Origin of the sequence: Fictibacillus sp. WQ 8-8 (assembly GCF_024494405.1) — a bacterium.
Taxonomy (GTDB): Bacteria; Bacillota; Bacilli; order Bacillales; family Fictibacillaceae; genus Fictibacillus_C; species Fictibacillus_C marinisediminis.
In genome coordinates, this window is record NZ_JAMXKG010000005.1 from 1 (window position 1) to 56,617 (window position 56,617).

Here is a 56,617-nt window from a genome sequence, read left to right on the forward strand (position 1 = left end):
AGTCTCACCTGTCACGCTAGTCCCGCAGGAGTCTCGCATCTTCCACTTCAATTAACTTTTCATTGAAGATTTTTCAAGCCAAAAAGGGGCTGCCTGAAGGTCAATTTTCGACTTTCTGGACAGCCCCTTCTCTATAAAATAAATGTACCCAATAGCTACTTGTTCGTACCGTGCTGCTTATTTGGCAGCTTGGTCCCTGGATTACCATTGCCTTGATGCTTTTTATTTTTTTCTGCTTTTTCCTGGTTTTCGTGCAATTTTTCTACAAAATCACTTGTGTTTTCCACTAATACACAGCCCCTCTCTTATTTTTCCTTTGTTACTTTATCCATTTGGAAGTAAAATTACTCATATTTCTTTCAATATATTTTCGACACTGAAAAAATTCCAACAAATATCAAGAATTTTTCAATTTCAAAACTGTTAATTTAATCACCACTTAACTGTGCAAATATAAGCTCATCTGTCTAATATGAAGGGTTAGTCCTGATCATTTCAAATTCGGCAATTTTAGATTTTGATGAATAATCCAACAAGCTTAGCAGAGATTATGAATAGAATTTCAAGCTGAGGTGAATGTTATTATGCCAATACTGGATGTTGGAGACGTTAAACTGTACTATGCTGTTCAAGGAGAAGGGATTCCCATTGTTTTTATTCATCCTCCCGTACTTACTTCCTTAAATTTTACATATCAGGCAGAGGGGCTATCTACAAAGTATAAGATTATTACTTTTGATATTAGAGGTCATGGAAGAAGCCAGTATTCAAAACGGCCGCTGACCTATCCACTCATTGCTGATGATATTATCAGCCTGTTGGATCATCTTGAAATTAAAAAAGCATTTATTTGCGGTTACTCGACGGGCGGCTCTATCGTTTTGGAGTATTTGCTAACTAATTCGAGCCGGGCGCTTGGGGGAATAATTATTGGAGGGATTTCTGAAGTAAAGGACAGACAGCTTAAGGATAAGATTTCTGCAGGAGTCAAGCTCGCGGAAATAGGTGCTGTCCCCGTTTTGGCTTTGTCCACTTCTTGGACCAATTCGATTACAAAAGAGCTGTTTATACAGATGTTTCAAGTTGGCCGGAGAGGATCTTCTCACAATATCAAGGAGTATTACAATTCTAGTTTGCACTATAATTGCACCAAGCAACTGGTAAACATTAATCTGCCCATTCTGTTGGTCTATGGTAAAAAAGATAAACCCTTTCACATTTATGCTAAGCTCCTTCATGAAAATTTGCCTTTTAATGAGCTAAAGTTCATTCCCAAAGTCAAACACCAGATCCCCACAAAAGCAGCGGATGAATTAAATGAAATGATTGTACAGTTTGTTGCTAACTATACAGAATGAATAAAACTATTCAAATAAAGCCTTATTGCCAGCCAAAAAAAAATGAGGAAAGAGTGATCTGCACTTTTTCCTCATTTTTTAGTTCGAGCTTTTTAGAAAACTTATCTTTGTGTTGGGAATAATCTCCGAACCATCTCGCTGAATTGTTCAAAGAAACCTTTGACAGGTTTTCCGGCCTGAACATCGTTCACGTACTTTTGAACACGATCCACAAAGTCAGGGTTAGTGGACACAAATACGTCTTTGATATCAGGGTCTGTGCTTTTTACTCTGTCTGCTATTTTTTTCTCGGTTTCCTTTGTCAGCTTGCCGTTTGTTCCATCTTCCAAAACAGCTGCCACATAGGCATTATTACCAGTAACGATGACGTTCGCCTGACGTACTTCCGGAAGCTGGACAACTTGATCAGCAGCCTCATCTGCAACATCCAGTCGGTTGTCTTGGTTATTATTGTCACCTGTATTTTCATCAGTACTGATATTCCTCATATTTCTGTTCTGATTATCCATTCCCTGCTTATTATCTCGGTTATTCATACAGGCTGTTAAAACAACTACCATGAACACGATCACCAAAAATTGAATAAGATTTCGTTTTTTATTCATATGTTCTCTCCTTTCTTTTATCGTTATCTTTTGGAATTCCCCCCGGATTATGCATCAAAGGAGAATTTCTCCGATTATTATTCATTGGTAATAATCGACTTAATTTATTTAGTTTGTTTTAGACAAAATAATATGGTTCAGCAATGGACAAAAATCTAAAATGGGATGATGTAGATGAAAACAAATATGAATACGATTTTACCAATTATCGCTTCGGTAGGAGTGGGTATTGCTGCGTATCAAATGCTGAGTGGCAATGGAGGAAAAATGAAAAACATGATGCCGCTTGCTTCAAATATGATGGGATTGGGAACTGATATGCAGGGACAGAATCAACAACAGTCCAATAATCAGTAATGCTTTATAAAGCGGAAAATTAGGAGGGGATAAATGATGAAGTCTAAACATGATACTCATGGTCGGATAAGAATTCTTGCCTCTGATCAGAAGCAAGAGGAACCAGAGAAAATAACCAGTAATGATACTTCAACTACTGGTTTAGTGAAAGATGGGACGATATCCAGTCTGAACGAAGATTAGTCGGATATAAATATAAACGGACGAAAAATCAGGTTTAAGACATTTTTTGCCTTTTCTGATTTCAAAATCTATATAGGACAGCAAATCAGTGTTTCAGCAAACACTGATTTGCTGTCCCTCTTTATAAACAAAACGATGAGGCATAATTCAAAAAAAAGAGCCACTTTTTATGGCTCGTGAGAAACATGGGCTCTTATGCCCCATTGCTCCATCGGCAATCAAAATCCGATGACCTTCTATTTTGCAAGTGCCTGGATCGTGCTTTGAGCTAATGCGAACTCGAAATCAGCAATCAGGTCTTCAGGGTCTTCAAGCCCTGCTGAAAAACGGAAAAGCGTATTGGTAATTCCTCTCTTCCTTCGTTCATGTTCTGGCATTGCAGCATGTGACATTTTTGCCGGATAAGACAATATGGACTCTACTGCTCCAAGGCTTACCGCTAATACCGGAATCTGAAGGTGCGAAGTGAACGGCCTTACCAGCTGTTCGCTTTCAAGCTCGAAGGAAAAGACAGCTCCAGGCCCTTCTGCTTGCCGGCGCTGCAATTGATAACCGGAATGCTCTTTCAGCCCCGGGTAATGTACCTTTTTAACAAGAGGATGATGATTTAGGTAATCAGCGAGTTTACCAGCTGCCTCTGAGGAATGGCGAAGCCGGACATACAACGTTTTCAAACCGCGCATGAGAAGCCAGGCATCCTGTACCCCTAACACGGCTCCGAAGGAATTCTGCAGAAAATAAAGGCGTTCTGCCAGCTCTCCATCCCTTACAACCGCAAGTCCTGCAACGACATCACTATGGCCGGCAAGAAACTTCGTAGCACTGTGAAGAACGATATCTGCACCAAGCTGCAAAGGCTGCTGAAGAGCCGGTGTTAAGAACGTATTATCCACAAACGTCAGTGCTCCTTGTTCTTTTGCAAGCTCGCTTACTGCCTGTATATCCGTTACTTTCAACAGTGGATTGGATGGTGTCTCGATGTAAAAAGCTTTTGTATTCGGACGAATGGCTCTCTCAACTGCATCCAGATCAGTCATGTCTACAAAAGTATGGGTAATCCCCAGTCTTGTGAGCACTTCCGTTACCATTCGGAAAGTACCGCCATAAACATCTTCTGAAATCACAACATGATCACCCTGAGAAAGGAGCAGAAAAGCTGTCGATATAGCGGCCATTCCTGAAGAGAAAGCGAATCCCCGGCAGCCTCCCTCCAAGAGAGCGATCTGCTCCTCCAACGCTTCTCTTGTCGGGTTGGCTGACCGGCTGTAGTCATATTTTCCGAAACTGTCGAGATCCTCCTGATGAAACGTTGAAGAAAGGTGCATCGGTACACTGACCGCACCAGTTGTCGGATCGGTCTTATGCTTATGATGCAGCAATTTGGTTTGAAAATTATAACAGGAATAGTCACTCATGGGGGATTGCCTCCTTCTGAACAATTTGAAGTGCTTGCGATAAGTCATCTATAAGGTCATTTTCATCTTCAATTCCAACAGACAGCCGAAGGAGCCGGTTGCACACCCCTCGCTTGATGCGAATGTCATCCGGAATATCGGCATGGGTCTGAGTGGCCGGATAGGTGACGAAGCTTTCGACACCGCCCAAGCTTTCCGCAAATGTGATCAGTGAAATTCCTTTTAGAAAGCAGGGAATCCATTCTTCGTTACGAAGCCGGAAGGAAATCATTCCACCTTTTCCTGGGTAAAGCACATCCGTAACAGCTTCATGTTCTTGGAGAAAACCGACGACCGCCTTTGCGTTTTCTTCATGCTTTTTCATCCTTAATGCCAAGGTTTTCATGCCTCTCATCAACAGCCAGGCGTCAAAAGGGCTTAAAACGGCACCCGTAGCATTATGATGATAGGACAATTCTTCACATAATTTCTCTCCTTTTGCAGCAACGAGTCCTGCGAGTACATCGTTGTGTCCCCCAAGATATTTTGTTGCACTATGGATGACGATATCTGCCCCAAGTTCAATCGGCTTTTGAAGCAAAGGCGTGTAGAATGTATTGTCTACAATCACGAGGAGATCATGTTCCTTTCCAATAGAAGCAATCGCCTGGATATCACAAGTTTCCATTAAAGGATTTGTCGGGGTCTCCAGAAAAATCGCTTTGGTATTCGCAGTAATCGCCTGTTTAATTTCAAGAGGATTCGCCGTGTCTGCGTATTTACAGGACAGCCCCCATTTTTTATAGCCTTCTTCCAATAACCGATAAGTACCGCCGTATAAATCGCTGGATACGATCCATTCATCCCCTGATTGAAAAAGGGAGAGGATGGTGGCGATCGCGGCCATTCCCGAACTGCAAGCAAAGCCTTGGTCCGCTCCCTCCAGGTCCGCGATCGCCTGTTCAAGCAGCTGGCGTGTCGGATTGCCGGTGCGTATGTAATCATACCCGCTTGATTCTCCTATCCCGGTATGGCGATAAGCGGTTGAAAAATAAACGGGCGGATTAACTGATCCTGTCCGGTCTTCACTTCGGTTGCCGATCTGAGCAAGCTTTGTTTCCGTTTTATACATGGAGATCCTCCTAATAAATAAAATAAAAAAAGCCTTCTAAGAAGAAGACTTTTGAGAAATATCAATTGTCGTTCTTCTTATCTTTCAAGTTCATTAACGAACTTGATGGATTTAGCACCTTTTCAGCCATCCGCGGCTGAAGGTTGCTGAGGTATCATCGGGCCATTCCCTCTACCTCTCTTGATAAGAAAACAAATCACGTATCAAATTGTAATTTATACTCTACAATAATATTCTGAATGTTTCAATAGGTATTTCAAAAAATATTGCTTTTTTAAAATTTCAATTAACCTTTATTACATTGGCGGCTGTATTGGTAAGGTACTCGAAAGTTAAAACTCGGGACGTACTTTAGTAAAAGGGCTAACTCTTCTGATAAACGATGAGATACTTTTTTCTTTTTTTGTTTTTCTCAATCAGCACCTACCTTTATTACATTTTCACCTGATGATTTTAGTCCTGTATTTAAAGAGGTTTTCAGAAAACACTGGTTCCATTTACCATATTCGCAGGTAAATAGTCGGTTTACGCACAGAAATTAAGCAATTAAAAGCTTTTAACCTAAATCTTCTAAGTAAAATTGAAACGTTTTTATCAGTTTGAAAAAATGTTAGGCATGGTAATATTTATTAAAAACTACTAATTAAGGGAGTCTGACAGTTGATAGTTGAGACAGATAAATACTATATGCCTGGTAAAAATCGTGTCATCTTGCTGCCTGCCGTTTGGAGAGAGGAATTTAATATAACAGAAAATGACATCCTCACTGTATGTAAAAAAGACGACTCAATCATCATTCAGGCCAATACCATAAACGAAGTAAAGGGAGCCAAATATATAAAGATTAATAAAAAAGGAGTGATAACCATTCCGAAATCTATAGATGAACAGCTGGATATTCGATTACATCAACTGTTCATTAATTCAAAATACTGTTCCTTTTTTATTGCACCTGTAAAATAGAAATGCCCTTCGTTTTGAATGAAGGCGAAGAAAATGAAACATGCTATCACCAAAGTCATAAATTTGGTGATGGCATGTTGGCTTCTTATCTGCTTTATATGGTGCTGCCTTGGTTGGCAGGTGTATTTCTTTTAAATAAGAAATGTAAACTCGTGTTATTGGTCACCCCCTTCACTTCGGTCCTTGCATTCATTATTGATGGCTGGGGAACCCATTATCATTACTGGAAAGCAGCTCCCTCGTCAATAAACCTGTTACGTTCCAATAAAAATGGAGATACGAAAGCTACCTTCCGTATCTCCATTTGCATTTTAATAGTTAATGAATCTGATCTATTCCGGCATTAACCTTGTGGAAACTCCAATGCGGTTCCATGCATTGATGGATACGATTTGCATGATGATTTCCGCTATTTGTTTTTCCTCAAAATGTTCAGCTACTTCCCTATATACTTCTGGAACATGGGAGTCAGCTACGAGTGTGATCGATTCAGTCAGCGCTAGCACTGCTCGTTCTTCAGGAGAAAAGAACGCAGGTTCAACATTGCCTCATAACCTCCTGGATTGACCTTTCCCATTAAAAATCTTGTTTCCATACTCAATTCCTCCTTAATTTGCAATCACTAATAAGACAATTAACTCCCTCTTTTTGTGACAAAAATTAAAGGGTAATTAAAATTTATTTATTCACCAAGCAGGGATTAGTGGAAATGGCGGTGCAAAACAATATTGCCAGTTTCGTGTGACTTGGTTCCGTCAACATTGGGATATTTAATCAAAAAACAAGGCCAGTCCCTTTCGGAGCTGGCCTTGTTTCACTTTTACTTAATCTCTTTTATTATCAAATAAGCTGTTTACTGTATCTGTTGCTTTTTCTTTGGCATCGCCATAACCTTCACGGATGTTTCCTTTTGCTTTGTCTTTGTTGCCTTCCGCTTCTGTTCTTTCATCTCCAGTGAGCTTGCCTAGCTCTCTTTTTGCTTCACCTTTGGCCTGATCCATTTTCCCTTTTGTTTGATCTTCATTCATTTTCAATTCCTCCTCCATTTTATATCCGTCTACATAGGGTGTTTACCCTCTATTAAGCCATTTTAATCTTGTTGAACCTAAGCCATATTTTCTGTTTTTAAATCATAAGATAGGGGAAAACTAAAAATTAATGTAAATTTGCTGAAGGAGTGTACATATGAAAAAAAGCTGGATATGGCCTGTAGTCATCATAGGTGTTATCGTTATTTGGTTTGTAGCAAGCTACAACGGTTTTGTCAACAAGGAAGAGGATGTTGATCAGTCCTACTCGCAGATTGAGACACAGCTGCAAAGACGTGTAGATTTGGTGCCTAACCTTGTAAATACCGTCAAAGGCTATGCTTCACATGAAAAAAAGGTCATAAAGGATATTTCCGATGCGCGTGCCCGCCTGGCCGGTGCACAATCAACTCAGGAAAAGGCACAAGCCAATGACCAATTAACCGGCGCTTTAAGCAGGCTTCTTGTTATTCAGGAGCGGTACCCGAACCTTAAAGCTGATAAACAGTTTACTCAACTTATGGATGAACTTGCAGGCACCGAAAACCGGATCGCCATAGCCAGAAGGGATTACAACCAGGAAGTGGCTTCCTATAATAAAAAAGTAAAACGATTTCCTGGAGCGTTAATTGCTGGGATAGGAGGATTTGATAAAAAAGAATACTTTAAGGCCAATGCCAACGCAAAAGAGCCCCCTAAAGTAGACTTTGGAGGAAACGGATAATGCTTTCCAAAAGATTCTCCCTCCTTTTGATGGTGTTTCTCTTTTTCACCATACTAACAGCCAGAGAACCGGTATCAGCAGCAAAGATACCTGCTCCAACGGGAGATATTTATGTTCAAGACTACGCGAACATCTTAAATCAACAGCAAGAAGCAGAGCTGCTGTCATTGGGAAGACAACTGGAAGATCAGACGACAGCACAGCTTGCTGTTCTGACCGTTAAGTCTATTGGAAGTGAACCCATTGAGAACTATGCGAATAAAGCCTATAGAACGTACGGGCTTGGCACGAAGAAAGCGGACAATGGCGTACTGCTCGTCGTTGCCATGTCACAGAAGAAAATCAGGATTGAAGTTGGATATGGTCTTGAGGGTGCTATTCCAGACGGAAAAGCTGGAAGGATTCTGGACGAAAATGCGATTCCCTATATGAAACAAGGGAAGCCTGACTCGGCTGTCACACAAACGTATCAGGCTCTTGCTAAAGAGATCAAACAAGAATACAAGGGACAGGATAACCCTCCTCCTAAAGAAAAGAAAAAAGATCCTTTCTCGTGGTTTTACATTCTTATCATCGTAGTGGTTATCTTTTTGGATGTAAAATTTTTTAATGGATTTCTGACTTACATGATCCTCTCCATGATATCCAGAGGCGGTGGCGGTGGACGGCGCGGTGGTGGTGGCGGGTCTTCCGGCGGTGGCGGGGCAGGAAGAGGCTGGTAAATTTATTTTTCTTCCAGCCACTTTTTCACGTGATCCTTTGGTTCCCAGCAGTTGAATTTATAGGAAGGCTGGGTTTCATATCCAAGCCTTGTACACTCATATTTCATCCCCTGCTCCGTTCTTGAAACCTTAAAATTGATGCAGGTGGCACAGCAATGAATATCTTTTTTCATGAACGTTCAACCCTTTTAACCCTTCTTTATGATTTATATCTTCATCATACAGCAAAAGCCCTGCCTCGCACTATAATTTGCGCAAGCCAGGGCTTTTTTCTATCTATTAACGAATGTAATTCGCGTCGATTGCTTTTGCATGAGCAGCGTCGAACAAGTCATTTACATTTTGCTGGTGCACATATTCTTTGTACGTCATTTCATTCTTGTTTAATGAAATGGTAATCGTAGCAAAGAAAAGGTTTAGTGTAAACATACAGGTTCCTCCTTTCCTTCCTGGTTATCCTTTCAGGTCGTATCTTTCTCCGTTATGATCCAATTGAGAAACGCCAGGTATCTTTTTACCATCATATTTATCCCTCCATTAATTTTTATTGTCAAACTTTACTAAAAGGTTAGGACCGTATTCACGACTTTATCGCGGCTGGCTTCGAACCTCTCATTCACCTCTTGCTGATGTACAACTTCTTGATGCGTTCTGATTTTTCGTTTGAAAGAAACAGTAATTGTGCCAAAAAATAATTGTAGTGTAAACATAGTAAATCCTCCTTTAATTTTAAAATCAACAGGTCATATCCTTCTCCAAAGAGAACCAAGTCAACAAAGCAATACTAATCATCATTTTTCTCTCCTCCCTCAAGTTGATATTTATAAAAAAAGGCCGCAGTACAAGATCCCCTGCGGCCAACCCAAAAATGGGCACAAAAAAGCCACAGGCATCGTTCAGCCTGCGGCGCTTTTTTATCCAAATGAATTGTTAAAAAAGACTACTGTCCAACGGCCGAACATCGATTTGATTTATTCAGTTGCTTCAGAGTTGAAATTGTTTTACATTGCATCATGGTGTTCGACCTCCTTCAATAAATTCTGATTTTTCTTACATGGTAATTATAACCACATCATGGTAACTTGTAAACCTCTTTTACCAAACAATTTATTTATATGCATCCTCCTTATGAAAGATACCCGTTGTTTTGCGGAATTTCATAGAAAGAAAAACATTCCATACTTACCATCACAAATTTCATTTTTTGTATAAAACACAAGCATTATGTGTACTTTTTCACAAACATTTGTTTTATAATGGATATGCCTAATAATTTGTATTTCGTAAGATAGGGGGAACGATTATGATAAGCCCTAAGACTATATTGGCCTCTACCCGGCCATTTTCATTGACGGCTTCTATCATACCTGTGCTTTTCGGTACCATTCTCGCCATGAAATGGACGGAGATCAACTGGGGTATCTTTTTATTAACACTCGCAGGCGCTATATTCATGCAGTGCGGGACCAACTTGGTGAACGACTACTTTGATTATAAAAAAGGTGCTGACCAGCCTGGCTCGCTCAGCCCGTCCGGAGTGATTGACCGTAAGGAAATGACACCTGTGCAAGTCCATATTACAGGACTCATCTTCTTTGCTTTAGGAAGTATTATCGGATTAATTTTGGCCAGTCTGACAGGCAGCTTTATTTTATATATCGGAATTCCTTCTCTCCTGATTGGGTACTTTTATACAGCTACCCGCTATGCGCTAGCCTACAATGGCTTTGGGGAATTTGCTTCAGGAACGACACTTGGAGTTTTGGCTGTTATTGGCTCCTACTACGTCCAGACGCTAACGGTTCACTGGGAAACGGTACTTATTTCACTTCCAAATGCATTCTTGATCATGGCCATATTGCACGCCAATAACCTGAGGGACATCGATACGGATAAATTGATCAATAAGATTACGATTGCAGGATTAATCGGCAAAAAAGGAGCTCGAATCGAGTATTATATTTTAATGCTTGGTACGTATATTATCCTGTTGCTGCTCGTAATTGCTTCACTGCTTCCTGCATGGAGTTTGATCGCCATCGTTTCTTTGCCGATTGCATTAAAAGCAGTAGGAATAGCAGCCCGCACCTGGGAGCCTAAAGAACTGAACAAAGCACTCGGACTCACAGCAATGCTTCATTTAGGCTTTGGTCTTCTGCTATGCATCGGTACATTCATCGGTATTTCAATATAAGACTTATAAGCTTTAGTGCCTTGTTCTGGCGCTAAATCCAGATAAAAAAATCCGGCAGCCCATCATGGCTGCCGGATTTTTTTATTTATTGTATCTCTTGTAAACGTTTCTTTAATCTCTTCGCTTGATAATACATAAGAGCAGTAAAACCAAGCCCTGTCATGGAAGTTGCTCCGCAGACAATCGCATCTGCTGTATCTTTCCCTGCAAAAGGAATCACAGTTCCTAAATAAAGAAACGAGCTTAATGATAAAAGGATAATCCCGTAGTGCTGATAATCCTGAATTTTAACTTTAATATCTTGAATAACTTTTGAATCCATTACTTAATCAGCCTCCTAACCTCTTATTTTACAATAACATATATCAGGTGGCTGCCGACTACGTAATATTTGACAAATATATGAAAAAACTCCCGGTTCTATCTGCCGGGAGTTTTTTCTCTTATTGAAGCGCCTGCTTCAAATCTTCAATTAAGTCATCTGCATCTTCAATTCCGACTGAGATGCGGATTAATCCATCAGTGATTCCGAGTTCTGCTCTGCGGTCAGAAGGAATGGACGCATGCGTCATCTGAGCAGGAACAGAAATCAGGCTTTCTACTGCACCAAGGCTTTCTGCTAAGGTAAAGTAATGTACCTTTTTCAAGACTTGGGCAGCTTTCTCGCCACTACCTACATCGAATGATACCATCCCGCCAAAACCACCTGCCTGCGCTTTTGCGATGCTATGCTGAGGATGGCTTTCAAGTCCAGGGTAATAAATTTTTTCAACGCTTGGATGATTGGACAGAAACTCTACAATTTTCTTCGTATTGGCCTCGTGGGCTTCCATACGAAGACCGAGCGTCTTAATACCTCTGATAAGGAGCCAAGAGTCCTGCGGCCCTAAGATGCCGCCTGTAGAATTCTGAACAAAGTGAAGATCCTCAGCCAGCTTATCATCGTTTACAACGACGATACCTGCCACGACATCACTATGCCCTCCAATATATTTAGTAGCGGAATGAAGAACAATATCAGCTCCTAATGTAATTGGTGTTTGCCAATACGGAGTGCTGAACGTATTGTCTACGATAAATAACAGGTTGTTTTCTTTCGCCAATTGGGAAGCTGCTTTTAAATCGGTTACTTTTAACAATGGGTTTGTCGGTGTTTCAACATATAGTGCTTTTGTATTCGGTTTGATCGCTTCTTTTACTGCATTTAAATCGGTTGTATCAACAAAAGTGGCTTCAATACCAATTCGGTTGAGGACTTTAGATACAACGCGGTATGTCCCGCCATATACATCATCCGTCAGGATCACATGGTCACCTGAACTGAACAGCATCATAACAGCTGTAATGGCTGCCATACCAGAACCGAAAGCGAAACCTCTTTTTCCTTCTTCAAGGTCTTTAACAAGCTCTTCTAGTGCAAAACGGGTCGGATTTCCTGTTCGGGAATATTCATATCCTTTATGAACACCCACTTCTTCTTGTTTGTAGGTGCTTACTTGGTAAATCGGAAACGACACGGCACCTGTAGCTGGATCACCCGGAATTCCGCCGTGTATCAATTTTGTTTTCCTTTTCATGTTAAATGCCTCCTTCGTATATCTTTTTGCTTAAATATCGGTCACTTCCATCGGGGAAGATTGTTACGATTGACGAACCTGCAGGAGCTGTTTCTGCTTCCAGCAATGCAGCATGAAGAGCAGCACCTGAAGAACTGGCAGCAAGAATGCCTTCTTTTTGTGCCAATTCTTTCACCCTGTTAAATGCGTCAACATCGCTAACTGTATGGATCGCTTGAAAATAAGAAGAATCCATGTAGCCTGGCAAGAATTCCATACCGATTCCTTCTGTTTTATGAGGTCCTGACTGGCCGCCGTTCAAAATCGACCCTTCTGGCTCTACAATGACCGTTTTAATTTCCGATTTCTTTTCTTTTAGGAACTGTGCGGTACCCATGAATGTACCGCCAGTGCCGGCTCCTGCAACAAAGATGTCAACCTCGCCGTTTAAGTCCTGCCAAATTTCTGGTCCAAGTGTTTTATAGTACGTAGCAGGATTGGCCGGATTGGAAAACTGAGCTGGAGTAAAGGAGTTAGGAATCTCAGTAAGAAGCTGTTCAGTCTTCTTTATCGCTCCCTTTATACCTTCCTCTGTTGGCGTATTAATAATGGTTGCGCCTAGAGCTCTCATGATGTCCTGCTTTTCCATACTGAACTTTTCAGGGATAACAAACGTAACGTTAATACCTCTGTTAATAGCTGCCAATGCCAGACCAATTCCTGTATTGCCGGCTGTCGGTTCAATGATGGTACCGCCCTCCACCAGTTTTCCTGTACGGAACGCTTCATCCAGTAATTCTTTCCCCAGCCGGTCTTTCACGCTTCCTCCAGGATTGAAATATTCAAGTTTGGCAAATAGCCGCACCCCATTTGGCAACGGGAACTGAGTCAGTTGGACCATCGGTGTATTACCGATTAACTCATGTATATTTTTATAAACCGTCATCACACAAACTCCTCTTATTCAGCAAACACCTTGTTCCACTCATCTTTTTTCGCTAACATTTTTTCTGCAATCTCTTTTGCGCCTTCCAAGCTGTGATTGGCAGCCCATCCGCATTGAACTTCGTTGCAGGCAGGTACTTCCTCCGCTTTTAGAACATCATGCAATGTTTTTTCTAGGACCTCAAGGATTTCATCATAGTTGTCATGGTTAATGACTGAAAGATAGAATCCGGTTTGGCAGCCCATTGGACTGATATCCACCACTGAATCATGATGGTTACGGATATTTTCTGCCATTAAATGTTCGATTGAATGAAGCCCCGCCATATCCATATGATCTTTGTTCGGCTGGCAAAAGCGAATATCATATTTATGGATAACATCTCCATTTTTACCTTGGGTTGTACCAGCAAGACGTACATAAGGTGCTGCAACTTTAGTATGATCAAGATTGAAGCTTTCTACATTCATTTTTTTAACCATTATGTTTCAACTCCTCTATCATTAATAAAATCAATTCTGCCGAGTGCTTGGAGGCAGTATCTAAAAATTGGTCATAAGATACGCGGGCATCTTTACCGGCTATATCTGAAAGAGATCGGATAATGACAAACGGCACCTTGAACTGATAGGCAACCTGAGCAATCGCCGCCGCTTCCATTTCTGCTGCATACAATCCCGCAAGCTTTGTCCGGATAAATTCCACTCGTTCATGATCGCTCATGAACGAGTCACCTGAAGCGATCAGACCTTTTGCTACTTGTATTCCGCTTACCTTCTCCGCACTTTTTACAGCGATGGAAACAAGATCGGCATCCGGTACATAGTAGGCCGGCATCTGTGGAACCTGCCCATATTCATAGCCAAAGATGGTTGCATCCACATCATGATGGCGAACTTCCGTTGAGATGACGACATCTCCAACATTCAGGTCTTTGTGAAACCCTCCAGCCGATCCTGTATTGATAAGGCAGTCTGGTTGAAACATCTCAATCATCAACGTTGTACCAATAGCGGCATTTACTTTACCGATACCCGATTTTAGGAGAATGATATCAAGTCCATCAATCTTCCCAGTATAAAATTCACAGCCGGCGAGCGTTTTGTCCTGCCTGTGTGATAGTTTATCCCGAAGAATGATGACCTCTTCTTCCATAGCACCGATTATTCCAATTTTCATAGCGACAACTCCAATATATTCTGTTAAATTTTTTTCGTTTTAACAGCTTCCATCAGCCAGACGTAGGTATTTAATTTTTCAAAAGAAACTTCAAAACCATGTTTCTGAAAAATTTCATTCAGCACTTCAAGCGTCGTATAATATTCCGTCTGAAGATCCTGCAGCAGGTTTAAATAACCTTGTTCTTTTACGATGCGGTACCTTTCCTGCCGGTCCGCCTCATTAATGAAAGCTGTATCCGCAAATACAATTTTACCATTTTCCTTTAAAATCTGGCTATATAATTGGATAGCAGAGTCTTTTTCTTTATCTGTAAGGTGATGGAAAGCATAGGTGCTTACGATAGCATCAATCTCTCCAGGAAGTTCTGGAAATGCCAAAAAGTCTCCATCAAAAAGCTGCAGGTCTGTAAAACGGGCTTTTGTCTTTTCCCGCATGCCTTTTGAAGGTTCAATACCATAAACCGTTCTCCCGGCATCCAGCAGTTTTTCGGTCAGGTTTCCAGTACCCACTCCAAATTCTGCGACAGTTCCTGTCGTCCTTGAGGCAACCGCTTCAAGAATTTCTCCATATCGTTCAAATACTTCCTTATATTCTTCATCTTGGCCTGACACTGATTGATCGTATGATTCTGCCCACTCATCAAATAACGAAATAAATTCTCTGCCCATTTATCCCACTCCGTCTATTTAAAATATATAATTCCTATCACTATACTATGAATTAAAACTTTACAGGTTCCAAGATATCACAGAAATCAGGAATAATCAATCAAACGGCACTCTCATTTTTGGACGAAAAAGCCGTCTGAACAAATGTTCAGACGGCTTATGCTTTTATTAATTTTTTGTAACGCTTGTGGGTTTCCAGCCTTTGCCATCTTCCCATTGAAGCTGAACTTCATATCGGCTTCCATCTTCCTTTGAAAGGACACGTCCTACCGATTTGTCCGGTGCCCCTCCATTACCCAGCCACAATAATGTCATTTGATCCTCGGGTATTCCTGTTGCATAGGATAAAGCCTTTGTTTGTTCGTTCCAGTCCGGAGTTCCTTTATCGTACGATTTGGTGTGTGTTCCTGATTGTGAAGTTCCCACAGGATCCCATGGACCATCTGGGCCTCCCCCTTCAGGTTTATCGGTCTCTTTTTTAGCTGCATCATCTTTATTTTTATCTTCGCTGTCATCTTTCTGCGAAGAAGAATTCTGATCCGTACCAGAGGAATCTTTGTTCTTATCTTCATCTACGACGATCGAGTCGTCTTTCTTTTTTGTATCGGTTTTAGAGGAAGAGGAATGGTTTTTCTTATCCTGATTACCGTGAGCAGGAGAAGAAGACGTCGGGCTGCTGCCTCCGTTCATGAATATGTTAGCTCCAACAATTATAATCAAGAGGATAACTACTCCGATTGCAATGTTTAATGTTCGATTTTGTTTTCGCTTTTCAAAGCGAGAACGGTATTGTTTTCTGCTCATACAAACCTCCTAAAAAAGTTTTGCTATATCAATTTTACCACGATAAACGAATTCGACAAGTTTGAGATTTTGAGTATGTAGCAGAACTTATTATTTTTCTTTATCGTTATTGTAAATCTTTTTCACAATATCGGCATAAGCCGAAATAACAGTCGTACGTGCACCTGTATAATCTAAATCAATAACAACGAGCGCATATTTTGGATGGTCGGCAGGAAAATAACCGGCAAACCATTTATTTGAAGTATTAGCTTTCCCTTTCTCTGCCGTTCCGGACTTGCCCGCCACTGCATATGGCAGACCCTGTAACGCCCTCCCTGTTCCTTTTGGATCGGTTACCACGCCGCTAAGAAGCATCTGAAGCTTTTGCGCAGTATAAGGCTGTATTTTTGCTTTTTTCTTATGGTCTTGAAAAGTAAGTAAGGTATTCCCGTTTTTATACAGGATTTTTGTCGCACCTTTCACTTCCTCCACTTTTCCTCCACGAGCGATGCCAGCTATCATATTTGCAACGGATAAAGGTGTAACCTGGACATCTTTTTGGCCGATTGCCGTTTGAGAGATGGCTAATGGCTGATTTTTGTCGTAGCGGTCAGCCCAGATCGTTGCATGCTCTTCTTCCGGAAACTGTTTGAAGTCTTGATAATGATAAACTTGCCCGTTCCAGCCTGATCTGCCGGTCAAGCCAAGCTTCTTGGCATAGTCATCCAACATGCTATGATCTTTTTTCATCATATCATTAGCCAACAGGCCGAATGTCCGATTGCAGCTTTGTGAGAAACTGCTGTTAAAGTCCAAATTTCCTAGTGGATGCTTGGCCTTCTTCCCATCGATCCCGAGGTCACAGTCAAACGTCCTCTCTTTTTGAAGATCTTTATGCTCAATGGCAGCGGCCGCAGTCACGATTTTAAAAACAGAACCCGGAGCATGCCGAGTCAGCATCTGGTTTTTGCTTAAGCCTGTTTTGTATGGCCGGCTTACCATACCAAGCAGTTCATTGCTCGAAACGTCCAGCAGTACAGCTCCGCCATTTTTTATACCGCTTACGTCAACAGCACGCTCAAGAATGGCCTGCAGCTTGCTGTCTACCGTGGTTTTCACACTAACTGGATAAAAGGGATTGGATGGAGCAAGGTATTTAACGTCCAGACCGAAAAGGGGAGACCCTGACCGGTCAACATGATAGATCAGCTTCGTCTCTCCTTCAGAGATCAAAAACGGATCAAACGCCTGCTGAAATCCCGTTTTTCCAATTTTTGTATTAACACTGATCATCCCTTTATCAAGTTTATCTTTATAATTTTTCTTGATCACTTCCGGGGCTTGTCCCGTTACGCCGAGCAAGGAACTGGCAAACTCCGAGTGCTTATTTCTTGCAATATAATGAGCATAAACTCCTGGAAGCTTTAATTTATTGATTCTTTCCATTGTCTGGGTCGTAATATCATCTTTCTCATCAGCGATAACGAAGGGTTCTTCGTGCCCTTCAACCGCTCTCCGAATTACAGAAGGACTTTTTCCCAGCACATCCGCCACTTTATCGATGGCCTTCGCTTCACCCTGCAAAAAAGGGAATAAAATAACAGCTGGCTTTAATTCCGCGGAGATCATCTCGCCATTTCGGTCAAGCAGCAGCCCTCTTCCTTCATTGATTGTAAAGGAATGTGTGCGTTGTCTTACACTCTCGTCAATTAGATTGACCTTATGTTTTGAAAAGGATTCTGTAGATACTAGCTGTATCTGAATCAGGCGCCCGGCAAGGAGAAACAAACCCAAAATAAATAGCGAGCCGGAAATCACTATGCGTTTATGAATGCTTTTCATAAAGACCACCTCATTTTCATTGTGGTCTCTCCCGGCTCTAAATAAACTTGCTGCCTGCCTAAAACAAAAAACAGCGTCATCTAAGACGCTGTTTTCCTTATTTTACTTCTAAAATTCGTACACTTATTTCTCCGCCTGGAGTTTGTACTGAAACCTGCTCTCCGACTTTCTTGCCTAAAAGGCTTTTTGCCATCGGAGAATCATTTGAGATTTTCCCTTCAAACGGATCGGCTTCCGCGCTTCCGACAATCATGTAAGTTTCTTCGTCACCATCTGGAAGCTCAAGAAACTTTACAGATTTTCCGATGGATACGCTGTCTCCTGCCGCTTTATTTTCTTCAATGATCACGGCATCGCGTACCATTTTCTCCAATTGAACGATTCTGGCTTCAACAAAAGCCTGTTCGTCTTTTGCAGCATCATACTCCGAGTTTTCGGAAAGATCACCGAAGCTGCGAGCGATTTTTATACGTTCTACTACTTCTTTTCTTTTTTCAGTCTTTAAATGTTCTAATTCGTTCTCTAATTTTTGCTTGCCTTCAAGCGTCATATAATGTTTTTTCTCTTCTGACATTCTGAATTCACTCCTTCAATTAATCAGTACCCTTGATAACTATATATGTCGTCAAACAGATCTGATATGTATATCGGATTTCTTACACCTTACTAAAAAATAAAGCGCTTGCCAAATTTATTGGTGGCAATAAACCGAACCATGCGGAAAAAATGAGGACTCAGCCTCATTTTTTTAGGATTGCTTTTTCTTCAAGGATAGTTTGAATTTTGGTGACCATCAAATCGATTGCTACCCGGTTTTGTCCGCCTTCCGGGATAATGATATCCGCATACCGTTTTGTAGGTTCAATGAACTGGTTATGCATCGGACGGACTACTGATGTATACTGATCGATCACTGATTCGAGCGTACGTCCTCTGTCACGAGTGTCCCTGACCATACGCCGGATAATCCGGACATCGGCATCCGTGTCGACAAATAGTTTGATATCCATTAGGTCCCTTAGACGCTCATCTTCCAAAATTAAAATACCTTCAAGAATGATTACATCTTTCGGTTCGACTGGGATAATTTTATCACTTCTTGTATGTGCTGTATAGTCATAAACCGGCTTTTCTATGGATTTATATTCCAAAAGTTCGTTTATTTGACGAATAAGCAATTCATTGTCAAAAGCCAGAGGATGATCATAATTTGTTTTGAGACGCTCGTCCATCGTTTTGTCGGATTGATCTCTGTAATATGAATCCTGCTCTATAATCAGAATCGACTGATCGGCAAACTGGCGGTAGATTTCCTTGGCAACTGTAGTTTTTCCAGAGCCTGAACCCCCGGCTACCCCTATGACAATCGGTTTTTGTACCATGTTCTTTCTCCTTCCAATCTCTCTAACGCTGCTCTTTATCCTTTTTCATGCTGATGGCTAAACCGTCGCCGACAGGCAGAATGGCAGTTGTATACTCTTCGTGGTTCATGAGAAACTCATTGTAAGAACGAATCTTTCTGACTAAGGATGCCAGCCGTCTCGTTCCAACCTCGCTGTCATCGGCAACATAGCCTTTAAACAGAATATTATCTGAGATCATGATGCCTTTCGGCCGAAGTTGCCTTCCATAGTTCTCAAAAAAACGCTGGTATTGTCCTTTTGCGGCATCTATAAATACAACATCGAAGGGTGCATGTTTTTCTGCCTCTGCTGCTAATTCATTGGCGTCACCCAGCAATACAGTTATTCTGTCCGTAAATCCTAATTCCTTAATATTGGCCACAGCCAGCTCGTATCGTTCCGGATCTTTCTCAATGGTAACGATCGAAGCATCCGGTACAGCTTCTGCCATACGAATCGAGGAATACCCTATGGCTGTCCCTACCTCCAAGATTTTTTTCGGCTGGATAATTCGGAGGTGCTGAAGCAAGGCTTCAATGCCGACGAGCTCCATGATCGGAACACTATGCTCTTTTGCATACTCCTCAATTTCCACTATTCTCGGATCTCGATCAGGTATTAATTCTTCGATATAGTCCTGTACTTCTTTTGTGATCAAGGCGATGCCTCCTTACTTAACCCGGAACATTATATCATAAAAGCATAATGTTATGTTTTCTTTTTAGCTTTTCCTTGCGTGCGCCTGCCATTCATCCCGGTATTTTTGAACGACCTTTGTATGTTCCTTGTATGTTTTTGTATAAATCACTTGACCGTTTGGGCGGGCATAGAAAAAGTAATATCCCGACGGTTCTGGCTTCAGTGCAGCTTTAATCGATTCTTCTCCTGGAGATGCCACCGGGCCAATGGGCAGCCCTGGATATTTATACGTATTATAAGGTGAGTCATACTTTAGTTCTTTGTAGAGAACTTGTACTTTAAAGTTTTTACGTGCATATTTAACGGTTGGGTCGGAATCAAGCGTCATTTTCTTTTTTAACCGGTTGTAAAAAACACCTGATATTTTAGGCCGATCTTCTGGCCTTTGAGCTTCCTCTTCAATCATTGATGCTAAAGTCAGAACTTCATAAGGCTTTTTCTTACTTTTATTAATTTCAGCCTGGTATTTATCCATGACCCTTTGCGTTTTTTCCACCATTTTCTTTATAACCGCTTTTACATCAGGTTTTTTCTCATCAAACTCATATTTTGCAGGGAACAAATACCCTTCAAGAGGATAATAGACCTTTTTGTCATAAACTTTATTATCAATAATAGGAAACTGTGCCTGCAGCTCTTTCACAAATGTTCTGTTGTTCATAATCTTCATTACTTGTTCTTTGCTTTGGCCGGTGTTTTTCGCCACTACTTCGGCTACTTGCGGAATGATAAAACCTTCAGGTATGGTGAAGGAGGTTTCAGGATGGCGAAATACTTTACCGTTCTTTAAAGCGGCGATCAGCTGATCGACATTCATTGAAGGCTTAAGGTCATAGACGCCAGCCTGCAAATTTCCAGACTCTTTAGATTTGGCATACACCTGAAAGACCATGCTGCTGGTGATCAGCCCTTTGTCTTCTAAAATTTTTCCGATAGTGGAAACTGAAGAACCAATCGGTATATCTACCGTAATCTTTTTATCGTTATGTTTGTTTACAGGTCCAAGCGCATCTTTTATGTATGTATATCCATATACAGCAGCTGTGGCAATGATCACAAAGATCAGAAATAGAACGACTGCTGTATTTCTTTTTCGGTTTTTCCCGCCGGAATCAAGAGGGCCTCCCGAAACCGTATTTAATATTAACACCCTTTTTCTCTCCCTTCATCTGCTTAATTATACTGATAAGTAAAAATCATGTCTAGCTTCCATAATTAAGAAAAGCGCAAGCGTCTCTGTTAAAGTACGATATAGAATAAGTTCATCATTAATCGATGCCGGACTTATGCCCTGCGGATACTAGCGCTGCAGCCAGACACAACTCCCAGATAAAGGGATTTGAAGTGATAAGACCTTTAGTATGCTCCAATGTCATAAAAAAAAGCAGCTAAAGTTAGACTTTAGCTGCCAATCGATTATTCTTCTTCATCTTGAAAAGCGTTTAGTGTTTCTTCGATCATTTGCCATTCTTCATCTGTTTCAAGAGGGAAAAGCTCGATATCGTCTTCCCCTTCACCCTTGTCTACAAAACGGAAAGGAAAAACTTCCTGCTCTTCGCTCTCCTCATCTTCTTGATCGTCACCAGCTGGTACGAGCAGAATGTAAGAATGGCCTGTCGGAGTGGTGCTTCCGTCAATCGTCATTAGTACTTCAAACAGGTTCTCTTCTCCATCTTCTCCTGGAATGATAATGTGCTCTTTTTCTTCATTTGCCATTTGAATCACCTCAATTTTTTAATTGGCGGCTGTCTAAATAACCTTGCAGAATCAAAACCGCTGCCATCTTATCAATCACTTGTTTCCTCTTCTTGCGGCTGACATCTGCTGAAATCAGCATTTTTTCTGCAGCCATCGTCGTTAACCGCTCGTCCCATAACACGACGGGAAGTTCAAACCGCTTTTCAGCCTCTCGGGCAAATTCCTGGCATGCTTCACCGCTCGGACCAATGGATCCGTTCATGTTTTTGGGTAAGCCTACTACAATTTCTTCAACTTCGTACTGTTTGACCCACTCGCCAATACGTTCAAAGACTTCGTCGGGCTGATGCGGTTTTCTCCTGACCGTCTCAATTCCCTGAGCAGTCCAGCCCATGGCATCGCTGACGGCCACTCCAACCGTGTGGGAACCCACATCAAGTCCTAGAATTCTGGTCATTAGAGAGAATCCTTTTCCTTCGTATCAAGATAGGATTTAACCAGTTCTTCAATAAGTTCATCCCGTTCAATTTTACGAATCATCGTTCTGGCATCCTTATGGCGCGGAATATAGGCTGGGTCTCCTGATAACAGATACCCGACAATTTGATTAATCGGGTTATAGCCTTTTTCCTGCAGTGCTTCATAAACGGAGAATAGCACTTTTTGTACATTTGGATCCATTGAATCGTCATGAAAATTAAACTTCATTGTTTTATCCATAGAACTCACGGCCAACACCTCTTTCTCTAACTTCTCCCTTTTGACTGAATGTATTTTACCTTTATACAGTCATTGTACCCTTAATGCTGTGATTAGCAAACAGATTTAACTGCTTCAACCACCGATTCCAATGCAGATTCCAATTTTTCGGGATCTTTTCCTCCAGCTTGGGCCATGTCAGGACGGCCTCCGCCGCCTCCGCCGCAGCGTGAAGCTACTTCTTTTACAAGATTGCCGGCATGGTAGCCTTTTGAAATCAAATCTTTTGTAACTCCGGCTACAATGTTTACTTTATCATTATTTACTGCTCCGAGTACTACAATTCCGCTCGAAAGTTTATTTTTTAAATCATCAACAATGGACCGCAGGCCATTCATATCTGCAGCATTTACTTTTTTAACAATCAGAGAAACACCATTGACCTCTACTTTTTCGTTGATTAAGCTTCCTGCTTCCAAGTTGCCTAATTTAGAAGACAAAGCTTCCTTCTCACGCAGAAGTTCGCGAACTTGGCTTTGAAGTGTTTCGATGCGGTGCGGCACTTCTTTTGTATTGGTTTTCAGTATAGCAGCAGCGTCACGAAGAACCTGAACCTGTTCCTTCATCGCCTGGTATGCTTCTTGTCCTGTTACAGCTTCAATCCTTCTTGTTCCAGCACCGATTCCTGTCTCAGAAAGGATCTTAAACAATCCGATCTCAGATGTATTATGAACGTGGCATCCACCGCAAAGCTCAAGGCTGTAATCCCCAATCTGAACGACACGGACCACTTTTCCGTACTTTTCACCGAATAAAGCCATTGCACCCATAGATTTTGCTTCATCGATTGGTTTCAGCATCTTATCCACTGCAATCGTCTTCCAGATTTTCTGATTGACGATTTCCTCGATGCGCTCCAGTTCCTCAGGAGAAATACTTCCGAAGTGAGAGAAGTCAAATCTAAGTCTTCCTGGGGCGACGAGAGAACCAGCCTGATTAACATGGGTTCCCAGAACATCTTTCAGCGCCTGATGCAGAAGGTGGGTAGCCGTATGATTTTTTACAATGGCAGCACGCTTTTCAGCATCTACTTGTGCCACGACTTCAATCCCTTTGCGCAAGCTTCCTTTCACTACCGTTACAGTATGAAGGTTCTGACCGTTCGGCGCCTTCTGTACATCCTTCACGTACAGTTCTACACCTTCTCCAATAATAGTTCCCTGATCGGCTACCTGACCGCCGCTTTCAGCGTAAAACGGAGTGAGATCCAAGATGACCTGCCCCTCTTCTCCTTCGCCTAGCAGGTCTACCCGCTCACCGTTTTGAAGAGTCTCCAGCACTTTTGAAGTACTTCTTTCTTCATCATAACCGACAAATTCACTGTTGGTTTTGATATCGCTGAGTACGCCTCCCTGCACTTGCATGGAATCTACATCCTGGCGCGCAGAACGAGCACGTTCACGCTGTGCTTCCATCTCTTTTTCAAATCCGGCACGGTCGACTTCCATATTGTGTTCAGCAGCGTACTCTTCGGTCAGTTCAAAAGGAAAACCGAAAGTATCATAAAGTTTAAACGCATCTTTTCCTGCAATCGTGCTGCTGCCTGATGCTTTTTCTTTTTGGATGACATCCTCAAGAATCGCCAATCCTTCATTGATGGTTTCATGGAAACGTTCCTCTTCGTTCTTGATGACGCGCTGAATAAAAGGAACTTTCTCTTTCACTTCAGGATAAAAATCAACCATTATGTCAGCAACAGTCGGTACAAGTTCAAACATGAACGGACGATCTAAGCCTATCTGTTTAGCGAAGCGTGTCGCTCTTCTGATCAGGCGGCGAAGAATATAACCGCGTCCTTCATTTGAAGGCAGAGCATTATCTGAAACCGCAAAAGCGACCGTTCGAATATGGTCAGCAATTACCTTAAACGCCGTATCCGTTTCCTTGCTTACTCCATACTTGCTGCCTGAAAGCTGTTCAGTCAGCCGAATCACAGGGATGAAGAGATCTGTGTCATAGTTGGTCGGAACGTTCTGGATGACGGAAACCATGCGCTCAAGGCCCATTCCTGTATCAATATTCTTCTTTGGAAGTGGAGTATACGTTCCATCAGGATTATGGTTGAACTCAGAAAAAACAAGGTTCCATACTTCAAGATAACGGTCATTTTCTCCACCCGGGTAAAGTTCCGGATCTTCTGGGTCATTACCGTACTTTTCTCCTCGGTCATAGAAGATCTCTGTGTTTGGCCCACTCGGCCCTTCTCCGATATCCCAGAAGTTTCCTTCCAGACGGATGATTCGTTCTGCAGGCACCCCTACTGTCTTGTTCCAGATATCGAATGCTTCATCATCTTCCGGATGAATGGTTACAGAAAGCATTTCAGGATCAAAACCAATCCATTTTGGATCTGTTAGAAACTCCCAAGCCCAAATGATGGCTTCTTCTTTAAAATAGTCCCCAATAGAAAAGTTCCCAAGCATCTCAAAGAATGTGTGGTGTCTTGCTGTGATTCCTACATTTTCAATATCATTTGTACGGATTGATTTCTGCGCATTCACGATTCTTGGATTTTCAGGGATAACCCTGCCGTCAAAGTATTTTTTCAGCGTTGCTACTCCACTATTAATCCATAGCAAAGACGGATCTTCGTGGGGGACGAGTGATGCACTTGGCTCGACACTGTGGCCCTTCTCCTGGAAAAAATCCAGAAACATTTGTCTTACTTGAGCAGACGTTAAAGTTTTCATCTTTCCTATCTCCTTTCTGGTGTAAAAACGACAGGCAAATAAAAAAAAACTCCCGTTCCTGATCTGCATCAGGGACGAGAGTTGTTATTCACGCGGTACCACCCTGGTTATGAACCCGCTTTAAATGGGGATCATCACCTTAAATAAACGTTAACGGGGTTTAACCGGCAGGTATTAACTGCACTCGGGAGTAGCTTTCCGTTCCTCTTACTTTTAGAAACCTTTCAGCCGTGGGTTTCCTCTCTATAAAAGGGTAGAAACGTACTTATCTCCATCATCGTTTTGCTTTATCTTGCAGTAAGTATAATTCCTTCTAGGGCATTTTGTCAATCTTTGCCGTAAGTCTGTGATCACGGATGTGAACAACGATCACTTTAAGTATAGAAAACACAGGAACAGCTAGGATCAAGCCAAGAATTCCACCAATTTCTCCGCCTGCAAGGAGGGCGAGGATAATCAGAGCTGGATGGATATGAAGGCTTTTGCCAACGATTAGAGGCCCTAAAATATTTCCTTCTATAAATTGAAGCACAAGCATAATTCCTGCAACAATCAGCACCATTTTTACAGAGATCGTGAATGCGATGAATATAACCGGAACAGCACCAAGAATTGGTCCAAAATAAGGGATAACATCGGTTATGGCAATAATAATCCCAAGAATAATCGGATAAGGCATGCCTGCCAGCCAGAGAGCGAGCACAGCAGCTGCACCGAGAAGACTCCCGACAAACAGCTGCCCGCGTATATAGCCGCCAAGAGACCGGTCAATATCTTTCAATAAGTGAATGCCTTCTTTCCGCCATTTTTTCGGGGTTATATACCAGCATGCTCGTTTAATTGCATCAATATCCTTTAAAAAATAAAAGACAAGGAACGGAATGATAATCAAGACAAAAAAATAATCGACAATTTTTTTTATGGATCCGATCACATTGGCCGCACTTTTTTCCAAGTATTGTTCAGCTGATTGGATATAATCTTCAATGCGGAGATGGATGGAACGAGGCAGCCGGGAGGTATGGTGGTCCACTTCCAGCAGCCAGTTACGGTACGTTTTTGATATGGCAGGTATATTTGAGACGAGTTCCCGTATCTGAAGCACCATGTATGGGATGCCTTTGTATACTCCGTAGCCGATACCGCCAAAAAACAAAACGTAGATAAACAGAATCGCCAGCGTCCGCGGAACGCCCCAATGATGCAGTTTTTCTACGAGGGGATGAAGCAAGTAGGTGATGAACACCGCAATAAAAAAAGGGATAAACACCGCTTTGACCGTTGTCAGCACAGGTGTCCAGAAAGGGGCAAGTTTAAGCAGCAGCCAGCCGCATAGAAACAAAAGTACCAACAGAGACAGGCGGATGATCCACTTCATATACTTTTCTCGATGTATAGTAATCACCTCCATTTATATTGTTGCCCCAACCTCTCATTTCATGAAAAAAAGTCCATGCTTTTTTTAGCATGGACTTTCATTTCTTTAATAAATGGCTTTTGCCAGTCTCTTACGCATTTTTCTTACTCTTTTAGAAGATAACAGGTCGTCCATCCTCATAAAATTCATCCCGTTTTTTCTGGATGATTTCATTCCTTTGAAAGCTGCCCAGATGCCTAGGGCAAGTAATGGTTTTAAAATGTTATTCATGTTGTCACCCACCCATTCATTAAGATCACTTAACGTTATTGTGCATCGGCATTAAAGGATAAATCTTGATCTTCAAAAAGATCATCAAGCGAAGTCAGACTGCCGTCTTCTTCCACTTGGTGAAGGGACAGCATGCCATTTACAATGGACAGTTCGATAAAACAATTCCAGCAATAATACTGATTGACACCGATCTTGCCTATATCCTTGCAGCTGCAGTTCGGGCATTTCAAATTGAGGGCCCTCCTTTATAGCACTTATCGTACAAAAAGCGACTGCTTCCCAATGGTTAACGGCTCGTGGGAATAGATGAGAGATCTTCCATCCGTCCAATCGGAAAACAAACCTTTTGTCACTTCAATTGCTACAATCCTGCCCCAATCATCAGAAAAATATACATCCTCTACTACGGCATTCGTTTCTCCGTCTTTTGAAAGGAGAGCCTGCTTTAAAATACAGCGAGGATGTTTTGCCATCGTAAAAGTCCCCTTAGCTTGGAAGGGTATCTTGTACGGCCTGCAGCTGCACAGCAATACAGAATCCTGGCCAGCCATCGACACAGAAGTGTAAGGCACATACTTCTTTCGAAAGGAAAAGGAAAGACTTTTTTCACAAATTATGAAACCAAGCACGTTTCCTTTAGAATCTGCCACCACATCTTCTACTCGTCCGATGATTTTTTGGCTATCGGCATGCATTGCTCTTCGTCCTTTTAAAAAAGAAAATGTCCGCAAAGTAACCCCCACCCTTCCGAACATTCTTATCATTCCACGACTTCTAAGGGTTCATGCTTGAAACGTTTTCCATGTTAAACTGAGTCAGCCGCTCCTTCAGTCTCGAATACCTGGCAGATTCATCATTACGCTGAACAGCAAGTTCAAAGGCGGATTCTTCTCCGCACAGAATTAAAAATTCTCGGCTTCTTGTAATCCCGGTATAGATCAAGTTTCTTCGCAGCATACGGAAATAACTTTTCACCACTGGCATGATCACGATCGGAAATTCACTTCCCTGAGACTTATGGATCGAACAGCAGTAAGCATGTGTTATATGATGAAAATCTGATCGTGTATACACGACTTCCACATCATCAAACGCAACCACGAGCTGATCTTCCTTATCCGTTGTTTCTTTTGCATAAATAATGGATACGATCTCTCCCATATCGCCGTTGTACACGTTGTCTTCCGGCTGATTAACGAGCTGCAGAACCTTATCCCCAACCCTGAAAGCCACCTGCTGAATATTCAACTCGCGTTTTTGCGGCCCTGAAGGATTAAAGAGTTCCTGCAGCGTCTGATTCAGAATATCGATACCTGCATTGCCCTTGTACATGGGAGCCAGGACTTGAATATCCCTGGGCGTATACCCTTTTTGCCTCGCGTTTTGGCACACCTGTTTCACCACTTCCAGAACTTGCTGCGGCTGGCAAGAAAAGAAGCTTCGGTCCGCTTTTCTTTTTCTCAGATCATTCGGAAGTACGCCGTTCTTCATGTTATGAGCCAATTCAATGATGGAAGAGCCTTCTGCCTGCCTGTAAATGTCTTTTAGTTCAACCGTGGGAATCACTTTCGATGCAATCAGATCCCGCAGCACTTGGCCAGGACCAACAGAAGGCAGCTGATCTTCGTCCCCGACAATAATGATTTGAATATTGCCTGGAACTGCTTTAAACAGGGCATGTGCAAGCCAAATGTCAACCATTGACATCTCATCTACTATAAGGAGTTTTCCTTCCAGCGGGTTCTCATCACTATGTTCAAAGCCCGCTCCGCCTTTCCACCCTAACAGACGATGGATCGTAAATGCTGGAATACCCGTGGATTCTGACATCCGTTTTGCGGCCCTGCCGGTTGGAGCAACAAGCAGCACAGGGAACGGTTCATCCTTCTTATAGGATGAAGGGTCCAATGAAACACCGTGCAGTTCTGCATATACTTCGACAATCCCTTTAATAACGGTAGTCTTACCCGTACCTGGACCGCCTGTAAGCACCATGACCGGTGAATAAACAGCCGTCTCGATCGCCTGCTTTTGTGATGGCGCATACTCGATTCCCAGTCTTTCTTCCAGTTCACCCAGTGCTTTTAGGAATTCGGAATGAGGAAAAGCTTCCTTATACTCCTCCTGGCTGGCAATGCCTGTTACCGATTCTGCAAGCCCTTTTTCAGAAAAATACAGTGAGGGCAGATAGAGCCTGTCATCCTCCATGACGATTTTTTGATCCTCTCTTAGGGCCTCAATCTCACGGAAAATATCTGAATCGTTGATCGGAGCTTCTCCATTGGTGAGCAGTTTTTTCACTTCTTCCATCACAAGTTCAGAAGGAAGATAAACGTGGCCGGCGTCCGTTCCCCTATCCTGAAGGATATATAAACAGCCTGCTCTGATCCGTTCCGGATGGTTGTATGAAAGCCCAATCCCTTTACCAAGCTCGTCGGCACGCTGAAAACCAATTCCTTCAATGTCATAGATGAGCTGGTATGGATTATTTTGAATGATATGAAGAGCTTCTTCCTTATACGTTTGATAAATTTTCATGGAGAGCTGGGGACCGATACCAAATGGATTCAGCGTCACCATGACCTGCTCAAGCCCTTGGTGCTCAATAAGAACGTCATACAAATTCTTTGCTTTTTCTTCATTCAGCTGTGGGATGCCATTCAACACATCCGGATTTTCCAATATCGCAGAAATGGCGTTTTCCCCCAGATGATTGACGATTGCTTCGGCTGTTTTCTTGCCGATTCCATGGAAGAGGTCACCAGAAAGATATTGAACCATTCCTTCTTTGGTCTGCGGCATATCTTTGCGGAACTGTGTCACATGATATTGTTTTCCGTATTTCGGATGTTCTTTGAAATGGCCAAAGAAAATATAGCGTTCATCCTGATACAGCGGAGGAAGAGTACCTGTGATTATTGCCTCCTTCTCATCGTACGATTCATTCGTCTCATGCACGCGGATGCGTGCGACAGTGTACAAGTTTTCCTGATTAAAGAAAATGGTGGTAAGCAGCGTGCCTTTTAAATATTTTGCTTGTTCATCGAATAAATCGAAAGAAGACTGTTTATCCATCTTTGGTCTCCTGACTTTAAAATAATTCAGACTGCACAGCTTTTTTCTCCACAGCCATTATTGCATCTTATTTTCCACGTTCTTTTTTCCGTTTGCAGCGAGATAATGATCGGGCTGTATACTGAGCGCCTTGCTGAAAGCATGATTGGCAGCGTCCAGTTCATCGAAGTAAACACAGGCCACACCAAGGTTATAAAATGCATCTGCATGACCCGGATCTTTTTCAGTTACCGTTAAAAAAACGTTTTTTGCCTGTTTTACCTGCTCGAGCTGAGCGAGACAGAGCCCATATTGAAAAAGAGACTCTGTGTCGTTTTCGTTCATTTCTGATGCACGCAGAAAATGCGGCAGAGCCCTGATTTGTTCCCCTTTTTGGACAAAGCACATACCGAGCATAAAATGAACGTCGCCCTCATTCACCCCTTTTTCCATCGCCTTGAGAAAGAATTCTCTTGCTTCTTGAAACCTTTCAAGCTGATAGAATGCGATGCCCGTACTATAAAGAGCAGCTCCTGCTTCCGAATCAAGCTCAAGAGCTTTTTCGAAAAAAACGAGGGCTTTCTCGTGCTCGTGGACAGCCGATAACAAATTCCCATAGTTAATATAAGGTACCGGGTTGCCCGGTTCTTTTTCAATCTGCTGTTCAAGTGCTTTTGCCGTTTCCTCTAATTTACCCTTTTTAAAATAATCCTGTTCCACTGCCATCCTCCTGAAATCTGTTCTGATTAAAGTATAACAAAGAATGGAGCACCTTAATAAAAAAAACCAGTCCTTCATATACAAAGGACTGGTCGGCTTATAAATAAGAAATAGGTTCTCCGTTTTTGATAACCTCATCAATGGTAGCACCGCCAAGGCAGACATCTCCGTCATAGAAGACAACGGCCTGGCCCGGCGTAATCGCACGCTGTGGTTCATCAAATACCACCTCAAGGGTCCCATTATCCAGTTGAGTGACGGTAACACCTTTATCAGGCTGACGGTATCTGAATTTTGCTGTACAATGAAATGTTTTTTCTTTTGGCTGCGGACTTACCCAGCTTGGTTTAACTGCAACCAGACTTTCACTGTAGAGCGCTTCATGATCAAAGCCCTGTTCCACGAAAAGAACGTTCTCCTTCAAGTCTTTGCCAACAACAAACCACGGATCTCCGCTTCCTCCGATGCCAAGGCCATGGCGCTGTCCGATGGTATAATACATCAACCCGTCATGCTTACCTTTTACATCTCCATTGAGCGTACGCATCTCACCTGGTTTTGCTGGAAGATAATTGCTGAGGAACTCTTTAAAATCCCGTTCTCCAATAAAACAGATGCCTGTGGAATCCTTTTTCTTCGCTGTGGCCAGCCCGGCTTCAGCAGCAATTTTGCGAATCTCCGGCTTGTTCAATTCGCCGATCGGGAACATCGTTTTCTCAATCTGCTCCTGTGACAGCTGATTCAGGAAGTAGGTCTGATCTTTGTTCTCATCAACACCTCGAAGCATCTTTGCTTCTCCTTCTTCTTCCACAACACGGGCATAGTGGCCTGTTGCAACGAAATCAGCTCCTAGGTTCATGGCATGATCAAGAAATGCCTTAAACTTAATTTCTTTATTGCAGATAACATCCGGGTTCGGAGTTCTTCCCGCTTTATATTCTTCAAGGAAATAGGTAAAAACCTTGTCCCAATATTCTTTTTCAAAATTAACGGCGTAATAAGGAATTCCAATCTGATTCGCAACCGCGATTACATCATTGTAATCCTCTGTTGCCGTACAGACACCGAATTCATCTGTATCATCCCAGTTTTTCATAAAAATCCCGATGACGTCAAAGCCTTGCTGTTTAAGCAAGAGTGCTGCAACAGAAGAATCCACACCGCCCGACATCCCAATGACGACGCGTGTTTCTGCAGGTGATTTTGATTGTCGTGCTGACATTCTCTTTCACCCCCCTTTCATTTTCAATGGCTCGTATTGAGAGCATGTCTTATGCTTTTTTGAAAAAATGCATATTTTAGAGTTTACCTTATTTTTGCAGACGTTTCACTATTTTTGCTGTCTCACGTGCCGTTTTCTCGATTTGTTCCTCTGTATTATGCAATCCAAAACTGAATCGGATCGCATTCTTTGTTCGATCTGTCTTTCCGAACATTGCCGTGAGTACATGGGAAGGCTCAATCGATCCTGCTGTGCAGGCTGATCCGCTAGAAGCCGCAATTCCTGCCAGATCAAGGTTTACGAGCAGCACTTCTGTTTTCACACCCGGAAAGCTGACATTTAAGATATGAGGCAGCCCATGTTCAGCAGAACCATTTACCATGTGTTCAATGCCTTCTTCCTTAAATATGGACAACATGGTCTTTTTAAAACCTTCATATGTTTCTGCTTTTTGAGGACCTTCTTCAGCCATTATGGAAATGGCCTTCGCGAAACCCGCAATTCCAGCAACATTTTCTGTTCCTGCCCGGCGTTTCCGCTCTTGTTCTCCGCCAAAAAAGGATGGTGCAATGGAGACCCCATCACCAATATAAAGATATCCCGTTCCCTTTGGTCCGTTAATCTTGTGGCCGGATACACTCAGCAGATCGACCTGCAATTCTTGAACGTTTAGTGAGAGAACTCCGTATGCCTGCACGGCATCTGTATGGAAATAGGCTTGGTGATCTTTTAAAATCTCCCCGATCGCCTGTATATCCTGGATTGTTCCTACCTCATTGTTTCCATACATGACTGTGACAAGAATCGTATCTTCTCTCAACGCTTTTTTTAGAGCTTGAATTGAAATTCTCCCTGTTTCATCCACAGGCAGGTATGTTACCTCAAACCCTTGACGTTCAAGCTCCTCGCAAGCATGAAGTACGGCATGATGCTCGATCTGCGTGGTGATGATGTGCTTGCCATGTTCGCTATTGGCATAAACTGTGCCAAAAATTGCGGCATTATCCGCTTCCGTTCCCCCGCTCGTAAACATGATCTGGTTGGGATGGGCGCCGATGCTTTTTGCTGCTGTAATTCTCGCTTCATCGAGCAGCTGGCGTGTTTTTCTGCCAAATTGATGAATGCTGGAAGGATTTCCGAAGTGTTCTGTAAAATAAGGCAGCATTTCCTGCACAACGTCCGGATGAATCGGGGACGTTGCCGCATGGTCTACATAGATGCGATCCATAGGATCACCCGCTTTCTTTTCATTCATTAAATGTAAAACATGTAGGAGTCTTGTTCTCCTTCGCCTTGATAGTTCGCAAGATCATCCAATGTTGTGTTATCGAGTACATCTTTTACTGCATCACGGATCTTTATCCAAAGATCACGCTTTGCCGGCTCTTCGTCATCCATAACCTCTACAGGGCTGATCGGCCCCTCGAGAACCCGAATGATGTCCCCGGCAGTGATGGTTTTCGCGTCTTGAGCAAGAACATAGCCTCCATAGGCACCCCTGATGCTTTTTACAAGCCCTGCATTCCTTAGCGGAGAGATCAGCTGCTCCAGGTAGTGCTCAGACAAACTGTGTTCTTTCGCAATCAATTTTAAAGCGACAGGCCCTTCACCGAACTTTTTTGCCAAGGCCATCATGATGGTCAAGCCATATCGTCCTTTTGTTGAGATCTTCATCATACACGCTCCGTTCTATCCAATAGTTAACGATTTTTTTACAAAAAGACAAGGTATATCCCACAATGCTGCCAATGGATACACAAAACAGGATGGTACCGAGGGAAACGGGTCCCTTTAGCAGCCACCCTCCTGCCAGAACAAAAAGTTCCATGAACAGCCTGATGTGGGCAACCTTTTTGCCGGTTTTCTCTGTCAATGCCAGCATTAAGCTGTCCCGCGGACCGGCGCCGCAGTCACTTGCAATGTATAGCCCGATTCCAAAACCGTTAATGATTAGCCCGGCTGCTAACATAATAATTGCCGCCGCAGTTGAATCAGGTGTTTTAAAAAACGGCAGCATCAAGTAACCATCTATAAATATCCCTACAAACAGCATGTTCAGAAAGGCTCCGGCCTGCGGCCATTTTTTAGTAAGCCATGAGGTCGCACCAATGATAAGAAATCCAATAATAATTGACCAAGTACCGATTGATAAACCAAACTGATAATACAAACCGATATGTAAAACATCCCACGGGGCACTGCCTAAATTGGCTTTAATCATGAGAGAGATTCCAAATGACATGATCAGCAGACCAATAAAAAATACAAGCCATTTGTCAAAGAAGGGCCTTGCGATGCGGTTTACTATTTTCATTAGTATTTCCTTCCCTGTGCCTGTTTTTGCATATAAACCCAAACTATTATAGCATGAAACAGCTTATTCTTGCATTCAAATGAACGGTATAGTACCTTTTGATTACAAAAGAATGAGATGCAGGAATGTCTAGCTTCAGCGCTTGCAGAGCCTTATCAGGGCGCTTGCGCTTTTCTTATTAGGAGGATTCAAATGGATTTGTTCAGTGATCACCAATCTCATGAAAAAAAAGCGATGGGACCGCTCGCAAGCCGAATGAGGCCCCGGTCAATAAAAGAATTTATCGGCCAATCCCATATTGTAGGTGAAGGAAAGCTTTTAAGGAGAGCTATCGAAGCGGATCAGCTCACACCGATGATTTTTTTTGGGCCGCCCGGAACAGGAAAAACGACGCTTGCGAAAATCATCGCTAATTCTACGTCTGCCTACTTTGAGCAATTAAACGCCGTCACTTCCGGAGTTGCTGACATCAAAAGGGTGACGAGTGAAGCGAAAGAACGGCTGTTGATGGATGAAAAGAAAACGGTTCTTTTTATAGATGAAATACACCGCTTCAATAAAAGCCAGCAGGACGCCCTCCTGCCTTTCGTTGAAGATGGAACGGTAATTTTAATCGGTGCAACTACGGAAAGTCCAATGTTTGAAATTAACCCTGCCTTGCTTTCTCGATCACGCTTGTTCCGTTTTGAACATTTAACAGATGAACACACACGCTCTGTAATCCTTCATACACTTGAAGATAAAGAGAGAGGCTACGGAAAATACAATATTACAATGGATGATGATGCACTCAGCCACCTCGTGTCTGTAGCCAACGGAGATGCCAGGACTGCATTGAACGCTTTGGAGCTCGCTGTTCTGACGACAAAACCAGACGCTTCCGGCCAGATTCGCATAAACCTGGAAATTGCAGAAGAAAGCATTCAGCAGCGGGTGCTGCAGTACGACAAAAAAGGGGACAACCATTATGATACGATCTCTGCTTTTATAAAAAGCATTAGAGGCTCTGATCCAGATGCCGCCCTATATTGGCTGGCTAAGATGATCTATGCCGGTGAAGATCCAAGGTTCATCGCCCGGAGGATTTATGTCCACGCAGCTGAGGACATCGGCCTCGCTGATCCGAACGCCCTTCTCGTTGCGCAAGCTGCAGCTTACGCGGTGGATTTCGTCGGAATGCCTGAAGCTCGGATTCCTCTGGCCGAAGCGGTAGTTTATCTCGCTACCGCTCCAAAGAGCAATGCAGTTATCATGGGCATCGATAATGCACTTCAGGCTGTGAAGAAAGAAAAAAGCGGACAGGTTCCCATCCATTTACGTGATGCGCATTATAAAGGGGCTAGCCAGCTGGAGCATGGCAAAGATTATCAATATCCTCATAACTTCCAGGATGGGTATGTCGTTCAGCAATACTTGCCTGACCACTTGAAGAACAAAACCTTTTACGAGCCGACTGGCAGAGGTTTTGAAAAAAGCATACAGAAAAGGCTTGATTACTTTAACGAAAGAAAACGAAGTGAAACGTAATCTAGCACTCTGCTAATAAAAAACTATCAATTTTTGCTGAGCACGTATAGAATCCTCTCCTTTTGCTCAAAATGAGAACATAAACTCGTACATTATGAATCAAGGAGAGGATATATATGATAAAAGTAAGACAGGATGCCTGGTCTGAAGAAGATGATCTGCTTCTTGCGGAAACTGTATTGCGTCATGTGCGCGAAGGCAGTACGCAGCTCCATGCCTTTGAGGAAGTCGGCGATAAACTGGAGCGCACGAGCGCAGCTGTAGGCTTCCGGTGGAATGCGATCGTAAGGAAGAAATACGAACAAGCATTGAAGATTGCCAAAAAACAGCGAAAAGAAAGGCAGCGGGCGATCGCTAAAGGCCAGCAGCAAAGCAAACCAGTAAAAGCTCCGGTTAAACAGGCGGTACCAGCAGATGATGAAGTATACCATCCTGAAGAATTTTTCAGAACACCGTTCACCTCTACTGCCCCTCAGCAGGAGCTGGCTGAACCTGCCTATACAGCAGCAGTGCCTGTTCCAAGCATTCAGCCTGCTCAGGCATCCTACCAGACCTATCAGACAGAGAATATATGCCTTAATGACGTGATTGATTACTTATCGGAAATCAATAGAAACGGTCTCGCAAATGGGCGAATAGAAGGCGAGAATGCCTCACTAAAACGGCAAAATGAAGAACTTTTCCATCAAAACCAGAAGCTTACTGAGCAGCTGAACAAGGTGGAAAAAGACTTTGTGGCCATGAAAGAAGATTACCAGGCACTGCTGCAGATTATGGACCGTGCAAGAAGAATGGTGCTGCTGCAGGATGATGCCGCAGAAAACCAAAGTTTCAGAATGGACAAAAATGGAAACCTCGAAAAACTTGCAAAATAAAGAGCCGCTGATTTCAGCGGCTCTTTTTTGCATGAATCAATTCATTCTATTAATGGTAATGTTATGAATTTCAAGCAGTTTGTTTACCACGTGGCCTGCCATAAACAGTCCCGAAACGGATGGAACAAAAGAATTGGAGGACGGCGGCATTTTAGCTTTTCTGATTCCTGGAGCATTTTCAGGAACAATTTTCTCCCGGATGTCTTCTCTGATCTGAACGGGTTTTTCATCGGAGAAAACTACTGTTACTCCTTTATGGATGCCTTCCTTCCGAAGACGCTGCCTCATTACCCTGGCAATCGGATCATACGACGTTTTTGAAATATCCGCAATGCGAAGTCTAGTCGGATCCAGCTTGTTCGCCACTCCCATGCTGGCAATGATCGGAATCTTTCTTGTCAGGCACTCCTTTGCAAGATGCACTTTATAGGTGATCGTATCCGATGCATCCACAACAAAATCAAGGCCGTACGCAAAAAACTGTTCATACGTCTCTTCTGTATAAAACATTTGTAATGCTATCACTTCGCATTCGGGATTAATATCCGCAATGCGCTGTTTCATAAGTTCTACTTTGGACTGGCCTACCGTGGACAATAAAGCATGGATCTGCCGGTTGACATTCGTGATATCCACAACATCCTTATCCACAAGGATAAGTTTGCCGATTCCAGCTCGAGCAAGCGCTTCAGCTGAAAAAGAACCGACTCCTCCAATACCAAGAATTCCGACAGTGCTTCCTTTTAAAGCGGCTAATCCATCTTCGCCAATGGCGAGCTCATTTCTTGAAAACTGATGTAACATGAACCTTCTCCTTTCAAGTCTAGAAAAGCGCAAGCGACTTGCTAAGGTCCGACAAGTGCTGGAACTCTTACTCAGCAACACTGAAAACTGAAATTCATTTTCATCCCTAGGCGCTGAAGCTAGACATTACTTCATAGTACCTTCTTAGCTTACTTCCTAAAAAGAATATACTATTTCCCTGTCATGTACAACCTTTACTCAAATCCTGCAGCAAAAAACAACAAAAACCCGGACAAACCGTCCGGGTTTCCTCTATATTCTTGTATTAGATTAAGTGTTGGATGAGAGTCCCAACTGTGCCGTCAGTTCCTAAGTTTTGAACCTGCTCTCGCAGGTGGGTGCCCTGTTCCGCAATTTATGCGTCCTCTTCGCGGAGGCATGCACGCCTTGCAGAAACACTGACTCCCGAATAAAAAGTGTTGGCTCAAAACATTCGGTATTAACGAACACATCAGGACTCTTATTGGTATAAATCATACCACATCGTTTTATTGAAAACAAGCGAATCGGAGCGTGTTATTTAAATTTTCTAACAGTTCAAACTTCTTACCTATGCCTTTTGTCCGTTCTCTTTTTCCACTTTTACGGCGAGGTGAAGTTCATTGAGCTGTTTTTCACTAACATGTGATGGAGCATTCGTTAACAGACAGCTTGCGCTGGCTGTTTTCGGGAATGCGATCGTATCTCTCAAGTTGTTTCTGCCGGCAAGAATCATCACGAGTCTGTCTAGGCCTAAAGCAATACCGCCATGCGGTGGCGTACCATATTCAAAAGCATCCATTAAGAAACCGAACTCTTCCTTTGCTGCCTCTTCAGTAAATCCGAGCGTCTTGAACATTTTTTCCTGAAGATCACGCTGATAAATACGCTGAGATCCTCCGCCAAGTTCATACCCATTTAATACAAGGTCGTACGCTTTTGCACGAACAGCTCCGGGATTGCTCTCAAGCTGATCAAGATCTTCTTCTTTCGGCATCGTGAACGGATGGTGAAGAGCAACGTAACGGTTTGCATCTTCATCATATTCAACAAGCGGGAAATCAACGACCCAAAGGAAGTTCAACACACTTTCGTCGATAAGATCAAGGTCTTTACCCAGCTTTAGGCGAAGTGCTCCAAGAGCATCGGCAACTACTTTTTTGCTGTCAGCGACGAATAGGAATAAATCTCCCTCTTCACCTTCTAAAGCAGCAAGAAGACCTTGTTTTTCTTCATCAGTAAAGAATTTCGCGATCGGCCCTTTTAATTCATTCTCTTCAAACTTGAGCCATGCCAATCCTTTTGCGCCATACCGTTTCACGAATTCAGTAAGCAGATCAATGTCTTTTCGAGAGTAATTGCCCGCTTGCCCTTTTACGTTGATGGCTTTGACTTCTCCACCATCCAAAACGGTAGAAGCAAATACCTTAAATCCTGATTCTTTTACAATTTCAGAAACGTTAATCAGTTCCATCCCAAAACGTGTATCCGGTTTGTCAGATCCGTAGCGCTCCATTGCTTCTGCATAAATAAGGCGAGGCAGAGGAGTCTGTACGGAGAATCCGCGGACTTCACTTGCCATTTGAACCATAAGGTCTTCCATCATGCTCATCAAGCCTTCTTGACCAAGGAATGAAGTCTCGATATCGATCTGTGTAAACTCAGGCTGGCGGTCCGCCCGTAAGTCTTCATCACGGAAGCAGCGGACGACTTGGAAATAGCGTTCAAATCCAGATACCATCAAGAGCTGCTTAAAGAGCTGAGGAGACTGCGGCAGGGCATAGAATTGTCCTGGGTGCACCCGGCTTGGCACCAAATAGTCTCTGGCTCCTTCTGGAGTACTTTTTGTCAGCATTGGTGTTTCAATTTCCATAAACTCCTGCTGATCAAGAAAATCACGAATCATTTTTGTCACACGGTAACGCAGTTTCATCGTCTCCTGCATGACCGGCCTTCTCAAATCCAGATAACGATATTTTAAACGGACATCTTCGTTAATTTCATTATCATCCGAAATGGAAAAAGGAGGTGTTTTTGAACTGTTGATGATTTCAAGTTCTTTACCTTGAATCTCAATTCGGCCGGTCGGTACATTTTCATTAATAGTACCTTCCTCACGTGCAATTACAGTTCCTTTAACAGAGAGAACAAATTCACTTCTCACTTTTTCAGCAATATCTAATGCTTCACTGGATACTTCGGGGTTAAAAACAACCTGAACCTGTCCTGAACGGTCGCGAAGGTCGATGAATATCAATCCTCCAAGATCTCTTCGCTTCTGTACCCAGCCGGTAAGCTTTACTTCTTCTCCGACATGCTTCTCAGTTAATGTTCCGCATTGATGCGTTCTTTCCGACATGATGTTATTCCTCCTCAAATTTGCTTCAGTATATATTCTGTGACTTGGTCGAGTGCGACTTCCGTTTGTTCACCAGACTCCATATCCTTAACAGAGATGACGCCATTCGCAAGTTCATCATCGCCAAGGACCGCAACAAATTTGGCATTTGTCCTGTCTGCAGCTTTGAACTGAGCTTTCATCTTTTTATCCAGATAATCTTTATCTGCTTTTAATCCGGCTTTACGGAATCGATAGAGAAGAGACGGTGCTTTCTCTTTCGCCTGATCGCCCATGGTAATGAGGTAACAGTCAAGAGAATCTTCGATCGGCAGCTTAACACCCTCTGCATCTAAAGCGAGCAATAATCGTTCAAGGCTCATTGCAAATCCAATCCCTGGTGTGGCTGGGCCGCCAACTTCTTCTGCAAGGCCGTTGTATCTGCCGCCTCCGCTTAACGTTGTGATAGCTCCAAAGCCTTCCGCATCGCTAATGATTTCAAAAGCGGTATGGTTGTAGTAATCCAAGCCCCGTACGAGTTTAGGATCGATCACATATTCGATTCCCATTGCGGTCAATGTCGACTTGACTGTTTCGAAATATTCCCGTGACTCTTCGTTCAAATAATCATGAATCGATGGAGCTGTTTTCATCAGTTCATGATCCCGGTCCTTTTTACAATCCAAGATTCTGAGCGGATTGGTTTGAAGACGGTTCTGGCAGTCATGGCAGAACTCTCCGATCCGCGGTTCAAAGTGCGCCACAAGCGCTTCTCTATGCGCTTTTCGGCTTTCTTTGTCTCCTAAAGTATTTAAGACGAGACGAAGACTTTTTAATCCAAGTTCCTTGTAGACATCTATCGCCAGTGCCATGACTTCCGCATCGATGGATGGGTCATCACTGCCCATGGCTTCAATGCCAAACTGTACAAACTGACGGTATCTTCCAGCCTGTGGCCTTTCATAACGGAACATTGGGCCGATGTAATATAATTTAGTAGGCTGCTGAGCCAGGCCAAATAATTTGTTCTCGACATAAGCCCTGACTGTGCTTGCCGTTCCTTCCGGACGCAGTGTCAGGCTCCTATCACCGCGGTCCGTGAACGTGTACATTTCCTTTTGAACGATGTCAGTTGTATCTCCGACACTTCTTAAAAACAGTTCTGTATGTTCAAAAATCGGTGTTCTGATCTCCTTGTAATTGTATCTGCTGCAGATTTCTCGTGCTTTCTCTTCAACAAACTGCCATTTTTCAACTGTACCCGGTAAAATATCCTGGGTTCCTCTCGGGATTTGATAACCCATCCTTCATCCTCCTTGCATCCTGGTTAACCAATAATCTTTCGTGAAAAATAAAAAACTCCCGTCCCTATTATTATCTGAATAATAATAGGGACGGGAGTTATATACCCGCGGTGCCACCCTGGTTGAAGCTCATGCTTCCGCTCATAATTGCACGTAACGCCTGCATGCGTCCAACTCTACTGGGCATTGTCCATTTTCCGTTCGAATTGAAACCTCGGGAGTGTCTTTCACTAAATCATCATGCAGAAATGCTTGCAGCCTCTGGCATTTCCTCTCTTGGCATGTGGAGTTTACCTACTTTTCTCCGTCACTGGTGATTTCATTGAATTGTTATTTATCTTACTCATCAAAAAGAGCTATGTCAATCCCTTTTGCAAAAAAAGTTGCAGTCAGCGTTTCATTTTTTTGCGAAGGCTGATCACACTGCGTAGAGGGACGCCAAATTCCTCAGCGAGTTCCATCGTGCTCGAAGACGCCTCTTTCTGTATAAAGTCATGAAAGTCAATCCCCATCAGCTGGTTTATATGCGAATTGACATGTTCACCCTTTTCTCCGTGCCGCATCATCATCTTCCTTTCACCTTTTGCTATAGTTTTTCCAAAAGGTGAAGGTTTTAACAGGACTTATTCCCTGCTGTCGAGAATGAGCGTTACTGGACCGTTATTGGTGAATGCAACATCCATCATCGCTCCAAAGATTCCAGTTTTGACCTCAATGCCCTTTTCACGGAGCATATCATTGAATTTATCATACAAATCAGAAGCATGATCAGGTTTGGCAGCACCCATGAAATTTGGGCGGCGGCCTTTTCTGCAGTCACCATATAGCGTAAACTGTGAAACCGATAATATGGAACCTCCCACGTCTATGAGTGACAGGTTCATTTTTTGCTGATCATCTTCAAAGATGCGGAGATTTACTGCTTTTTCAGCAAGAAAAGCCGCATCTTTTTCTGTATCTTCATGCGTCACTCCGACAAGGAGCATCAAGCCGTGGCCGATCTGGCCGACCACTTTTCCCTCTACCGTAACGGCAGCATCTGTGACGCGCTGCAATACTATTCGCATGTTGCACTCCTTTAATTGTATCTTTATTGCATCACTCGGCGGACCGCATAAATGTCCGGTATCTGTTTAATCCGTTCCACCACTTTTTGCAGGTGGTTTACATTGTGAATGGAAATGGACATACTAATCGTCGCCATCTTGTTGCGGTCTGAACGGCCTGATACGGCTGTAATGTTCGTCTTGGTTTCGCCTACAGCATGAAGAACCTCATTGAGCAGGCCTCTTCGATCAAAGCCGCTGATTTCAATATCCACATTGTAGCTCTTCGGTTTTTCGATGCTGCCTTCCCATTCTACCGGCAGTAGCCTAACCTGTGCATCATCTGTGTTGACGTTAACACAGTCTTTGCGGTGTACCGAAACTCCGCGCCCTTTAGTAATATAACCGACGATGTCATCCCCAGGTACAGGATTGCAGCATTTGGAAAGACGGATCAGAAGGTTGTCTATCCCTTTCACAACGATTCCTGAATCAGTTTTTTTGGTTGATGGCAAGCTCTTCGATTCTGAAATGGCATCAAGGATTTCTTTGTTGTCCTGTTCCTGATCTTTTTTGCGGCGGAGTTTGTCCGTCAGGCGTGTCGCGATCTGTGCACCGGTAATTCCGTTATAACCGACAGCAGCATACATATCTTCTTCGTTCGCAAAATTATATTTTCTAATAACCGTCTGAAGATTTTCCTGTGTGAAGACATCCTTCAGTTCGAAGCCCCGTCCGGTAACTTCTTTTTCGATTATTTCTTTCCCTTTGGCGACGTTCTCTTCACGGCGTTCCCGCTTGAAGAACTGGCGGATTTTATTTTTGGCATGAGAGCTTTGCGTGATCTTCAGCCAGTCCTGGCTCGGCCCGTAGGAATGCTTGCTCGTCATGATCTCAATAATGTCACCGGTCTTCAGCGTATAATCAAGGGTTACCATCTTGCCATTCACTTTGGCACCGATGCAGCGGTTGCCGATCTCTGTATGGATGCGATAAGCAAAATCAAGAGGAACCGAACCAGCAGGAAGTTCGATTACATCACCTTTTGGCGTGAACACGAACACCATGTCTGAAAACAAATCCACTTTTAGAGATTCCATGAATTCTTCGGCATCTGCCACATCGTTCTGCCACTCAAGGATCTCCCTGAACCACGTTAACTTATTTTCAAACGTGTTGACCGGAGCCTTCTTGGAACCATCTTTATACGCCCAGTGAGCCGCGATCCCGTACTCGGCTACTCTGTGCATCTCGCTTGTACGGATCTGCACTTCAAGAGGATCTCCTTTAGGGCCGATCACTGTCGTATGAAGAGACTGATACATATTGGCTTTCGGCATAGCGATATAATCTTTGAACCGTCCCGGCATCGGCTTCCATGCAGTATGAATGATGCCTAACGCGGCATAGCAGTCTTTAATGTTATGAACGATAACCCTCACTGCAAGCAGATCATAGATTTCATTAAACTGTTTGTTCTGCTTCACCATTTTTCGGTAGATGCTGTAAATATGCTTCGGACGTCCGGAGATATCCGCCTTGATCTGAACCTCGGAAAGCCGGCTGCTGATCTCTCCCATTACTTCCTGGACGTATTGCTCACGCTCTGCGCGCTTTTGCTTCATTAAATTTACAATTCGATAGTATTGCTGTGGATTAAGATACCTTAAAGAAACATCCTCTAGTTCCCATTTAATGGTAGAAATTCCGAGCCTGTGTGCCAATGGAGCGAATATTTCAAGTGTTTCATTAGCTTTCTGAATCTGTTTTTCTTTTGGCATATGCTTAAGTGTCCGCATATTATGAAGACGGTCTGCGAGTTTAATCAAAATACAGCGGATATCCTGGGCCATTGCTACGAACATTTTACGGTGATTTTCGGCTTGCTGCTCTTCTTTTGACTTAAACTTGATCTTCTTCAGCTTCGTGACGCCATCAACAAGCATGGCCACTTCTTCATTGAACCGGTCGCTGATATCTTTCAGCGTAATCGGCGTGTCTTCCACTACATCATGAAGAAACCCGGCTGCAACAGTTACCGGATCCATTTGAAGATCCACCAAAATACCAGCTACTTCAACCGGATGCTGAATGTATGGTTCACCCGATTTTCGAAACTGGCCTTCATGCGCTTCTTTAGCGTATTCATACGCTTTTCGTAAAAGCTGTATATCGTCATGGGAAAGATAGCTTTCCGCGTTTTGTAACACTTCATCTATGGTCATTGAAAATCACCTAACGTCAAAAATTGTATATTGCTTCTATTATCATGAAAAAAAGTGAAGCTGTAAAGTAAAAAACGAAAAATGTCGAATTTCCTTTATTTACAATTCCATATGAAAAAGAAAGAGTACTCTGTTTTCAGAGAGCACCCTTTCGATCTTTTAATATTGCGTTAACGTAAAAATATCATATCCGGATAACTTTTTTCGTCCGTCCAAATACGTAAGTTCAATCATGAAAGCTATCCCTGCGACAACTCCACCAAGTTCTTCTACAAGTTGAATGGTCGCACCGATTGTTCCACCTGTCGCAAGCAGGTCATCCGTAATCAGGACTCTTTGTCCCGGTTTAATAGAATCCTTGTGCATTGTCAGCACGTCTTTGCCATATTCAAGGCCGTAGCTTACTTTTACCACTTCACGAGGAAGTTTTCCATCTTTTCGAACCGGCACAAAACCAAGCCCCAATTTATAAGCAACCGGGCAGCCAACAATAAAGCCCCTCGCTTCGGGACCTACGATTGCATCTATGTTTAGATCCTTTGCATATTCTGCAATATCATCTACAGCTTTAGCGTAAGCTTCGCCATCTTGCATAAGTGTGGTAATATCTTTAAACCGAATACCCTTAAGCGGAAAATCTTCCACTACAGAGATATATTTTTTGTAATCCATCTTCTATTTTCCTCCTGTATCAACGCCTGATTATTTCCCTTTATACTGATCAAAGCAGTTCTTCAAATCCTGATAGGAAGAATAGACAAGTTGATTTTCAATCTCCGCTTGTTCTAATTTACTCCTATATGTATATGAATGCTTCAGGTCTTTTTTGTCAGGACGATCATTAATCGAAATAACACCATCTTCTATTGTAACAAAATCCAGCTCAAAAAACACTTTTGACATAAATGGCACTGCTTCACGCGACCAGCCCTTAAGTCTAGCCAGTTCCTCTCCGTGCTTGCTGGCATCAAATGTTTTACGTTTGGTTAAGAACGCATAAAACCATCTGAACTGCTCTCTTGTCGGAACAGTGGAAAAGAACTGATCATTTTCCTGGTGGAAGATGACATATGTTCTTTCGGGTTCTGGATTGCTTTCCAGCAGATAAAAGAATTCTTCCCTTGTTTTTGGAACATCGAGAAAAACAACATACTTTTCTTCAAAATTCAGGCTTTCTTTTTCCTGCGGATAAAGCCGGATCTGCTCTTTCAAGTCTGAAAACGCAGGATGTTCCTTCGTATCTGCCTCAAAGGCGATGAGAAGAACTTTGTCCTTAGGGAGGCCGGACAGTTTTTTCTGAGCGTCCCTTATCCCTCTCAGATCAAATAATTGCCATTCTTTTACGGCCAGATCACTAAGCATAAGCTGCGGTTTCCGGAACCCGTTCCATTCATTGATTGATAGCTCTCCTACCGCTGAGAGCGGGGAATGATAGCTTAGCTCATCCATTAGCGGGCCTTTATGAAAACCAATCGCATCCAGCTTGGATTTGCCATCTGAGAATTGTATTTTCAAATGGTTGGACTGGCTGCCGATCTTCTTGATCTCGCTGATTCTAACATCAGGTATCAGTACGCGCGGAGTAGGGTTACTGACGCCAAAAGGAGCCAATTTGTTCATTTGTTCAATGGTTTCAATGGATACTTCATCAAGTGAGCATTCCAAATCAATAGAAGTCACGGGTTTAAAATCTTCTTCTGTTAATTGTTCACCAGCCTGGCGGTTAAGCCGGCTTCTCAGTTCATCCAGATCACTTACGGCCAAAGTCATGCCTGCCGCCATAGGATGCCCTCCAAAGTGTGGAAGTATATCACGGCTCAGCGATAAGTTCTCAAACATATCAAAGCCTTCAATGCTCCTTGCCGATCCTTTGGCAAGGCCCTTCTCTTCATCGATGCTTAAAACGATTGTCGGACGGTAAAATTGTTCGACTAGCCGGGAAGCTACGATACCGATGACTCCTGCGTTCCATCCTTCCTTTGCGACAACAAGAACATTGTTTTTATCAGGTGGATACTTTTGTTCCACCAATTCAATGGCTTCCTTTGTGATCTCAGATACAATGGTTTGACGTGTTTTGTTCAATTGATCAATTTCAGCGGCAAGCATGGCAGCTTCTTCCTTGTCATCAGTCGTAAAAAGCTCAACCGCAGGAACTGCAGAATCCAGTCTTCCAACCGCATTAACACGGGGGCCAATCGCAAACCCTACATGCTCTGCATTCAGCACCGTATCTTTTAAACCAGCAACCTCGAGAAGTGCTTTTAATCCTGTCTTAGTGGTTCTCTCTAGTGCCTTTATTCCTTCTTTTGCAATGATGCGGTTTTCATCCACAAGAGGAACCAGATCAGCAATCGTGCCAATGGAGGCAATATCCAATAAGTGAAGCGGAGCTTTGCCAAGCAGAGCATGCGCAACTTTGAACGCGACACCTACTCCCGCCAGCCCTTTAAAAGGATATGGGCATCCAGGTTTTTTGGGATTGATAATACTATAAGCATCAGGCAGAACAGGAGGAGCCTCATGATGGTCAGTGATGATAAAATCCAGTCCCATCTCTTTCGCCGCACGTGCTTCATTCACAGCTGAAATCCCCGTATCGACTGTAATAACAAGACTGAAACCTTGTTCCTTCGCCCATCTTAACGCGGGTTCATTTGGTCCATAGCCTTCTGTAAAACGATTTGGTATGTAAAAATCAAAATTGGCGTCTAACGCCTTTAATGTATATACCATAACAGATGTACTGCTTACTCCATCTGCATCATAATCACCAAAAATAAGAATCTTTTCTTGGCTGGCAACAGCCTGTTGGATCCGATCAACAGCTTCTCTCATCCCATCCATTAAGAAGGGATCATAAAAAGCCTCCGTTCCACTGGACAAAAACTGTTCAGCACTAGTTTTTGTTTCCATTCCCCTTGCAACTAATAGGTTGGCTACTAACTTTGGGATTTTTAAAGAAGAGGCTAATTCCTTTACTTTATCTTCATCTAAAGTTCGGACATTCCACCTCGTTCGTGCTTTCAACATAAAAAAATCACCTCATAACCTATTTATTATACAAAATGGGTTACGAGGTGACAATGAATTCCTATGCCTGATTATTGGCAGAACTGAATTTAAGTTTTTTCAACTGTCTGGATTTAAGTACAAACCAGAGCTGAGAAGCAATACAAATAGATGCATACGTTCCAAAAACCAGTCCGATCAACAGGGCGATCGAGAAGTTCATGATGGACGCGTTTCCGAAGACCAGCAATGCAACTACCGTGAGCACTACGGCAAATACCGTATTAATGGAACGGGTAAGAGTCTGCATAATACTGTCGTTGATCACCTTGTAGAGGGTCTCAACATTTTTCACCTTCGTAAACTTCATGTTTTCGCGAATTCGGTCAAACGTGATGATCGTATCATGTACTGAGTAACCTACGATGGTTAATACGGCTGCTATAAACGTAAGATCCACTTCAAGCCGCAGAATGCTGAATATGGCTACAATCAAAAATGCGTTGTGCAATAATCCAACAATCGCTGCCAATGACATTAGCCATTCAAAACGCAGGCTGATGTAGATGATGATTCCGATGGAGGCAATCAGTACAGAAATGATCGCATTCCTGGCCATTTCCCGGCCAACCGTTGGTGATACTGTATTGATGTTCGGCTCATCTCCGTATTTCTGTTTAATGGCCGTATTCACTTTTGCCACTTCTTCACGTGAGAGCATACCAACAAAGGATACTGTCGCTCTGTCACTATTTTTACCAGAGATCAGCGGCTGGCCATCCGGTTTAAGACCTAAATCTTCAAAATCTTTCTTGAGCTCAGCAGCTTTTAAATGGTTCCCGCTGATTTCAACCCTCGTTCCGCTTTCAAAATCGATACTTAATTTCAAACCTATGGTTAAAAGGCAAATGAGCCCTACGATGGTTAAAAGAGAGGAGAAAATAAAAAATTTCTTCCGCTGTTTTACAACATCAAAATGAAAATTCGGGTTTCTAAAGCTCATGTATATCACTCTCTTTCACTCCGAAGTAACCCGGTTTTTTGTTCAAGAACTTGCTGTTTACCCAGAGGCCTAGCAAAATTCGGGATACGTACACATTGGTAAAGAAGCTGGTTACAACACTCACAATTAGTACGAGAGCGAATCCCTTAACTGAACTTGTACCATATGCAAATAGAACTGCTGCTGTGATGATGGAGGTTAAATTCGCATCAAAGATCGGAGCAAACGAGCGCTTTGACCCCGACTTATAAGCGGAAGCGATTGATTTTCCGGAACGAATTTCTTCTTTAATTCTTTCAGCGGTTATAATATTTGCATCTACAGCCATACCTACTCCAAGGATAAAGGCAGCGATTCCTGGAAGAGTCAGTACCGCATCCATCCAATCAAAAATGAGAAGGTTTAAATAAATATAAAAACTGAGTGTGACAATAGCGATAAGGCCTGGGAACCGGTAGTAAAACGCCATAAAAAGGAAGACGAGAGCAATACCGATAATTCCGGCAGTGACCGTTTCATCCAAAGCCTGTTTCCCGAATTTAGCACCAACAGAATTCGAATAGTTTTCATCCAATTTCACAGGAAGTGCTCCGGCATTCAGGATAGAAGACAGGTTATTCGCTTCTTCCTGGGAAAAATGTCCAGTAATAACGACAGTTTTCTGATCCAATTCTTTAGTGACAGATGGCGCAGAGATAAATTTAGGTTTTTTCTTTGTCGCCTCTTCTTTATATGAATCGCCTTTTTTATAATCAAGCCAGATGACGAGCTGATTTTGTCCAGGCCCCATGTTCATGACTTTTCTCGTTACTTTAGCAAACTTATTCGGATCTTTCAGAGTCAGCTGAACGATCGGCTGGTTCGGATTGTTCTGGTCAAAGGTTACTTTTGAACCGCCGCCTTTAAGGTCCGATCCATCAAGCAATACCTTGTCATTGACATCTCTGAAGGTCAACTGAGCCTGTGTAGAAAGGAGTTTTCTTGCTTTGTTCTGATCCTTGATTCCTGCAAGCTGAACCCGGATCCGATTTTTCCCTTCGATTGTGATGTTCGGCTCCGAAACACCAAGTACGTTTACCCGTCGATCGAGTGCTTCTACCGCACTTTTTAGAACATCGTTTGTAATCTTTTGGCCTTCTTTGGCTGGTTTTACATCGTAAAGTACTTCAAATCCCCCTTGTAAATCCAGACCGAGCTTAATATTATTTACAATCCCCTTTGTTGTCATGCCGATCAGACCAACAATTACGGCAAGGATTATAAAAAATGTAAGGATCTTGCTCTTCTTCACCATTCCTTCTTTCCTCCTTCATGCTGCCGACACACTTTTAAGCACGATAATGAATATGTATAGAAAAGTGCAATCTTCCCCATTATAGCGACAGTTGTTTTTTTCTGTCAATTTCATTCCGAAAACTTTGTAAAACTTTACATAATCCTATCTTTTGCGTTTCTTTGATAAACAGCAAAAAAGGGTACCCCGCCGGGGATGGCCCTTTTATTCCACATCCCTCTTAAACGCTTCGAGTGTCAGCCAGTTCATAAAATCGGTCAATGATAAACCAAGTATCAGACCAACAAGAACATGCAATTTTGCTTCCTCTTTTTTCTTTTGAGCCTTACGCATCACACAATTCCATACTTCTTCATTCGAAACACTCTCGTACCCAAGAAAATGAAACTCCTCAGCTTTGCATTGCAGAGCTGGTTCAACCTCTGTTTTCATGTCTTCAAAACTCATCACATCCAATGATTCGTTCACCTCTCCTGCGTTTTGCGGATAAAAAACAACTTGTCATGCTTTGTCCATTTTCTCCATATAAATGGGTTACACGGAAAACCGATGTCAAACTCATTTCTGATAAGAAAGTAGGGCCCGATATGTCAAAACAAACCCTTATCCAGGGAACACTGCTGCTCATTCTCGCCGGATTGATCACACGGATCCTTGGGTTTATCAATCGCATAGTTGTCGCCCGGGTGATGGGACAGGAAGGCGTCGGCCTTTATATGATGGCTGTGCCGACGATGCTATTAGCCATCACCTTGACACGAATGGGGCTTCCCATCGCCATCTCTAAACTAGTGGCCGAGGCCGATGCGAAAGGCGACCGCAAAAAGATCAAAAAGATACTGATCGTCTCCCTGGCCGTAACTGGTGTGCTCAGCATCATTTTTACAACTGCCATGATCGCGGCTGCTCCTATATTGTCTCATTATTTCTTTACAGACAAAAGAACCTTTTACCCTTTAATCGCAATTGCACCGGTAGTGCCCGTCATCGCTGCATCTTCTGTGCTGAGAGGATACTTTCAAGGACTTCAGAACATGCGTCCTTCCGCCTATTCCCAGGTCATTGAGCAGATTGTGCGGATTACTCTTGTAGCACTTCTTACCGGACTCTTTCTTCCTTATGGTGTCGAGTATGCAGCGGCCGGAGCGATGATCTCAGTTATCATCGGAGAGCTCGCTTCCCTTTTATATATGTTCTCCATGTTTAAGTTTAAAAAAAACATGAAGGTCCGAAAAGGATTTTTCGGACAGCTAAAAGGCGGTCGCTCCACATTAAACGAACTGCTCGGAATCGCTCTTCCGACCACCGGAAGCCAGCTGATTGGTTCTGTTTCTTACTTTTTTGAACCGATTGTGGTTGTTCGGAGTCTGGCGATTGCCGGGGTGAGCACCATTGCCGCAACAAGACAGTACGGGGAACTGGCAGGTTATGTCATTCCCTTGCTTTACTTGCCTACATTTATTACCTATTCGTTATCTGTTTCACTCGTCCCTGCCATCAGTGAAGCAAACGCCAATAAAAAGTATTCCTTGATTGAACACCGGCTGAATCAGTCTTTGCGGCTTTCCATGCTGTCTGGAGGCATCGCCGCGGTAATTACCTACGTGTATGCCGTTCCAATCATGGACCTTATGTATAACTCTCCTGCTTCTGCTTCTTATTTAAAGGTCATGACACCGCTGTTTTTCTTTTTATATTTTCAGGGGCCTCTTCAGGCAGTGTTACAGGCCATGAATCTTGCCAGAGCGGCTATGATGAACAGCCTGATCGGATCAGCCGTCAAACTTGCTGCTGTCTTTGCTCTTGCTACAAGGCCTGAATTCGGTATCATGGGTGTGGCTATGGCCATCGTTCTAGGCATCGTCGTAGTCACCCTCCTTCATTTTGCAAGTGTGGCCAAAGCGATCAGCTATACGATCAAAGCTAAGGATTTCATCTACGGTTTCTTTTCCATCATGATCACCGGATTTGTTTCACAGCTCATCTATACGTATATCTTCCCTCAGTTCTCAAGGGTGGCAGGAATGTGCCTCTGCCTCGTCTTAACAAGTATCGTTTATCTTCTTGCTCTGTTGTTTTTCCGCTTGGTGAAGAGAGAAGACCTCGCTCACCTTCCGCTAATTAAAAGATGGATTGCATAAAACAAAGCCTCTCGAACTCTAGAGAGGCTTTAATCATCTTTTTTGTCTACATACAGCGAGTCATTATTATTTATCGTACAGATAGAGATATTTTTTGTATCCTTGATTCCCATCTTGCGCAGTTCCTGGCGTAGCCATAAAGAGGTTTTATCCAGTTTTTTTAGATGGTCTTCCTGAATTTTCCCATCCAATATCACCGGGAACACCAGAGGGAGCGGGCTTACTGCTGAATTTGTTTTCCTGTCACACTCAACTTCTCTTGTAATGACGGAAAGCTTCCCTGTTGATTCCAGAATTCCAAATTCTACATCCGCCACATTCTTTATGTTGTTCTCCCTTAATTGAGTCAGCAGGTCATCAAAATTATAGCGCTGTTTTTTCATTTCAGATTCATTAATTTGTCCGTTCTCAATGATAATGGAAGGCTTGCCGTCAACGATCTCTCGAACCTTTTTGCTTTTTAATGAAAGGAACGCAAGGAAAATTTGAATGAGAAACAGTACAAAAATTCCAACCAGATGCTTAAGCATCGGTACTTTCGGATCTTCAATCGAGATGACCGCCAGTTCGGCGATCATAATGGAAACAACAAAGTCAAGTACAGATAATTTTCCAATTTCCCGTTTTCCCATCAGCCGAAATACGCCAATCAAAATAAAATAAACAAAGATGGTCCTCAAAATAATTGTATAATATTCCATTGCTTTCCCTCCTTTCATTTTCATCATAATTAGTTTGACCATCGTGATGAATGAACATGAGGCGAATGTTTTGGTAATTGAATTAAATAATGGGCATTTTCCAGGGAGAAGGACAAAAAATGTTCGTCTATTTTTCGGGACGGTGAATATGGATATAAGGAAGGCTTGTATGTAAAGGAGGACGAATCCAAGTGGCTGTTCGACATATGTTTTCTTCAATGATAAAAGGTGTTGCCACAATTTTAGTTGCCATTATCATAAGCAGTCTTATTCTTTCTCTTCTATTGCGGTTCACTTCTCTGACAGAATCATCTTTAAAATGGGTGACGACTGGTCTTTCCTTTCTTTCTCTCTTTATTGGAGGATTTCTTTCAGGTAAAAAGGGAAAAGAAAAAGGCATTATGCTTGGTTCCGGTACAGCCCTGCTTTTCTCCTTGCTCGTGTTTTTAGTACAATATTTAGGATACCAAACCACATTTACATCCATGCAGTACATGTATCACGGAATCTTTTTACTCCTTTGTATGCTGGGAGCCATCATGGGCGTCAATTTCAGCAGCCATAAATAGCTCAATAAAAAATGGCAGGAAGCAACGGGGCTTCTGCCATTTTTTATTTTTATTGTACTTCTCTTGATTCGCGGATCGCGTTACGGTCAAACGTAAGCGCTGAACCGTCCTTCGATTTGATAACCACCGTGTTTTCTTCCAGCACTTCAATCGTGCCGTGAAGACCGCCGATCGTTACGACGTAATCACCTTTTTTCAAGCCGCTCTGCATCGTTTTAACAGACTTTTGTCTTTTCTGCTGAGGTCTGATCAGCAAAAAGTAAAAAATGACAAACATCAGTAAAATTGGTAAAAGAGAACCTAAAGAACCCATTATTTTCACCCCTTTCTATTAGTTAAAGCCAGTTAAAAGTTTTTGGCGTCAGGTTTATTAAAGCCGTATTGTTCAAAAAATTCCTCACGGAAATCAAGCAGCCTGTCTTCGCGGATGGCCTGCTTCACCTGTTCCATTAAGTTTACCAAAAAATAAAGGTTATGGTAACTTGTGAGGCGGAAACCAAATGTTTCGTTGCTCTTCACCAGATGGCGGATATAAGCACGTGAATAGTTTCGGCACGTATAGCAATCACAATTTTCATCAAGAGGCCTGAAATCACGTGCATATTTCGCATTCCGGACGACGAGGCGGCCTTCACTTGTCATAAGCGTTCCGTTTCTTGCAATACGTGTAGGCAGTACGCAGTCAAACATATCAATACCGCGGATCGCTCCATCAATCAGCGAGTCAGGCGATCCGACACCCATTAAATACCTTGGTTTGTTGTCAGGCAGGTACGGCGTCGTAAACTCTAGCACTCGGTTCATAACATCCTTAGGTTCACCGACAGAAAGCCCGCCGACCGCGTAACCCGGAAAATCAAGAGAAACAAGGTCCTCTGCGCTTTGACGGCGTAGATCTTCGTATTCACCACCCTGAACGATTCCGAAAAGCCCCTGGTCATTCGGACGTTCATGGGAAGCCAGACACCTTTCAGCCCAGCGGCTCGTCCTTTCTACAGAGGATTTCATGTATTCATACTCAGCTGGATACGGCGGGCATTCATCGAATGCCATCATGATGTCCGAGCCTAAGGCATTCTGAATCTCCATGGCTCCTTCAGGACTCAGGAACAGCTTTTCTCCGTTCAGATGGTTCCTGAAATGCACGCCTTCTTCTGTGATCTTTCTCAAATCACTTAAGCTGAATACCTGAAAACCGCCGGAATCCGTTAAGATGGAACGGTCCCAGTTCATGAATTTATGAAGGCCGCCAGCTTCACGGATGATCTCATGTCCCGGACGAAGCCAGAGATGATACGTGTTGCTCAAAATAATATTGGCGCCAAGGTCTTTTAACTCCTCAGGGCTCATTGTTTTAACGGTAGCGAGTGTTCCTACCGGCATGAATACCGGAGTCTCAAATACGCCATGGGGCGTGTGGACTTTTCCGAGCCTCGCTCCTGACTGCTTACAAGTTTTGATTAATTCATACCGAACGGCTGCTGTCATGTTTGTACTCCCCTTCTAAAATCAGCATGGCATCTCCAAAGCTAAAGAAGCGGTACCGTTGACGCACAGCTTCATTATAGGCTTTCAGGACATTCTCGCGGCCCGCAAGCGCGCTGATCAGCATAATCAGTGTAGACTTAGGCAAATGGAAATTAGTAATCATTCCGTCAATCGCCTTAAAGCGATATCCTGGATAAATAAAGATATCCGTCCATCCGGAATCTTCTCGGAATTCTCCGTGTTTTCCAGCGACTGTCTCAAGGGTGCGGGTAGATGTGGTACCGACCGAAATAATTCGGCCGCCATTGTTTCTTACTTCATTCAAAAGTGCAGCCGTGCCTTTTGTCAGCTGGTAATACTCAGCATGCATGTCGTGTTCTTCGATGTCTTCAACAGAAACAGGACGGAAAGTTCCCAATCCCACATGAAGCGTGATAAAAGCAACATGAATCCCTTTGTTCTTTATCTCTTCAAGCAAGGATTCGGTGAAATGAAGACCCGCAGTAGGGGCTGCTGCGGACCCTTGGTGTTTAGCAAAAACCGTCTGATATCGCTCCCGCTCTTCCAGCTGCTCTTTTATATAAGGAGGCAGCGGCATTTCGCCAAGAGCGTCCAGAATTTCATAAAAAATACCCTCATATTCAAATTTAAAGGTACGCCCGCCCTGATCCGTTTCCTCCAGACAAACAGCTTTAAGCAGACCGTTTCCAAAAGAAACAACGGTACCCGGTTTCACTCTTTTTGCAGGTTTCACCAGTGTTTCCCACGTGTCGCTGCCTGTTTCTTTCAACAGCAAAATCTCAATCTTAGCCTTAGTGTCTTCTTTCTCACCAAGAAGCCTTGCCGGCAGTACTCTCGTATCATTCAGGACAAGACAGTCTCCCGGGTTCAAATAATGGATTATATTTTTAAATGTATTATGCTGTATCTGTCCGGTTACCGGGTCAAGCACCATGAGCCTTGAAGCCGTCCGGTCTTTCAGCGGTGTCTGAGCGATCAGCTCTTCCGGCAATTCAAAATCAAATAAATTGATGTCCATTTTCTTCTCCTGTTTCTCTAACTATTTAAAACGCCCGATCACATAAAATATCAAAGACAGCAAAATGCTGATGATAATGGATGTGACGATGGGAAAATAAAAAGTAGTGTTTCCTTTTTTAAAAACGATATCACCAGGAATCTTACCGACGAACGTCCACAAACCTCCAACGATGATCAAAATCACTCCCATTAAAATTAACAGCCGAGAAATCCCCATTAAGGGTTTGGCACCTCCATATTAAAATGCTCATAAGCAAGGGCAGTAACCACTCGCCCTCTTGGTGTTCTCTGTATAAAGCCAATCTGCAGCAGGTAAGGCTCATACACATCTTCAATCGTATGAGATTCCTCACCAATTGTAGCTGAAATGGTTTCAAGTCCTACCGGTCCGCCTTTATATTTGTGGATGATCCCCTGTAATAATTTATGGTCAATATGATCCAATCCTAAACGGTCGACCTGAAGCATTTCCAGCGCCCTGTTTGCCAGACTGATGCTGACACTGTCCCTTCCGTCAACCTGGGCAAAATCACGTACTCTTTTAAATAGGCGATTGGCAATCCTCGGCGTCCCTCTTGAACGGCGGGCTATCTCTTGGGCAGACGGCCTGTCAATCTTCATGCCAAATACTTCACTGGTCCGTGTAACAATTTCGGTTAAATCTTCATTATTGTAGTATTCCAGACGTGCCAGCACACCAAATCGGTCACGGAGCGGTGAGGACAGAGACCCGGCACGGGTAGTCGCCCCTACTAACGTAAACGGAGGCAGATCCAGCCGGACAGATCGAGCTGTTTCGCCCTTTCCGATTACAATATCCAGGCAGAAGTCTTCCATCGCGGAATAGAGCACTTCCTCGATCGCTCTTGATAGCCTGTGAATTTCATCAATAAACAGCACATCCCCAGGTTCAAGTGCTGTGAGGATAGCTGCCAGATCACCCGGCCGCTCAATAGCGGGTCCGCTTGTCGTTCTGAAATTGACGTTCATTTCTTTCGCAATGATAAATGCGAGCGTTGTTTTCCCAAGACCCGGAGGCCCGTATAGCAAAACATGGTCAAGGGCCTCATTTCTAAGCTTAGCCGCCTGAATAAAGATATTTAGATTTTCTTTTACTTTTTCTTGGCCTATGTATTGATGCAAATATTCCGGACGCAAACTCAATTCAAAAAAATCGTCCTTTGAGCTTTCACCCGATACTATTCTGTCGTCCAAAGCGATCACGCCCCTAATGGTTCACTAGCTTCTGCAGCGCTTTCCTTATGTACTGATCTGTTGTCAGATCTTCCTTTTTAAGGGAAGGCAGCACTTTATTAATTTCTTTCTTGGCATACCCTAAAGCCGTTAATGCTTCAACCGCTTCATCAAGCTGTTCAGAACTGTCGGAAACCTGGCCGGCAAATAATCCCTCCATTGGCTC

At 43.0% G+C, this 56,617-nt stretch carries 61 protein-coding genes, 1 other RNA gene, 2 pseudogenes, 1 riboswitch and 2 other annotated features (1 of these 67 cut by a window edge); of the genes and pseudogenes, 11 read left to right on the top strand and 53 right to left on the bottom strand.

The annotated features are described in order from the left end of the window. Positions 1-155: 155 nt before the first annotated feature. On the bottom strand, positions 156-287 hold the full coding sequence (locus M1K46_RS11920) for a DUF4023 domain-containing protein (protein WP_256226157.1): 132 nt from the start codon (positions 285-287) through the stop codon (positions 156-158). Between the two features lie 297 nt (positions 288-584). Between M1K46_RS11920 and M1K46_RS11925 the strand changes: the two genes are divergently transcribed. Next, positions 585-1,358 carry an alpha/beta fold hydrolase gene (locus M1K46_RS11925; protein WP_256226158.1) on the top strand — a complete coding sequence of 258 codons (774 nt, stop codon included), beginning with the start codon at positions 585-587 and terminating at the stop codon, positions 1,356-1,358. Between the two features lie 101 nt (positions 1,359-1,459). On the opposite strand, the gene M1K46_RS11930 is transcribed toward M1K46_RS11925, so the two are convergent. Continuing rightward, the gene (locus M1K46_RS11930) at positions 1,460-1,963 is read right to left on the bottom strand and encodes a YhcN/YlaJ family sporulation lipoprotein (RefSeq protein ID WP_256226160.1); all 504 of its coding nucleotides are present in this window, start codon (positions 1,961-1,963) and stop codon (positions 1,460-1,462) included. A gap of 174 nt (positions 1,964-2,137) precedes the next feature. Between M1K46_RS11930 and M1K46_RS11935 the strand changes: the two genes are divergently transcribed. Together M1K46_RS11935 and M1K46_RS11940 are read left to right on the top strand one after the other, a co-directional pair. After that, a complete protein-coding gene (locus M1K46_RS11935; RefSeq protein WP_091004325.1) occupies positions 2,138-2,320 on the top strand; it encodes a hypothetical protein in 183 nt (60 codons plus the stop codon). 33 nt (positions 2,321-2,353) lie between these two features. Then, a complete protein-coding gene (locus M1K46_RS11940) occupies positions 2,354-2,503 on the top strand; it encodes a hypothetical protein (protein ID WP_256226161.1) in 150 nt (49 codons plus the stop codon). A 236-nt stretch (positions 2,504-2,739) separates the two neighbouring features. Here M1K46_RS11940 and metC read toward each other — a convergent pair whose 3' ends face one another. Beyond that, positions 2,740-3,918 carry a cystathionine beta-lyase gene (gene metC, locus M1K46_RS11945; RefSeq protein ID WP_256226163.1) on the bottom strand — a complete coding sequence of 393 codons (1,179 nt, stop codon included), beginning with the start codon at positions 3,916-3,918 and terminating at the stop codon, positions 2,740-2,742. Then, positions 3,911-5,029: a methionine biosynthesis PLP-dependent protein gene (locus tag M1K46_RS11950; protein ID WP_256226164.1), complete on the bottom strand. Its 1,119-nt coding sequence runs from the start codon at positions 5,027-5,029 to the stop codon at positions 3,911-3,913. The genes metC and M1K46_RS11950 overlap by 8 nt, the downstream gene beginning before the upstream one ends. Before the next feature lie 74 nt (positions 5,030-5,103). Next, positions 5,104-5,219: riboswitch (SAM riboswitch) on the bottom strand. A gap of 470 nt (positions 5,220-5,689) precedes the next feature. Here M1K46_RS11950 and M1K46_RS11955 point away from each other — a divergent pair. Then, a complete protein-coding gene (locus tag M1K46_RS11955) occupies positions 5,690-5,992 on the top strand; it encodes a hypothetical protein (protein ID WP_256226165.1) in 303 nt (100 codons plus the stop codon). A gap of 332 nt (positions 5,993-6,324) precedes the next feature. Here the strand turns inward: M1K46_RS11955 and M1K46_RS11960 are convergent. Both M1K46_RS11960 and M1K46_RS11965 read right to left on the bottom strand, forming a co-directional pair. Continuing rightward, positions 6,325-6,531, bottom strand: a pseudogene (locus M1K46_RS11960) (carboxymuconolactone decarboxylase family protein); the annotation flags it as partial. 285 nt (positions 6,532-6,816) lie between these two features. After that, positions 6,817-7,020 carry a CsbD family protein gene (locus M1K46_RS11965; protein ID WP_062234282.1) on the bottom strand — a complete coding sequence of 68 codons (204 nt, stop codon included), beginning with the start codon at positions 7,018-7,020 and terminating at the stop codon, positions 6,817-6,819. Between the two features lie 157 nt (positions 7,021-7,177). Here M1K46_RS11965 and M1K46_RS11970 point away from each other — a divergent pair, with 157 nt between their 5' ends. Together M1K46_RS11970 and M1K46_RS11975 are read left to right on the top strand one after the other, a co-directional pair. Then, positions 7,178-7,744 carry a LemA family protein gene (locus M1K46_RS11970; RefSeq protein WP_256226169.1) on the top strand — a complete coding sequence of 189 codons (567 nt, stop codon included), beginning with the start codon at positions 7,178-7,180 and terminating at the stop codon, positions 7,742-7,744. Continuing rightward, positions 7,744-8,466, top strand: a complete 723-nt coding sequence (locus M1K46_RS11975) for a TPM domain-containing protein (RefSeq protein WP_091004303.1) — start codon at positions 7,744-7,746, stop codon at positions 8,464-8,466. Before M1K46_RS11970 ends, M1K46_RS11975 begins: the two co-directional genes overlap by 1 nt. Positions 8,467-8,468: 2 nt before the next feature. On the opposite strand, the gene M1K46_RS11980 is transcribed toward M1K46_RS11975, so the two are convergent. The 3 genes from M1K46_RS11980 to M1K46_RS11990 all read right to left on the bottom strand — a co-directional run bounded on the left by M1K46_RS11980 (position 8,469) and on the right by M1K46_RS11990 (position 9,176). Further along, the gene (locus tag M1K46_RS11980; RefSeq protein ID WP_197275507.1) at positions 8,469-8,639 is read right to left on the bottom strand and encodes a hypothetical protein; all 171 of its coding nucleotides are present in this window, start codon (positions 8,637-8,639) and stop codon (positions 8,469-8,471) included. 106 nt (positions 8,640-8,745) lie between these two features. Then, on the bottom strand, positions 8,746-8,895 hold the full coding sequence (locus M1K46_RS11985) for a YrzI family small protein (RefSeq protein ID WP_082316189.1): 150 nt from the start codon (positions 8,893-8,895) through the stop codon (positions 8,746-8,748). Between the two features lie 131 nt (positions 8,896-9,026). Further along, complete coding sequence (locus M1K46_RS11990) at positions 9,027-9,176, bottom strand: hypothetical protein (protein ID WP_175501805.1); 150 nt, start codon at positions 9,174-9,176, stop codon at positions 9,027-9,029. 593 nt (positions 9,177-9,769) lie between these two features. On the opposite strand from M1K46_RS11990, the gene menA reads away from it, so the two are divergent. After that, on the top strand, positions 9,770-10,660 hold the full coding sequence (gene menA / locus M1K46_RS11995; protein ID WP_062234273.1) for a 1,4-dihydroxy-2-naphthoate octaprenyltransferase: 891 nt from the start codon (positions 9,770-9,772) through the stop codon (positions 10,658-10,660). Between the two features lie 85 nt (positions 10,661-10,745). Here the strand turns inward: menA and M1K46_RS12000 are convergent, their stop codons facing one another. The 26 genes from M1K46_RS12000 to M1K46_RS12125 form a co-directional block, all read right to left on the bottom strand. Then, a complete protein-coding gene (locus M1K46_RS12000) occupies positions 10,746-10,982 on the bottom strand; it encodes a YrhC family protein (protein ID WP_053357755.1) in 237 nt (78 codons plus the stop codon). A 121-nt stretch (positions 10,983-11,103) separates the two neighbouring features. Next, positions 11,104-12,237 carry a bifunctional cystathionine gamma-lyase/homocysteine desulfhydrase gene (locus M1K46_RS12005; protein WP_062234270.1) on the bottom strand — a complete coding sequence of 378 codons (1,134 nt, stop codon included), beginning with the start codon at positions 12,235-12,237 and terminating at the stop codon, positions 11,104-11,106. Between the two features lies 1 nt (position 12,238). Beyond that, positions 12,239-13,162 (bottom strand): PLP-dependent cysteine synthase family protein, encoded by a 924-nt coding sequence (locus tag M1K46_RS12010; RefSeq protein ID WP_053357753.1) that lies wholly within the window; start codon positions 13,160-13,162, stop codon positions 12,239-12,241. 14 nt (positions 13,163-13,176) lie between these two features. Continuing rightward, complete coding sequence (locus M1K46_RS12015; RefSeq protein WP_053357752.1) at positions 13,177-13,644, bottom strand: S-ribosylhomocysteine lyase; 468 nt, start codon at positions 13,642-13,644, stop codon at positions 13,177-13,179. Beyond that, positions 13,637-14,341, bottom strand: coding sequence for a 5'-methylthioadenosine/S-adenosylhomocysteine nucleosidase (gene mtnN / locus M1K46_RS12020; protein WP_256226170.1), 705 nt, complete (start codon positions 14,339-14,341; stop codon positions 13,637-13,639). Before mtnN ends, M1K46_RS12015 begins: the two co-directional genes overlap by 8 nt. 23 nt (positions 14,342-14,364) lie before the next feature. Then, positions 14,365-15,012, bottom strand: a complete 648-nt coding sequence (locus M1K46_RS12025; RefSeq protein ID WP_062234261.1) for a class I SAM-dependent DNA methyltransferase — start codon at positions 15,010-15,012, stop codon at positions 14,365-14,367. Between the two features lie 168 nt (positions 15,013-15,180). Then, positions 15,181-15,816 (bottom strand): YrrS family protein, encoded by a 636-nt coding sequence (locus tag M1K46_RS12030; protein WP_091004289.1) that lies wholly within the window; start codon positions 15,814-15,816, stop codon positions 15,181-15,183. Between the two features lie 90 nt (positions 15,817-15,906). Next, positions 15,907-17,640: a peptidoglycan D,D-transpeptidase FtsI family protein gene (locus tag M1K46_RS12035; protein ID WP_256226171.1), complete on the bottom strand. Its 1,734-nt coding sequence runs from the start codon at positions 17,638-17,640 to the stop codon at positions 15,907-15,909. A gap of 97 nt (positions 17,641-17,737) precedes the next feature. Beyond that, positions 17,738-18,214: a transcription elongation factor GreA gene (greA, locus tag M1K46_RS12040; RefSeq protein WP_053357747.1), complete on the bottom strand. Its 477-nt coding sequence runs from the start codon at positions 18,212-18,214 to the stop codon at positions 17,738-17,740. Between the two features lie 166 nt (positions 18,215-18,380). Next, positions 18,381-19,022 (bottom strand): uridine kinase, encoded by a 642-nt coding sequence (gene udk / locus M1K46_RS12045; protein WP_091004282.1) that lies wholly within the window; start codon positions 19,020-19,022, stop codon positions 18,381-18,383. 22 nt (positions 19,023-19,044) lie between these two features. Beyond that, a complete protein-coding gene (locus M1K46_RS12050) occupies positions 19,045-19,701 on the bottom strand; it encodes an O-methyltransferase (protein ID WP_256226172.1) in 657 nt (218 codons plus the stop codon). A 63-nt stretch (positions 19,702-19,764) separates the two neighbouring features. Then, positions 19,765-20,892, bottom strand: coding sequence for an endolytic transglycosylase MltG (gene mltG, locus M1K46_RS12055; protein WP_256226173.1), 1,128 nt, complete (start codon positions 20,890-20,892; stop codon positions 19,765-19,767). A gap of 266 nt (positions 20,893-21,158) precedes the next feature. Further along, the gene (locus M1K46_RS12060) at positions 21,159-21,458 is read right to left on the bottom strand and encodes a DUF1292 domain-containing protein (RefSeq protein ID WP_053357743.1); all 300 of its coding nucleotides are present in this window, start codon (positions 21,456-21,458) and stop codon (positions 21,159-21,161) included. A gap of 10 nt (positions 21,459-21,468) precedes the next feature. Further along, positions 21,469-21,897, bottom strand: a complete 429-nt coding sequence (ruvX, locus tag M1K46_RS12065; protein ID WP_091004271.1) for a Holliday junction resolvase RuvX — start codon at positions 21,895-21,897, stop codon at positions 21,469-21,471. Then, the gene (locus tag M1K46_RS12070) at positions 21,897-22,169 is read right to left on the bottom strand and encodes an IreB family regulatory phosphoprotein (RefSeq protein ID WP_053357741.1); all 273 of its coding nucleotides are present in this window, start codon (positions 22,167-22,169) and stop codon (positions 21,897-21,899) included. The genes ruvX and M1K46_RS12070 overlap by 1 nt, the downstream gene beginning before the upstream one ends. 83 nt (positions 22,170-22,252) lie before the next feature. Next, a complete protein-coding gene (gene alaS / locus M1K46_RS12075) occupies positions 22,253-24,889 on the bottom strand; it encodes an alanine--tRNA ligase (protein ID WP_091004269.1) in 2,637 nt (878 codons plus the stop codon). Positions 24,890-24,956: 67 nt separating this feature from the next. After that, positions 24,957-25,176 (bottom strand) — a binding site (T-box leader). 26 nt (positions 25,177-25,202) lie between these two features. Next, a complete protein-coding gene (locus tag M1K46_RS12080) occupies positions 25,203-26,300 on the bottom strand; it encodes an AI-2E family transporter (RefSeq protein ID WP_256226174.1) in 1,098 nt (365 codons plus the stop codon). Positions 26,301-26,372: 72 nt separating this feature from the next. Further along, positions 26,373-26,537 carry a hypothetical protein gene (locus M1K46_RS12085; protein WP_156316357.1) on the bottom strand — a complete coding sequence of 55 codons (165 nt, stop codon included), beginning with the start codon at positions 26,535-26,537 and terminating at the stop codon, positions 26,373-26,375. A gap of 35 nt (positions 26,538-26,572) precedes the next feature. Next, on the bottom strand, positions 26,573-26,770 hold the full coding sequence (locus tag M1K46_RS12090; RefSeq protein WP_053357738.1) for a hypothetical protein: 198 nt from the start codon (positions 26,768-26,770) through the stop codon (positions 26,573-26,575). Between the two features lie 24 nt (positions 26,771-26,794). Continuing rightward, positions 26,795-27,304, bottom strand: a complete 510-nt coding sequence (locus tag M1K46_RS12095; RefSeq protein WP_309144586.1) for a PRC-barrel domain-containing protein — start codon at positions 27,302-27,304, stop codon at positions 26,795-26,797. 10 nt (positions 27,305-27,314) lie between these two features. Next, entirely contained in the window at positions 27,315-29,615 is a 2,301-nt protein-coding gene (gene recD2, locus M1K46_RS12100) for an SF1B family DNA helicase RecD2 (RefSeq protein ID WP_256226175.1), read from the bottom strand. A gap of 57 nt (positions 29,616-29,672) precedes the next feature. Next, positions 29,673-30,320: a tetratricopeptide repeat protein gene (locus M1K46_RS12105; protein ID WP_053357735.1), complete on the bottom strand. Its 648-nt coding sequence runs from the start codon at positions 30,318-30,320 to the stop codon at positions 29,673-29,675. Between the two features lie 91 nt (positions 30,321-30,411). Beyond that, positions 30,412-31,536: a tRNA 2-thiouridine(34) synthase MnmA gene (gene mnmA, locus M1K46_RS12110; protein WP_256226176.1), complete on the bottom strand. Its 1,125-nt coding sequence runs from the start codon at positions 31,534-31,536 to the stop codon at positions 30,412-30,414. 88 nt (positions 31,537-31,624) lie between these two features. Continuing rightward, positions 31,625-32,764, bottom strand: a complete 1,140-nt coding sequence (locus tag M1K46_RS12115; protein WP_256226177.1) for a cysteine desulfurase family protein — start codon at positions 32,762-32,764, stop codon at positions 31,625-31,627. Positions 32,765-32,790: 26 nt separating this feature from the next. After that, positions 32,791-33,210 carry a cysteine metabolism transcriptional regulator CymR gene (gene cymR, locus M1K46_RS12120; RefSeq protein WP_256226178.1) on the bottom strand — a complete coding sequence of 140 codons (420 nt, stop codon included), beginning with the start codon at positions 33,208-33,210 and terminating at the stop codon, positions 32,791-32,793. Further along, on the bottom strand, positions 33,143-33,850 hold the full coding sequence (locus tag M1K46_RS12125; protein ID WP_256226179.1) for a YczE/YyaS/YitT family protein: 708 nt from the start codon (positions 33,848-33,850) through the stop codon (positions 33,143-33,145). Before M1K46_RS12125 ends, cymR begins: the two co-directional genes overlap by 68 nt. Positions 33,851-34,042: 192 nt before the next feature. Between M1K46_RS12125 and M1K46_RS12130 the strand changes: the two genes are divergently transcribed. Then, entirely contained in the window at positions 34,043-35,377 is a 1,335-nt protein-coding gene (locus M1K46_RS12130; RefSeq protein WP_053357732.1) for an AAA family ATPase, read from the top strand. Positions 35,378-35,493: 116 nt separating this feature from the next. Further along, positions 35,494-36,252: an RsfA family transcriptional regulator gene (locus tag M1K46_RS25640; RefSeq protein WP_305585056.1), complete on the top strand. Its 759-nt coding sequence runs from the start codon at positions 35,494-35,496 to the stop codon at positions 36,250-36,252. Between the two features lie 36 nt (positions 36,253-36,288). Here M1K46_RS25640 and M1K46_RS12140 read toward each other — a convergent pair whose 3' ends face one another. The 11 genes and pseudogenes from M1K46_RS12140 to M1K46_RS12190 form a co-directional block, all read right to left on the bottom strand. Continuing rightward, positions 36,289-37,056: a tRNA threonylcarbamoyladenosine dehydratase gene (locus M1K46_RS12140; protein WP_053357729.1), complete on the bottom strand. Its 768-nt coding sequence runs from the start codon at positions 37,054-37,056 to the stop codon at positions 36,289-36,291. Positions 37,057-37,339: 283 nt separating this feature from the next. Further along, positions 37,340-37,517: non-coding RNA, 6S RNA (ssrS, locus tag M1K46_RS12145), on the bottom strand. 89 nt (positions 37,518-37,606) lie between these two features. Further along, complete coding sequence (aspS, locus tag M1K46_RS12150; RefSeq protein WP_256226180.1) at positions 37,607-39,394, bottom strand: aspartate--tRNA ligase; 1,788 nt, start codon at positions 39,392-39,394, stop codon at positions 37,607-37,609. Positions 39,395-39,408: 14 nt separating this feature from the next. Further along, positions 39,409-40,677, bottom strand: a complete 1,269-nt coding sequence (hisS, locus tag M1K46_RS12155; RefSeq protein ID WP_256226181.1) for a histidine--tRNA ligase — start codon at positions 40,675-40,677, stop codon at positions 39,409-39,411. 83 nt (positions 40,678-40,760) lie between these two features. Continuing rightward, positions 40,761-40,997: a binding site (T-box leader), on the bottom strand. A 69-nt stretch (positions 40,998-41,066) separates the two neighbouring features. Further along, positions 41,067-41,246 (bottom strand): RNA polymerase subunit sigma-70, encoded by a 180-nt coding sequence (locus M1K46_RS12160; protein WP_309144587.1) that lies wholly within the window; start codon positions 41,244-41,246, stop codon positions 41,067-41,069. A gap of 54 nt (positions 41,247-41,300) precedes the next feature. After that, positions 41,301-41,744 (bottom strand): D-aminoacyl-tRNA deacylase, encoded by a 444-nt coding sequence (dtd, locus tag M1K46_RS12165; protein WP_053357726.1) that lies wholly within the window; start codon positions 41,742-41,744, stop codon positions 41,301-41,303. Between the two features lie 23 nt (positions 41,745-41,767). Then, positions 41,768-43,948: a RelA/SpoT family protein gene (locus M1K46_RS12170; RefSeq protein WP_256226182.1), complete on the bottom strand. Its 2,181-nt coding sequence runs from the start codon at positions 43,946-43,948 to the stop codon at positions 41,768-41,770. 159 nt (positions 43,949-44,107) lie between these two features. Further along, on the bottom strand, positions 44,108-44,620 hold the full coding sequence (locus M1K46_RS12175) for an adenine phosphoribosyltransferase (RefSeq protein WP_256226183.1): 513 nt from the start codon (positions 44,618-44,620) through the stop codon (positions 44,108-44,110). 30 nt (positions 44,621-44,650) lie between these two features. Next, complete coding sequence (recJ, locus tag M1K46_RS12180) at positions 44,651-46,981, bottom strand: single-stranded-DNA-specific exonuclease RecJ (protein WP_256226184.1); 2,331 nt, start codon at positions 46,979-46,981, stop codon at positions 44,651-44,653. A gap of 61 nt (positions 46,982-47,042) precedes the next feature. Further along, a pseudogene (gene secDF, locus M1K46_RS12185) lies at positions 47,043-49,257 on the bottom strand (protein translocase subunit SecDF). Between the two features lie 204 nt (positions 49,258-49,461). Further along, positions 49,462-49,725, bottom strand: a complete 264-nt coding sequence (locus tag M1K46_RS12190; RefSeq protein ID WP_231689225.1) for a post-transcriptional regulator — start codon at positions 49,723-49,725, stop codon at positions 49,462-49,464. Between the two features lie 119 nt (positions 49,726-49,844). Between M1K46_RS12190 and spoVB the strand changes: the two genes are divergently transcribed. Continuing rightward, the gene (gene spoVB, locus M1K46_RS12195) at positions 49,845-51,398 is read left to right on the top strand and encodes a stage V sporulation protein B (RefSeq protein ID WP_256226185.1); all 1,554 of its coding nucleotides are present in this window, start codon (positions 49,845-49,847) and stop codon (positions 51,396-51,398) included. 29 nt (positions 51,399-51,427) lie between these two features. Here the strand turns inward: spoVB and M1K46_RS12200 are convergent, their stop codons facing one another. Then, complete coding sequence (locus tag M1K46_RS12200) at positions 51,428-52,099, bottom strand: DUF421 domain-containing protein (RefSeq protein WP_256226186.1); 672 nt, start codon at positions 52,097-52,099, stop codon at positions 51,428-51,430. A gap of 206 nt (positions 52,100-52,305) precedes the next feature. Here M1K46_RS12200 and M1K46_RS12205 point away from each other — a divergent pair, with 206 nt between their 5' ends. After that, positions 52,306-52,668: a TIGR04086 family membrane protein gene (locus M1K46_RS12205; protein WP_053358516.1), complete on the top strand. Its 363-nt coding sequence runs from the start codon at positions 52,306-52,308 to the stop codon at positions 52,666-52,668. A 49-nt stretch (positions 52,669-52,717) separates the two neighbouring features. On the opposite strand, the gene yajC is transcribed toward M1K46_RS12205, so the two are convergent. The 6 genes in view from yajC to ruvA are tightly spaced (at most 32 nt apart) and all read right to left on the bottom strand, a layout consistent with a single transcriptional unit that may run on beyond the window. After that, positions 52,718-52,981 (bottom strand): preprotein translocase subunit YajC, encoded by a 264-nt coding sequence (gene yajC / locus M1K46_RS12210; protein WP_053357720.1) that lies wholly within the window; start codon positions 52,979-52,981, stop codon positions 52,718-52,720. A gap of 32 nt (positions 52,982-53,013) precedes the next feature. Then, complete coding sequence (tgt, locus tag M1K46_RS12215) at positions 53,014-54,156, bottom strand: tRNA guanosine(34) transglycosylase Tgt (RefSeq protein WP_053357719.1); 1,143 nt, start codon at positions 54,154-54,156, stop codon at positions 53,014-53,016. Continuing rightward, the gene (queA, locus tag M1K46_RS12220; protein WP_256226188.1) at positions 54,134-55,195 is read right to left on the bottom strand and encodes a tRNA preQ1(34) S-adenosylmethionine ribosyltransferase-isomerase QueA; all 1,062 of its coding nucleotides are present in this window, start codon (positions 55,193-55,195) and stop codon (positions 54,134-54,136) included. The genes tgt and queA overlap by 23 nt, the downstream gene beginning before the upstream one ends. Positions 55,196-55,216: 21 nt before the next feature. Further along, positions 55,217-55,414 carry a DUF2905 domain-containing protein gene (locus M1K46_RS12225; RefSeq protein WP_256226189.1) on the bottom strand — a complete coding sequence of 66 codons (198 nt, stop codon included), beginning with the start codon at positions 55,412-55,414 and terminating at the stop codon, positions 55,217-55,219. After that, entirely contained in the window at positions 55,414-56,412 is a 999-nt protein-coding gene (gene ruvB, locus M1K46_RS12230; RefSeq protein WP_256226190.1) for a Holliday junction branch migration DNA helicase RuvB, read from the bottom strand. Before ruvB ends, M1K46_RS12225 begins: the two co-directional genes overlap by 1 nt. Before the next feature lie 13 nt (positions 56,413-56,425). Next, positions 56,426-56,617, bottom strand: partial view of a Holliday junction branch migration protein RuvA gene (gene ruvA, locus M1K46_RS12235; RefSeq protein WP_256226191.1) — the end only. Its footprint extends 402 nt past the window's final position; only the last 192 of its 594 coding nucleotides appear in the window; its start codon lies off the right edge, out of view; the stop codon is at positions 56,426-56,428.

What these genes read in the sequence shown, in the direction of transcription:
- M1K46_RS11925 (WP_256226158.1), top strand. Translation starts at nt 585, where the DNA reads ATGCCAATACTGGATGTTGGAGACGTTAAACTGTACTATGCTGTTCAA.
- M1K46_RS11930 (WP_256226160.1), bottom strand. Translation starts at nt 1,963, where the DNA reads ATGAATAAAAAACGAAATCTTATTCAATTTTTGGTGATCGTGTTCATG.
- M1K46_RS11935 (WP_091004325.1), top strand. Translation starts at nt 2,138, where the DNA reads ATGAAAACAAATATGAATACGATTTTACCAATTATCGCTTCGGTAGGA.
- M1K46_RS11940 (WP_256226161.1), top strand. Translation starts at nt 2,354, where the DNA reads ATGATGAAGTCTAAACATGATACTCATGGTCGGATAAGAATTCTTGCC.
- metC (WP_256226163.1), bottom strand. Translation starts at nt 3,918, where the DNA reads ATGAGTGACTATTCCTGTTATAATTTTCAAACCAAATTGCTGCATCAT.
- M1K46_RS11950 (WP_256226164.1), bottom strand. Translation starts at nt 5,029, where the DNA reads ATGTATAAAACGGAAACAAAGCTTGCTCAGATCGGCAACCGAAGTGAA.
- M1K46_RS11965 (WP_062234282.1), bottom strand. Translation starts at nt 7,020, where the DNA reads ATGAATGAAGATCAAACAAAAGGGAAAATGGATCAGGCCAAAGGTGAA.
- M1K46_RS11970 (WP_256226169.1), top strand. Translation starts at nt 7,178, where the DNA reads ATGAAAAAAAGCTGGATATGGCCTGTAGTCATCATAGGTGTTATCGTT.
- M1K46_RS11975 (WP_091004303.1), top strand. Translation starts at nt 7,744, where the DNA reads ATGCTTTCCAAAAGATTCTCCCTCCTTTTGATGGTGTTTCTCTTTTTC.
- M1K46_RS11980 (WP_197275507.1), bottom strand. Translation starts at nt 8,639, where the DNA reads ATGAAAAAAGATATTCATTGCTGTGCCACCTGCATCAATTTTAAGGTT.
- M1K46_RS11985 (WP_082316189.1), bottom strand. Translation starts at nt 8,895, where the DNA reads ATGTTTACACTAAACCTTTTCTTTGCTACGATTACCATTTCATTAAAC.
- M1K46_RS11990 (WP_175501805.1), bottom strand. Translation starts at nt 9,176, where the DNA reads ATGTTTACACTACAATTATTTTTTGGCACAATTACTGTTTCTTTCAAA.
- menA (WP_062234273.1), top strand. Translation starts at nt 9,770, where the DNA reads ATGATAAGCCCTAAGACTATATTGGCCTCTACCCGGCCATTTTCATTG.
- M1K46_RS12000 (WP_053357755.1), bottom strand. Translation starts at nt 10,982, where the DNA reads ATGGATTCAAAAGTTATTCAAGATATTAAAGTTAAAATTCAGGATTAT.
- M1K46_RS12005 (WP_062234270.1), bottom strand. Translation starts at nt 12,237, where the DNA reads ATGAAAAGGAAAACAAAATTGATACACGGCGGAATTCCGGGTGATCCA.
- M1K46_RS12010 (WP_053357753.1), bottom strand. Translation starts at nt 13,162, where the DNA reads ATGACGGTTTATAAAAATATACATGAGTTAATCGGTAATACACCGATG.
- M1K46_RS12015 (WP_053357752.1), bottom strand. Translation starts at nt 13,644, where the DNA reads ATGGTTAAAAAAATGAATGTAGAAAGCTTCAATCTTGATCATACTAAA.
- mtnN (WP_256226170.1), bottom strand. Translation starts at nt 14,341, where the DNA reads ATGAAAATTGGAATAATCGGTGCTATGGAAGAAGAGGTCATCATTCTT.
- M1K46_RS12025 (WP_062234261.1), bottom strand. Translation starts at nt 15,012, where the DNA reads ATGGGCAGAGAATTTATTTCGTTATTTGATGAGTGGGCAGAATCATAC.
- M1K46_RS12030 (WP_091004289.1), bottom strand. Translation starts at nt 15,816, where the DNA reads ATGAGCAGAAAACAATACCGTTCTCGCTTTGAAAAGCGAAAACAAAAT.
- M1K46_RS12035 (WP_256226171.1), bottom strand. Translation starts at nt 17,640, where the DNA reads ATGAAAAGCATTCATAAACGCATAGTGATTTCCGGCTCGCTATTTATT.
- greA (WP_053357747.1), bottom strand. Translation starts at nt 18,214, where the DNA reads ATGTCAGAAGAGAAAAAACATTATATGACGCTTGAAGGCAAGCAAAAA.
- udk (WP_091004282.1), bottom strand. Translation starts at nt 19,022, where the DNA reads ATGGTACAAAAACCGATTGTCATAGGGGTAGCCGGGGGTTCAGGCTCT.
- M1K46_RS12060 (WP_053357743.1), bottom strand. Translation starts at nt 21,458, where the DNA reads ATGGCAAATGAAGAAAAAGAGCACATTATCATTCCAGGAGAAGATGGA.
- ruvX (WP_091004271.1), bottom strand. Translation starts at nt 21,897, where the DNA reads ATGACCAGAATTCTAGGACTTGATGTGGGTTCCCACACGGTTGGAGTG.
- alaS (WP_091004269.1), bottom strand. Translation starts at nt 24,889, where the DNA reads ATGAAAACTTTAACGTCTGCTCAAGTAAGACAAATGTTTCTGGATTTT.
- M1K46_RS12080 (WP_256226174.1), bottom strand. Translation starts at nt 26,300, where the DNA reads ATGGAGGTGATTACTATACATCGAGAAAAGTATATGAAGTGGATCATC.
- M1K46_RS12085 (WP_156316357.1), bottom strand. Translation starts at nt 26,537, where the DNA reads ATGAATAACATTTTAAAACCATTACTTGCCCTAGGCATCTGGGCAGCT.
- M1K46_RS12095 (WP_309144586.1), bottom strand. Translation starts at nt 27,304, where the DNA reads ATGATAAGAATGTTCGGAAGGGTGGGGGTTACTTTGCGGACATTTTCT.
- recD2 (WP_256226175.1), bottom strand. Translation starts at nt 29,615, where the DNA reads ATGGATAAACAGTCTTCTTTCGATTTATTCGATGAACAAGCAAAATAT.
- M1K46_RS12105 (WP_053357735.1), bottom strand. Translation starts at nt 30,320, where the DNA reads ATGGCAGTGGAACAGGATTATTTTAAAAAGGGTAAATTAGAGGAAACG.
- mnmA (WP_256226176.1), bottom strand. Translation starts at nt 31,536, where the DNA reads ATGTCAGCACGACAATCAAAATCACCTGCAGAAACACGCGTCGTCATT.
- M1K46_RS12115 (WP_256226177.1), bottom strand. Translation starts at nt 32,764, where the DNA reads ATGGATCGCATCTATGTAGACCATGCGGCAACGTCCCCGATTCATCCG.
- cymR (WP_256226178.1), bottom strand. Translation starts at nt 33,210, where the DNA reads ATGAAGATCTCAACAAAAGGACGATATGGCTTGACCATCATGATGGCC.
- M1K46_RS12125 (WP_256226179.1), bottom strand. Translation starts at nt 33,850, where the DNA reads ATGAAAATAGTAAACCGCATCGCAAGGCCCTTCTTTGACAAATGGCTT.
- M1K46_RS12130 (WP_053357732.1), top strand. Translation starts at nt 34,043, where the DNA reads ATGGATTTGTTCAGTGATCACCAATCTCATGAAAAAAAAGCGATGGGA.
- M1K46_RS25640 (WP_305585056.1), top strand. Translation starts at nt 35,494, where the DNA reads ATGATAAAAGTAAGACAGGATGCCTGGTCTGAAGAAGATGATCTGCTT.
- M1K46_RS12140 (WP_053357729.1), bottom strand. Translation starts at nt 37,056, where the DNA reads ATGTTACATCAGTTTTCAAGAAATGAGCTCGCCATTGGCGAAGATGGA.
- aspS (WP_256226180.1), bottom strand. Translation starts at nt 39,394, where the DNA reads ATGTCGGAAAGAACGCATCAATGCGGAACATTAACTGAGAAGCATGTC.
- hisS (WP_256226181.1), bottom strand. Translation starts at nt 40,677, where the DNA reads ATGGGTTATCAAATCCCGAGAGGAACCCAGGATATTTTACCGGGTACA.
- M1K46_RS12160 (WP_309144587.1), bottom strand. Translation starts at nt 41,246, where the DNA reads ATGATGATGCGGCACGGAGAAAAGGGTGAACATGTCAATTCGCATATA.
- dtd (WP_053357726.1), bottom strand. Translation starts at nt 41,744, where the DNA reads ATGCGAATAGTATTGCAGCGCGTCACAGATGCTGCCGTTACGGTAGAG.
- M1K46_RS12170 (WP_256226182.1), bottom strand. Translation starts at nt 43,948, where the DNA reads ATGACCATAGATGAAGTGTTACAAAACGCGGAAAGCTATCTTTCCCAT.
- M1K46_RS12175 (WP_256226183.1), bottom strand. Translation starts at nt 44,620, where the DNA reads ATGGATTACAAAAAATATATCTCTGTAGTGGAAGATTTTCCGCTTAAG.
- recJ (WP_256226184.1), bottom strand. Translation starts at nt 46,981, where the DNA reads ATGTTGAAAGCACGAACGAGGTGGAATGTCCGAACTTTAGATGAAGAT.
- spoVB (WP_256226185.1), top strand. Translation starts at nt 49,845, where the DNA reads ATGTCAAAACAAACCCTTATCCAGGGAACACTGCTGCTCATTCTCGCC.
- M1K46_RS12200 (WP_256226186.1), bottom strand. Translation starts at nt 52,099, where the DNA reads ATGGAATATTATACAATTATTTTGAGGACCATCTTTGTTTATTTTATT.
- M1K46_RS12205 (WP_053358516.1), top strand. Translation starts at nt 52,306, where the DNA reads ATGTTTTCTTCAATGATAAAAGGTGTTGCCACAATTTTAGTTGCCATT.
- yajC (WP_053357720.1), bottom strand. Translation starts at nt 52,981, where the DNA reads ATGGGTTCTTTAGGTTCTCTTTTACCAATTTTACTGATGTTTGTCATT.
- tgt (WP_053357719.1), bottom strand. Translation starts at nt 54,156, where the DNA reads ATGACAGCAGCCGTTCGGTATGAATTAATCAAAACTTGTAAGCAGTCA.
- queA (WP_256226188.1), bottom strand. Translation starts at nt 55,195, where the DNA reads ATGGACATCAATTTATTTGATTTTGAATTGCCGGAAGAGCTGATCGCT.
- M1K46_RS12225 (WP_256226189.1), bottom strand. Translation starts at nt 55,414, where the DNA reads ATGGGGATTTCTCGGCTGTTAATTTTAATGGGAGTGATTTTGATCATC.